General features: G+C 44.6%; 43 protein-coding genes and 1 tRNA gene. 22 read left to right on the plus strand and 22 right to left on the minus strand.

Annotation, left to right across the window (positions count from 1 at the left end):
• From B3K42_RS01290 to B3K42_RS01335, 10 genes are all read right to left on the minus strand, one after another.
• Nucleotides 1-1,356 (minus strand): InlB B-repeat-containing protein (locus B3K42_RS01290; protein WP_292596383.1); only part of this gene is annotated, 1,356 nt, incomplete at its 3' end.
• A 905-nt stretch (nucleotides 1,357-2,261) separates the two neighbouring features.
• On the minus strand, nucleotides 2,262-3,071 hold the full coding sequence (gene rpsB / locus B3K42_RS01295; RefSeq protein WP_110989753.1) for a 30S ribosomal protein S2: 810 nt from the start codon (nucleotides 3,069-3,071) through the stop codon (nucleotides 2,262-2,264).
• Between the two features lie 286 nt (nucleotides 3,072-3,357).
• On the minus strand, nucleotides 3,358-3,726 hold the full coding sequence (gene rsfS / locus B3K42_RS01300) for a ribosome silencing factor (protein WP_258367094.1): 369 nt from the start codon (nucleotides 3,724-3,726) through the stop codon (nucleotides 3,358-3,360).
• A gap of 352 nt (nucleotides 3,727-4,078) precedes the next feature.
• The gene (glmS, locus tag B3K42_RS01305) at nucleotides 4,079-5,905 is read right to left on the minus strand and encodes a glutamine--fructose-6-phosphate transaminase (isomerizing) (protein ID WP_110989756.1); all 1,827 of its coding nucleotides are present in this window, start codon (nucleotides 5,903-5,905) and stop codon (nucleotides 4,079-4,081) included.
• A gap of 1 nt (nucleotide 5,906) precedes the next feature.
• On the minus strand, nucleotides 5,907-6,896 hold the full coding sequence (plsX, locus tag B3K42_RS01310) for a phosphate acyltransferase PlsX (protein ID WP_181419022.1): 990 nt from the start codon (nucleotides 6,894-6,896) through the stop codon (nucleotides 5,907-5,909).
• Between the two features lie 12 nt (nucleotides 6,897-6,908).
• Nucleotides 6,909-7,091 carry a 50S ribosomal protein L32 gene (gene rpmF, locus B3K42_RS01315; protein WP_110989758.1) on the minus strand — a complete coding sequence of 61 codons (183 nt, stop codon included), beginning with the start codon at nucleotides 7,089-7,091 and terminating at the stop codon, nucleotides 6,909-6,911.
• Between the two features lie 17 nt (nucleotides 7,092-7,108).
• On the minus strand, nucleotides 7,109-7,645 hold the full coding sequence (locus tag B3K42_RS01320; RefSeq protein WP_110989759.1) for a YceD family protein: 537 nt from the start codon (nucleotides 7,643-7,645) through the stop codon (nucleotides 7,109-7,111).
• Nucleotides 7,646-7,703: 58 nt separating this feature from the next.
• Nucleotides 7,704-8,393, minus strand: a complete 690-nt coding sequence (locus tag B3K42_RS01325) for an ABC transporter ATP-binding protein (RefSeq protein ID WP_110989760.1) — start codon at nucleotides 8,391-8,393, stop codon at nucleotides 7,704-7,706.
• Complete coding sequence (locus tag B3K42_RS01330; protein ID WP_110989761.1) at nucleotides 8,377-9,138, minus strand: ABC transporter permease; 762 nt, start codon at nucleotides 9,136-9,138, stop codon at nucleotides 8,377-8,379. The genes B3K42_RS01325 and B3K42_RS01330 overlap by 17 nt, the downstream gene beginning before the upstream one ends.
• Entirely contained in the window at nucleotides 9,122-10,042 is a 921-nt protein-coding gene (locus tag B3K42_RS01335; protein ID WP_110989762.1) for an ABC transporter substrate-binding protein, read from the minus strand. Before B3K42_RS01335 ends, B3K42_RS01330 begins: the two co-directional genes overlap by 17 nt.
• Nucleotides 10,043-10,257: 215 nt before the next feature.
• On the opposite strand from B3K42_RS01335, the gene B3K42_RS01340 reads away from it, so the two are divergent.
• Genes B3K42_RS01340 through B3K42_RS01355 form a run of 4 tightly spaced genes read left to right on the plus strand, consistent with a single transcriptional unit; the run spans nucleotide 10,258 to nucleotide 14,392 of the window.
• Complete coding sequence (locus B3K42_RS01340; RefSeq protein WP_103133832.1) at nucleotides 10,258-10,530, plus strand: HU family DNA-binding protein; 273 nt, start codon at nucleotides 10,258-10,260, stop codon at nucleotides 10,528-10,530.
• A gap of 48 nt (nucleotides 10,531-10,578) precedes the next feature.
• Nucleotides 10,579-11,475: a DUF881 domain-containing protein gene (locus B3K42_RS01345; protein ID WP_110989763.1), complete on the plus strand. Its 897-nt coding sequence runs from the start codon at nucleotides 10,579-10,581 to the stop codon at nucleotides 11,473-11,475.
• 5 nt (nucleotides 11,476-11,480) lie between these two features.
• Nucleotides 11,481-13,298 (plus strand): peptidoglycan DD-metalloendopeptidase family protein, encoded by a 1,818-nt coding sequence (locus B3K42_RS01350; protein WP_258367096.1) that lies wholly within the window; start codon nucleotides 11,481-11,483, stop codon nucleotides 13,296-13,298.
• Nucleotides 13,295-14,392, plus strand: coding sequence for a YncE family protein (locus B3K42_RS01355; protein WP_110989765.1), 1,098 nt, complete (start codon nucleotides 13,295-13,297; stop codon nucleotides 14,390-14,392). Before B3K42_RS01350 ends, B3K42_RS01355 begins: the two co-directional genes overlap by 4 nt.
• Here the strand turns inward: B3K42_RS01355 and cysK are convergent.
• Genes cysK through B3K42_RS01370 form a run of 3 tightly spaced genes read right to left on the minus strand, consistent with a single transcriptional unit; the run spans nucleotide 14,385 to nucleotide 17,061 of the window.
• The gene (cysK, locus tag B3K42_RS01360) at nucleotides 14,385-15,275 is read right to left on the minus strand and encodes a cysteine synthase A (protein WP_110989766.1); all 891 of its coding nucleotides are present in this window, start codon (nucleotides 15,273-15,275) and stop codon (nucleotides 14,385-14,387) included. The genes B3K42_RS01355 and cysK overlap by 8 nt on opposite strands.
• A 5-nt stretch (nucleotides 15,276-15,280) precedes the next feature.
• Nucleotides 15,281-15,838 carry a serine O-acetyltransferase EpsC gene (gene epsC / locus B3K42_RS01365; protein ID WP_110989767.1) on the minus strand — a complete coding sequence of 186 codons (558 nt, stop codon included), beginning with the start codon at nucleotides 15,836-15,838 and terminating at the stop codon, nucleotides 15,281-15,283.
• 59 nt (nucleotides 15,839-15,897) lie between these two features.
• On the minus strand, nucleotides 15,898-17,061 hold the full coding sequence (locus B3K42_RS01370; protein ID WP_110989768.1) for an MFS transporter: 1,164 nt from the start codon (nucleotides 17,059-17,061) through the stop codon (nucleotides 15,898-15,900).
• A 46-nt stretch (nucleotides 17,062-17,107) separates the two neighbouring features.
• Here B3K42_RS01370 and B3K42_RS01375 point away from each other — a divergent pair, with 46 nt between their 5' ends.
• Nucleotides 17,108-18,487 (plus strand): hypothetical protein, encoded by a 1,380-nt coding sequence (locus tag B3K42_RS01375; protein ID WP_110989769.1) that lies wholly within the window; start codon nucleotides 17,108-17,110, stop codon nucleotides 18,485-18,487.
• Nucleotides 18,488-18,500: 13 nt separating this feature from the next.
• On the plus strand, nucleotides 18,501-20,132 hold the full coding sequence (locus B3K42_RS01380) for a capsule assembly Wzi family protein (RefSeq protein ID WP_110989770.1): 1,632 nt from the start codon (nucleotides 18,501-18,503) through the stop codon (nucleotides 20,130-20,132).
• Nucleotides 20,133-20,264: 132 nt separating this feature from the next.
• Here the strand turns inward: B3K42_RS01380 and B3K42_RS01385 are convergent, their stop codons facing one another.
• Entirely contained in the window at nucleotides 20,265-21,359 is a 1,095-nt protein-coding gene (locus tag B3K42_RS01385) for an AI-2E family transporter (protein ID WP_110989771.1), read from the minus strand.
• A gap of 75 nt (nucleotides 21,360-21,434) precedes the next feature.
• On the opposite strand from B3K42_RS01385, the gene B3K42_RS01390 reads away from it, so the two are divergent.
• On the plus strand, nucleotides 21,435-22,079 hold the full coding sequence (locus tag B3K42_RS01390) for a hypothetical protein (RefSeq protein WP_110989772.1): 645 nt from the start codon (nucleotides 21,435-21,437) through the stop codon (nucleotides 22,077-22,079).
• Between the two features lie 72 nt (nucleotides 22,080-22,151).
• Here B3K42_RS01390 and B3K42_RS01395 read toward each other — a convergent pair whose 3' ends face one another.
• The 3 genes from B3K42_RS01395 to argF all read right to left on the minus strand — a co-directional run bounded on the left by B3K42_RS01395 (nucleotide 22,152) and on the right by argF (nucleotide 24,683).
• Complete coding sequence (locus B3K42_RS01395; RefSeq protein ID WP_110989773.1) at nucleotides 22,152-22,703, minus strand: TetR/AcrR family transcriptional regulator; 552 nt, start codon at nucleotides 22,701-22,703, stop codon at nucleotides 22,152-22,154.
• A gap of 91 nt (nucleotides 22,704-22,794) precedes the next feature.
• Complete coding sequence (gene arcC / locus B3K42_RS01400) at nucleotides 22,795-23,733, minus strand: carbamate kinase (RefSeq protein ID WP_110989774.1); 939 nt, start codon at nucleotides 23,731-23,733, stop codon at nucleotides 22,795-22,797.
• An 8-nt stretch (nucleotides 23,734-23,741) separates the two neighbouring features.
• A complete protein-coding gene (gene argF, locus B3K42_RS01405) occupies nucleotides 23,742-24,683 on the minus strand; it encodes an ornithine carbamoyltransferase (protein ID WP_110989775.1) in 942 nt (313 codons plus the stop codon).
• 163 nt (nucleotides 24,684-24,846) lie between these two features.
• Between argF and argS the strand changes: the two genes are divergently transcribed.
• From argS to B3K42_RS01450, 9 genes are all read left to right on the plus strand, one after another.
• Nucleotides 24,847-26,478, plus strand: coding sequence for an arginine--tRNA ligase (gene argS / locus B3K42_RS01410; protein ID WP_110989776.1), 1,632 nt, complete (start codon nucleotides 24,847-24,849; stop codon nucleotides 26,476-26,478).
• Entirely contained in the window at nucleotides 26,478-27,794 is a 1,317-nt protein-coding gene (gene rlmD, locus B3K42_RS01415) for a 23S rRNA (uracil(1939)-C(5))-methyltransferase RlmD (RefSeq protein ID WP_110989777.1), read from the plus strand. Before argS ends, rlmD begins: the two co-directional genes overlap by 1 nt.
• 189 nt (nucleotides 27,795-27,983) lie before the next feature.
• Complete coding sequence (locus B3K42_RS01420) at nucleotides 27,984-28,334, plus strand: hypothetical protein (protein ID WP_110989778.1); 351 nt, start codon at nucleotides 27,984-27,986, stop codon at nucleotides 28,332-28,334.
• A 17-nt stretch (nucleotides 28,335-28,351) separates the two neighbouring features.
• Nucleotides 28,352-28,597 (plus strand): hypothetical protein, encoded by a 246-nt coding sequence (locus tag B3K42_RS01425; protein WP_110989779.1) that lies wholly within the window; start codon nucleotides 28,352-28,354, stop codon nucleotides 28,595-28,597.
• 89 nt (nucleotides 28,598-28,686) lie between these two features.
• Nucleotides 28,687-29,883: a macrolide family glycosyltransferase gene (locus tag B3K42_RS01430; RefSeq protein ID WP_110989780.1), complete on the plus strand. Its 1,197-nt coding sequence runs from the start codon at nucleotides 28,687-28,689 to the stop codon at nucleotides 29,881-29,883.
• 16 nt (nucleotides 29,884-29,899) lie between these two features.
• Nucleotides 29,900-30,880, plus strand: a complete 981-nt coding sequence (locus B3K42_RS01435) for an alpha/beta hydrolase family esterase (protein WP_292596399.1) — start codon at nucleotides 29,900-29,902, stop codon at nucleotides 30,878-30,880.
• A gap of 1,394 nt (nucleotides 30,881-32,274) precedes the next feature.
• A complete protein-coding gene (locus B3K42_RS01440; protein ID WP_181419023.1) occupies nucleotides 32,275-32,790 on the plus strand; it encodes a hypothetical protein in 516 nt (171 codons plus the stop codon).
• A 121-nt stretch (nucleotides 32,791-32,911) separates the two neighbouring features.
• Nucleotides 32,912-33,808: a bifunctional enoyl-CoA hydratase/phosphate acetyltransferase gene (locus B3K42_RS01445; protein WP_110989784.1), complete on the plus strand. Its 897-nt coding sequence runs from the start codon at nucleotides 32,912-32,914 to the stop codon at nucleotides 33,806-33,808.
• Nucleotides 33,805-33,993: a hypothetical protein gene (locus B3K42_RS01450; RefSeq protein WP_110989785.1), complete on the plus strand. Its 189-nt coding sequence runs from the start codon at nucleotides 33,805-33,807 to the stop codon at nucleotides 33,991-33,993. The genes B3K42_RS01445 and B3K42_RS01450 overlap by 4 nt, the downstream gene beginning before the upstream one ends.
• On the opposite strand, the gene B3K42_RS01455 is transcribed toward B3K42_RS01450, so the two are convergent.
• Entirely contained in the window at nucleotides 33,955-34,806 is an 852-nt protein-coding gene (locus B3K42_RS01455; protein WP_110989788.1) for a PHP domain-containing protein, read from the minus strand. The two genes, B3K42_RS01450 and B3K42_RS01455, sit on opposite strands and share 39 nt — an antisense overlap.
• 47 nt (nucleotides 34,807-34,853) lie before the next feature.
• Here B3K42_RS01455 and B3K42_RS01460 point away from each other — a divergent pair, with 47 nt between their 5' ends.
• Complete coding sequence (locus B3K42_RS01460; protein ID WP_258367098.1) at nucleotides 34,854-35,711, plus strand: serine/threonine protein kinase; 858 nt, start codon at nucleotides 34,854-34,856, stop codon at nucleotides 35,709-35,711.
• Nucleotide 35,712: 1 nt separating this feature from the next.
• Here B3K42_RS01460 and B3K42_RS01465 read toward each other — a convergent pair whose 3' ends face one another.
• From B3K42_RS01465 to thiI, 4 genes are read right to left on the minus strand one after another with little or no spacing between them, the layout of a single operon-like run.
• A complete protein-coding gene (locus tag B3K42_RS01465) occupies nucleotides 35,713-36,552 on the minus strand; it encodes a polyprenyl synthetase family protein (protein ID WP_110989787.1) in 840 nt (279 codons plus the stop codon).
• Nucleotides 36,539-37,072 (minus strand): bifunctional nuclease family protein, encoded by a 534-nt coding sequence (locus tag B3K42_RS01470; protein WP_292596404.1) that lies wholly within the window; start codon nucleotides 37,070-37,072, stop codon nucleotides 36,539-36,541. Before B3K42_RS01470 ends, B3K42_RS01465 begins: the two co-directional genes overlap by 14 nt.
• A gap of 10 nt (nucleotides 37,073-37,082) precedes the next feature.
• Complete coding sequence (locus tag B3K42_RS01475; protein WP_292596407.1) at nucleotides 37,083-37,835, minus strand: lysophospholipid acyltransferase family protein; 753 nt, start codon at nucleotides 37,833-37,835, stop codon at nucleotides 37,083-37,085.
• Nucleotides 37,810-39,024, minus strand: coding sequence for a tRNA uracil 4-sulfurtransferase ThiI (gene thiI, locus B3K42_RS01480; protein WP_292596409.1), 1,215 nt, complete (start codon nucleotides 39,022-39,024; stop codon nucleotides 37,810-37,812). The genes B3K42_RS01475 and thiI overlap by 26 nt, the downstream gene beginning before the upstream one ends.
• An 81-nt stretch (nucleotides 39,025-39,105) precedes the next feature.
• Here thiI and B3K42_RS01485 point away from each other — a divergent pair, with 81 nt between their 5' ends.
• The 5 genes from B3K42_RS01485 to infC form a co-directional block, all read left to right on the plus strand.
• Nucleotides 39,106-39,822, plus strand: a complete 717-nt coding sequence (locus B3K42_RS01485) for a tetratricopeptide repeat protein (RefSeq protein WP_110989791.1) — start codon at nucleotides 39,106-39,108, stop codon at nucleotides 39,820-39,822.
• A complete protein-coding gene (locus tag B3K42_RS01490; protein WP_292596412.1) occupies nucleotides 39,822-40,316 on the plus strand; it encodes a hypothetical protein in 495 nt (164 codons plus the stop codon). Before B3K42_RS01485 ends, B3K42_RS01490 begins: the two co-directional genes overlap by 1 nt.
• Nucleotides 40,309-41,112: a carbon-nitrogen hydrolase family protein gene (locus B3K42_RS01495; protein ID WP_110989796.1), complete on the plus strand. Its 804-nt coding sequence runs from the start codon at nucleotides 40,309-40,311 to the stop codon at nucleotides 41,110-41,112. Before B3K42_RS01490 ends, B3K42_RS01495 begins: the two co-directional genes overlap by 8 nt.
• Nucleotides 41,113-41,161: 49 nt before the next feature.
• A tRNA-Lys gene (locus B3K42_RS01500) sits at nucleotides 41,162-41,237 on the plus strand.
• A gap of 163 nt (nucleotides 41,238-41,400) precedes the next feature.
• A partial coding sequence (gene infC / locus B3K42_RS01505) for a translation initiation factor IF-3 (RefSeq protein WP_292596414.1) occupies nucleotides 41,401-41,710 on the plus strand: 310 nt, incomplete at its 3' end.

Below are 41,710 nucleotides of genomic sequence, written 5' to 3' on the forward strand. Positions count from 1 at the left end.
GTAGGTGCCTGTCTCGACAAGGTACTCCGTCTCTAGATTCGCGAAAACCTCCTTATCCGCCTCAAGCACTATTGTTCTCGGATTGGATGTATTGGAATCGCCCCATTTACTGAACGTATAACGAGTATCTAATCCTGGAACAAGGTCAGTTACATCTTTCATTTGAGGACCTGGAATCTCGACACTCACAGAGCTGCCGTGAGTACCCGGAACGGAAGCCGGAGAAATCTTCGCCACTCCATCAATCTTTACCTCAACTCCGGACGGTTCTGTTTTGACGGAGAAGAGATAACCTTTGAGTTCATAGTGCGCAGTGACACTCTTGGGAGAATCAACAACCAACGATAAGCTTTTGTCATCTGCTCGCTCACCGTTCACTTCCAAGTGTGTGAATTCATAACCAGATACCACCGGAGCTTCGAAGGAAACAGTATCTCCCTTTTCTACCCAGCTCACGTCCTTAAGAGTCGCTATACCCTCAGGTAATGTTGAATACTGGACAAGGAACTCTGTCATCGCAAGTACTTTTAGAGAGAGGTCGCTTTTTAGAAACACATTTCTGGGGTTGCTTCCATCTTGATCGCTCCATGACTTGAAAGAATACCGGGTATCTGGACCTTCAACTGAGTTACTAAGATCCTTCTCCTGAGGAGCGAAGCCAAGAGCGCGTGAAGCGCCGTCTTCAAACTCAGCAACATAAGGACTCTCGACCTCTTTGCCATCTATAGTAACTTTTAGTCCTTTCGGATCCGTCTCGACTCTGAGCGTCCTTAGAGTTTCCTGTTCGTACACAGCCTCTATCTTGACGGGCGACTCGAGCTTTATGGTCAGACTCTCATTGTAATCAGCGATCCCATTGACTTTCCAATGAGAGAAGCGATATCCACCAACCTCACCGGGAGTCACTACAGTCAGTACAGTGTCCACAGGGTAGAAACCGCTTCCTTCAATTTCAACAAGCCCTTTCGGATTTGATGTAATAGAAACCCTCACGCTCTTCTTCGTCTTGATTTCGAATTTCTTGTTTGAGTCCGCCGTTATTACTCTTGGGTTGGCTACAGATCCATCGGCCCAGCTATGAAAAAGATACACCTCATCTATATCATCAGAGACATCCTCATCAATGACCTTCACAATCACCGTCTCTTCCGGTTTGAGATTCAGCACCAGCGGTGTCTTCTTGACGTCGGAGGTCGAGAAGTCCGCCTGTTCAATGCTGGAAAGAAGTGCAACTGAAATCGGATTTTGCGAAACCACTTCAATAGTAAAGAGTTGTGCCCTTGGAACGCAGCTGCTGAATACCAAGGCTATGAAAAGTAAAACGCTTATTAGAATCGTATTCCTGTATCTCGTCATGTGTCATCCTCCAAACTTGCGGTCAATTCACCTGGAGTACATGACTATTATAAACGATTCCTACATAAGTATCATTATTATGATCAATACATAAGATGCAATCATATGACCTATTATATGATATACGATTTTCTCAATGGACTAAGAGACGTCCATCACTTTGCACCTTACTCGGTTCCTCCCACTAAAGAGCAGTTGATAGAAGTACATACGAATGATTTTCTATTCGCGATCGACTTTCGCTAAATTCGTGATTTTTACTACGCCTTAACAAAGATATAACATTGTAAAATGGAATAAAACTACGTGGCTAATTGACCGTGAATCGTGATACTCAAAGAAACTTTTCGCGGAAAACCCTTTTCATTTCTTCAACGAACTATTGACTACCCGAGTTAGACAGAAAAAAGAAAGAAAGGATAAGATCGCGCATCTTTCTTTGCTGGCTTGCTCTTCTTCTAGTTAGGATAGCAGGGAAAAGGACAGGGATTACCTGGAGTAAGAGAATACAACTCGGCCATTTTTCTGTGAATGAAAATGAAGTCTACAAGACCACAGAACTGACAGGCAAACAGTGTGATATCCTGTGCAGGCTTTAGGTTAAAGCACCTCCGACCTACTTCGAAATCCAGCTAAAGGCCTAGTAACACACTCACACTCAGAATCTTCACAAGTTCTATAAGCCTTTCAGGGCAATGAACTCATGCGTTGTGTTTATCTATGTCATTTCGAACTCGGGTAATTGATTATATTCTACAGCAAACAGGTAATTGATAATGATCACTGATTCTGCAACTAAGGAACAAGATAACTTAGCTTCAGAGAAGATGATGTGGGTGATGGTGAGCAAAAGAAACGGGGAGCCTTTCAGCTCCCCGAATTACTAAAGGCTTAAGTTGCTTCTATTATTCTTCGTCCTCTGAATCATCTGAGCCATCGACCACTCCTTCAGAAGGTTTCCCTTCATCTGAAGAAACTTCGACAGTGTTTTCGTCAGTTGACTCTTTCTTTGTTTCGAGAGCAGCGGCGTTGAGACCCTCTCTGCCCTCAAGAATCGCATCGGCCATCGTATGTACGATTAGCTGAATGGCTCTGATTGCGTCATCATTGCCTGGAATAATGAAATCGATGACGTCAGGGTCGCAGTTAGTATCTGCAATTCCTATGACTTTTATTCCGAGTTTGTTCGCTTCTGCCACGGCAATCTCTTCCTGTTTGGGATCAACAATGAAGATAACATCGGGAAGCTTCTGCATTTCCTTGACACCGCTCAGGTTCTTTCTAAGCTTATCGAGTCTTTTATTTATCATGCTCTGCTCTTTCTTCGGCAGAGCAGCGAGTTTTCCAGACTCCTCCATTTCTTCGAAGTTCTTCAAAGCTTCGATTCTTTTCTTGATCGTGGTGAAGTTCGTAAGAAGTCCGCCGAGCCAGCGGTTGTTGACGTAAAAAGAGTCACATCTCTTCGCTTCTTCCTCTACGATCTGCTGAGCCTGTCTCTTAGTGCCAACAAAAAGGAACGTTGCACCTTCCTGAGCAGAATTTCTCACATACTCATAGGCCTCTTCGATGAGCTTCAAGGTCTTCTGAAGATCCACAATGTAGATACCTTTTCGCTCACCATAGATATACGGCTTCATCTTGGGGTTCCATCTTCTCGTTCTGTGACCGAAGTGAACTCCGGCTTCGAGAAGCTGCTTCATTGATACTACCGACACAAATACACCTCCGTTTTGGTTTACCTCCGGCTTCGTCAACGATCGACCCTAATAAGCTGCAGAATTCCTCAATACTCTTCCCAGTTCCTCTCCCGAGGAGCGTTCATGCCGATGGATGCGTTCCATTCAGTGATTTCTACTGAACTCTCTTTTCAGATAGAAATGACACACCCTGTCACAATCGGTCCAGCTCGTTCTAGAGGGTAAAGACCGAGTTCAAGCAAATCTTAAGTAGTTCATAAAGAGCAACGCTTAGCGCTTATTGGGGCACCGGGATCGATGACGATTACTGCCGTGTGTTGTCCCCGTCTTTGACGAGATCTCTATATGTGTATCTCTTTGCGTTCAACCAAAGATCTTCGAGAGAGTAGAACTCTCTACCCTTCCTGCTGAATATGTGGACGATGAAATAACCACCGTCGATTACCATCCAGTCATATCCCTTTCCTTTGTCGTAGAAAATGATCTCCACATCTTCCTTCTGGACGTAATCAAGTATCGCCTCTCGAAGAGCATCCATATGGGGGTCAGAATTGGCAGTTGCTACGACAAAGTAATCAGATAGATTTGACACCTTTGAGACGTCCAGTATTACGATGTCTTCTCCATGTTTTTCATCCAGAATGTCCGCAATTTCCTTCACTACGTTATCCAAATTGATTCTCCTGTTCATATCATAGTTATACGTTGACGGTTCACCGTTCGCCGTCCACCGAAATCACAAAATTCCAGCAGACCTGCTTCTTTATCAAGAATAGACCCTTGCCCCAGAACCAACAGTCTATCTCCCATTTTAACTGCTGCATTATTGCTCCCAGAGTCCTCCTTTGATGTAGGAGGGCCGCACAATCGCTGAAGAGGTACGCTCTGAAGATCGCACTCCCCCAGCTCAGGCGGGAACTGATCAGCTCTCTTTCGCTCTCCTTCAAGAGCAATAGTTTCAACTCATGCTGTCTAGTGAAACGCCCATTCTTATATCATGGTCCACATGATCGGCAGATTTCGCTCTATTCAACAGTGACGCTCTTCGCGAGATTCCTGGGTTTATCTGGATCGAGCCCTCTTCTTAGCGCTATGTAGTATGCGAAGAGTTGCAAATATGGTGACATCACCAGCGGGTAGAGTGGATCGAGAACACGAGGAACCTCGATTCGACTGTTCACTGCCTTTGCAACTTCCCTGTCGTTCTCAGAGCAGATGGCTACAACTTTAGCATCTCGAGCTCTGGTCTCCATTATGTTGGAGATCATCTTCGATTTCAGTTCATCTTCAGGGACGATGGCAAAAACCGGGAAATCCTTGTCTAGCAAAGCTATAGGGCCATGCTTAAGCTCTCCGGCCTGATAACCGCTGGCATGGATATAGCTTATCTCTTTGAGCTTCAAGGCTCCTTCTAGAGCTGTTGCATAGCTGTAACCTCTGCCAATGTACATGAAATGCTTGAAATCAGAGTATTCCGCTGCCAGTCTCTTACACTGTTCTTTAGCGGCTGGAAGCGTATTCTCGAAAACTGTGGGCATACCTTCCAGTTCATTCACGATCATTGCAATATCGCTTGTACTAGAGCCCACAATCTTCGCTATGCCTGCCCCCAGAAGAATCAGTACCGCGAGCTGCGCTACATAAGTCTTCGTAGCCGCCACACCTATCTCCGGGCCTGCATTTATATAAATCACAGCATCGCTTTCTCTCGATATCGTAGATCCGACAACGTTTGTCAAAGATATTACTTTAGCTCCCATCCTTCTTGCCTTTCGGATACCTTCGAGAGTGTCTGCGGTTTCTCCTGATTGGGAAATCGCAATGACCAGGTCGGCGAAGTTCTCTGATAGCCTTCTATAACGGAACTCTGAAGCAACCTCCACTTCTGCGCGGATATTTGAATAGTCCTGAATGAATCTCTGAAAGACGAGGCCCGCATGGTAACTGGTTCCGCATGCCAGAACGGTAATAGATCTAGCCTTCTTTATATCATCCTGCAGATGATCGATTTCTTTGAAATTGGGCGAACCGGCCTTGATTCTTCCCGTAAGAGCGTTCCGAAGAGTCTGCGGTTCTTCGAATATCTCTTTGAGCATGAAATGAGCATAACCGCCCTTTTCCGCAGAGTCCTCGCTCCATGTGATCCTTGTCGCAGACTTTTTGACAACTGAGCCATCAATTCTGGTTATGTTAATACTCTCCGGCCGAATTATGGCCAATTCTCCGTCATCTACGAAATAGACGTCACGAAGGTACTTGAGTAAGGGAGTAACGTCAGAAGCAAGATATCCACCCTGTCCAGCCGACCCTACGACAAGAGGGCTTCCTTTGCGCGCTGCCACGATCACATCGGGATGGTCCTGATGGACGACTCCAATTGCGTAAGCGCCCTCCAGATCCACTAACATATGTCTTACAGCAGCAACAATGTCGCCCGAATAGTGATCTTCAATCAGATGAGCGATTACCTCCGTGTCTGTTACCGATTTGAATATGTGGCCTTTTTTCTCAAGCTCGACCCTCAGTTCATCGAAGTTCTCAATTATCCCGTTGTGAACGACTGCAATTTTTCCGGTGCAATCAGTATGAGGATGTGCGTTGAAATCAGACGGTCCTCCGTGGGTTGCCCACCTTGTATGGGCTATTCCCTGTGCAATAGATGAATCAAGATCTCCGTCCAGAAGTTTCTCAAGGGAGGAGATCTTCCCAACTGCTTTCATCACTTTCAGTTCATACCCGTTATTCACCGCGACACCGGCCGAATCATATCCCCTGTACTCAAGCTTCTTCAAAGCGTCGACCAGCTTCCTAATTGTAAGGTCTTTGCCTACCATTCCGACGATGCCGCACAAGCTACTTTCCCCCAAGCTTGTTTTCAAGGTTCTTGACAAGGCCGCCCTTTACCCCTTGATATGCTACTCTGATCGCATTCTTTATAGCGAGAGCGTTTGAGTTTCCGTGAGCCTTAACGACAGCCCCTTTAACTCCGAGAACGAAGGCGCCGCCGTATTCGCTGGGATCCATTGTCTTCTTAAGTCTTCCCAGTGCTCGCTTAAGAAAAAGAGCACCAATAAGACCAAACAGACCGCTATTCTTGATCTCTCTCTTAAGCGTCTCGGAAATTAACTTCCCTGTTCCTTCCATTGCTTTCATTGCAACGTTTCCGTCGAATCCACTGCAGACTACCACATCAACGTCGCCATAATTTATATCTCTGCCCTCAACATTACCAATGAAATTGCTTCCTAACTCGGTCCCCAAGTATTCATAAGCCAGTTTCGTCAGTTCTGTTCCCTTTTCCTGCTCTTCTCCTACATTGAGTAGACCGACTCTGGGGCTATCTCTTCCAAGAAGACTCGCATATTCATAGCCCATCGTGCCAAAATCACGCAGATGTTCTGCTCTGACCTCGGCATTTGCTCCCGCATCGATAAGTATGGTGAAGCCATTTTTGGAAGGAACAAGAACAGCAATTGCACCATGATCGACACCCTTTATCCTGCCAACGACAAAGAGTGCGGCAGCAAGAACTCCGCCGGTGTTACCTGCTGATACAAGAGCATCGACTTTTCCTTCCTTCACTTGAAGGGCGGCCTTGTAGAGCGAGGTCTCTTTCTTTCTCAACAAAAGAGAAGGCTTCTCCGACATCGGAAAAACCTCTCTTGCGTCAACTATTGAAATTCTTGAGGTCTCTGGAGTCTGTTTCAACAGGGGCTTCAGTTCTTCTTCTCTGCCAACCAGAACTATCTGGAGATCCTGAAACTCCTTAAGAGCGAGAAAAGAGCCATCTATGTTGACTTCCGGGGCGCTGTCTCCACCATAAGCATCGAGGGCAATCTTTATGCCTTGCATCTACTACTCACCGATCTCAAGAATCTGTCTTCCTCCGTAAAAACCACAGTGCAAACAAACTCTGTGTGGTTGTTTTGGTTCGCCACAGTTTGGACATGTAGAAACAGCAACCTTGATCGGGCTATACATCTTCACACGTTTCAAGTGGGTTCTGCTTCTGCTTCTTTTTTGCTTTGGAACGGCCACTCTAATCCCTCCTATATCTAACTCTTCAATTTCGATTTGAGCTCGGACACCGCTTTGTGCCAGCCATCGGGCAGCTCTTCCTTCTTCTGGCACGAGTGATTTGGCTCCTCATTTAGATTTGCTCCGCAATACGGGCAAAGTCCAGCGCAATCTTTCCTGCAGAGAACCTTCTGAGGAACCTCAACAATTATAGCCTCTATAACGCGTTCTGACAAGTCAAGGAGATCTCCTTCAAACTGCAGAAAATTCTCCAGATCATCGCTTGTGCCCTCTTTCATAAGAGGAAGAGAATCCTTGAGAACATAGGTGGCCTCGATTGTCCCTTCAATAGGAATTGACACTTCCTTCAGGCAACGAGCGCAGTTGTCTTCGATAACCGTCCTGACTGAACCTGTCACAATAATCGAGTCTTTGTCTTTGTATAACTCAACGTGAACGTTTACCTGACTTGAAAGCCTCAGCTCTTCGGTGAAGTCAGGATCTAATACTACGTCAATAGTCTTCTTGAACTCGAAACTATTCAGATCGACGATCAGTTCATAAATCTTTGACATTTAAATCACCTCTGTGCCAGCAAATATTACAACAAGGGTATTTCAAATTACGCACGTTTCATTGAACAAATGAAGAAGATTCCTTCATTCTGGATAGCAGATTTCTGGCAATTCTATCTATCTCATCCGGGCTTCTTTCAATAGGATTTCCAAGGTGTATGGACTCGATATTCGAGAATTTGTCCCGCACAAGCATTATTTCTGTAGAGAGTCTTGCCGCTTCGGAGGGATCGTGAGTCACCATGATTACGCTGATCTTCCTATCAATCCAGATCTTCTGGATGTCATCGATTAGGCGATCCTTTATGACGACATCAAGGGAGCCGAAGGGCTCGTCCATGAGAATGAGATCGGGATTGAAGGCAAGTGCCCTTGCTATGTTCAGTCTCCTTCTCATTCCACCGCTAAGCTGAGAAGGATACTTGTCTCCCTGCCCCTTCAGTCCCACAAATGAAAGAAATTCGACCGGATTGCTTTCTGGAGCGATAATAGAGATGTTCTGAGCCGCCGTCAACCACGGGATGAGCCTGTCGTCTTGAAAAACGAATCCAAGCCGCTCGCTGTCAACTTCCACCATTCCCCTTTCGGGTTTGAGTATGCCGCTGATAATTCTCAATAGAGTCGTCTTACCGCAGCCCGAACTTCCCAGAATTGTGAGAAAGAAATCGCCTTCAATAGAATAGGAGAATTTGTCTACTATTGTTTCTCCGTCGAAAGCCTTGCTGAGATTGCTAATTCTTAAGCGCATACCGGCTACCCCTTCTGACTAACAAGTCGAGAAGTTTCTCTGTTAAGATGCCCAGAATAATCAGAATCAAAGTGTACGCAAAGACTCTTTCAATGTTGATAGAATATTTCGAATCAGATATTGCTCTCCCTATTCCCGAAGTTCCCACCATAAACTCCGCAACAGCGACGGATTTCCACATGATTCCTACGCCCACTCTCATTGAGGATACGATAAAAGGAAATGCCGAAGCGAGATAGATCTTTCCGAAAACTGTATTCTTGGGAATCTTGTAGATCTTGGCCATTTCAACAAGCTTCTTATCCACGTTTCTTACGCCCTCTGCAATGTTTATTGTGAAGATCGGAAACAAGGTAAGGAATACTATATATACAGGGGAGGAGAAGCCAACTCCCCACCAGAAAATTGCCAGTGCAAGCCAGGAAACTATGGGTATGGACTGAAGAATAACGACAACGGGTCTTAGAAGATCATAGAGAGCATCCAGCAGTCCCATCAGGAATCCAGCAACAAGGGCAAACCCAAGAGCAAGAAACAGCCCGATAAACGCCTTTAAGCACGTCTCGGCTATGTTCGACCAGCCTCTTGCGCTTGAGACGATCCTGGCTAATTCACGTGCGGTCTCGCCAGGCCCCGGTAACAGGAGGCTGCTTGACACAAGTTGTGAAGCAACAAACCAGATCAGTATCAGAAAACTGACTGAAAGAATCGGTGCAAGATACTTTCTCTTAGAAGAAGAGGGCATCTAGGTCAACATCACCCGTCAGTTCGGGATTCAGTTCGCGAAGCTTTTCAAGATAGATTACAGTTTCTTTCTTCGCCTCTTCAGCGGTTAGGAAGAGAAAACCTGCCGTGTCCATTGCCTTCTGCAATACGGGAATTGGGAATCCGCCCATCTTTTCCGATACAATCTGTGCAGTCTTCTCTCGGTTAGCAAGAGATAGGTTCATTGACTGCTGGTACAGGAGTAAGAATGATTCGACAACTCCTCTATCGAGACTGCCACTCACGAATATTCCCGAAGTAGGAATGCTAATTTTCTCATCATTGAAACTGCTCCATAGATCTTCGATAGGCATGGATCTTATGACTCCCTGCACACGCGTTTCGGCGAGGGAGGCAAAAGGTTCAGGCACCAGAATAAGCTTTGCCTTTCCACTTGCAAGAAGCTGAACAGCTTCTGCTCCTCCAACGTACACAACTGTTACATCTCTTCCAACTTCGTATCCCTTCGATGCAAGCGCGCCTCGCATAATAGTGTCGGCCGTCTGACCCGGAGCATGAAGCGTGTACACTTCGGTGCCAATTAGATCATCTATTCCAAATATAGCCTTTTCCGAAGACATGAAATAAAAGCCGTTCCACATGCTAACTGCGGCGAGTTTTATGTCTACCCCGGACGCAGCAAGCTTGACCCCAACAGTGACGGGGAGAAGGCTGATCTGAGCCCGTTCAGTCACCAACAAGGATATTGCCTCGTCAACGCTTCTCCAAAGATTGACTTCAAGGCCGGGTATTTCTTCGGAGATGTTTGAAGAGAGTAACTCGGCGATCGGAATAAGTGTGGGACCGACTGGATTGATGAAGTTTAACCCGAAAGAAATCACGGTCAGGAGCACTAACAAGAATGTAATCATGGTTTTTTTCATAAAGACCACCTCCACTAGCAATTATACACTCATTTCTTCAGCGTGACGACTGCTTACCAGCTTTGAAGGCCAAATCGAGAGCTTAGAAGCGAATCAGGACTCTAATGGCGGTTTTCTTAGTTGAGAAGGCCAAAATAGCCCTCTATAAGGAGTTTGGTAATTTAGGCTCTGAGTGGTAGAATAATAGCGACATCTCATGCGAAGGGGGGAACAGTATGAACAAAAAAGAACTCATCGCTGAAATCGCTGAGAAAACGGGTGTTACTAAGAAGGATGCTGGAAAAACCTTGGACACGGTGATCGAGATAATTGAAAAGACACTGTCTAAGGGAGACGTTGTGAGACTGGTTGGCTTTGGCACATTTATGGTAGCTTCAAGAAAGGCCAGAAAGGGTGTCAATCCGAGAACCAAGAAGCCCATCACGATTCCGGGCGGAAAAGTTCCTAAGTTTGTACCTGGAAAGGAACTGAAGGAAAAGGTAAAATAGTGTCGTAGACTCTGCGGCGGCCAGAGTTGCCGCCGCTTTTGTTTTGGAGTGAAAAGCTTGAAAGGAATCTGGGCTCTTCTTATTGTCTTTGTTGTTATTGTAGCTTTGGGTGCTTTCTTCAACATCTACTTTCTTAAGCGGTTTGGCGATCAAATGATTTCGAGTCTCAGCACCAAGGAAATTGAAAACAAACTTCAAATAATGTCAGAAAGGGTTTCCCAGCTCAATCTCAGTCTAGACTCACTTTCGTCAATCGAGGTGAGAAGTGATCTCTCGGGGATCATCTCGGACTTCGAAGAAATCATTGCAGAGATGGATTCAGCGTCAAATTCTATAGGTGGTTCTGCAGTTGTTGATTCACTTACGAAATTATCTGCCGATGTCAAGAACATTCAAAATGCTATTGGCTCACTTGATAGGAGAGATGTAATAGATTACTCGTCTCAGTTAGAAGGGATTAGGGGAAAAGTAGTCTCGCTCGAGTGGCAGGTAGAAGAGTTGAAGACATTACTTGAATCAAGTACATTCGATCTGAAGAAATCTGTTGAGACCATGAAAGTCTCGTCAAGTTCTACAAATGAGTCTTATAGTGAAGAAGTTGGAAAAGGTGTTCGAATACGAATTGAGTCTGGCTTCAAAGGAAGCAGCATACTTCACGACAGCGACATCCTCATGATCTTGAATGAACTATATGCCTTGAGGGCAACTAAGATCTCACTAAATGGGAAGAGAATAATGCCGTATACTTACGTGCGTTGCGTAGGAGCAACTGTTATAATAGATGATGTACCTACTCAAATTACGCCAATAGTAATTGAAGTGTTGGGCGATTATGATTATTTGGTTTCCGGTCTGGGTCTCTTGAAGGAGTATTTTAAGGGCAGAGAAATTGAAATGACTTTTCTGCCACTTGAGTTCATTACCATTCCCGCGGGAGGGGGTTGATTCAGTTGAAAAAGATTATCCTTCTAACTCTTCTTATATCTGTGCTTGTACTTTTTACAGGATGTAACTCTCCGTTTATTACTAGAGATGACTTTCTTGCAAGGATGGATTCTATTGAACAGAAGATCGATTCTCTGGCTCTCGGTCAGAGAAAGATTGCCCAGCTGGAAGACGCAGTTCAAGAGCTTGCCTTCCGGATTAACTTTGTTCAAGCAATAGAGCCTACGTATGCAGGCTATGAGGAGCTCGAAGCCCTTAGGGCCGAACTTCAGATAATAAAGAATATGCTCGCCGAATCAGTAATCGATTCAGCTTCTTCCGCAGCAATAGTTAAGACACTTTATGACAAGATTGACGGTGTTCTTACCGGCTCGGTGGAAAATGATATCATCACCCGAGAAATCGACGACCTCAACAGAAAAGTTCAGGCACTCGAGTATCTAAATTCTTCAAGATATTCAGAACTCGTCCAGAGAATTTCTGAAGTCGGCAGTTACGATAGTTCAATCGACGAAGCAAAGTACGAGGAGCTTCTACAGAGGATTGAAGAGATCAAGAATACGGAGACCGTTATCGTTCAGCAGGAACCGGAAAACGCAGACGGCAGATACGATGAACTTTTGCAGAAGATTGAAGAGCTTTCTGCCAGGACGGATACTTCACTGGTAGACAGCGCCAAGTACGATTCACTGGCAAGAAGACTTGCCGAGTTGGAGCAGACTGTGGGTTCCTCTGTGATAGATGCAGAGGTTTTCAACGAATTCGTTTCGAGAATAGAGGAAATGGACTCAAGAACGAGAGAGCTTGCCAGCAATCTCGAGGCAATTGAACAGCAGGAAAAGCCTGAACAGAGAGAGTTTGTGACTATGGCCACTTTCCTGGGAGAGATTTCCGACATTCGAAGCAGACTGGGAGCAGCTGCTTACGAGACCATTGAACCTACGTCTTATGTATCGTACATTGTTAAGTCAGGCGATAACCTGTGGAGCATTGCTCAAGCGTATGGGGTGACCGTGGAACAGCTGAAGGCCATGAACACGGATGTTAAAAACTGGGATCTGATCTACCGTGGTGACGAGATCAAGATTCCTCTTTCTCTTGACAATCTGATGGCAAAGGCATCAATTGCAACTCATTTCGGTTTGAACCTTGGAGTGGACTTTCTTGTCGACTCTATCGAATCGAATTTTGGAAGCTATGATTACGGTTACGCCAATCCAGGTATGGACTTGACTGTACCGCCCGGATCAAGGATCACGGCTTTTCTTCCTGGAAAGGTTATTTTGTCCGAGCGAGTGAACGATCTATACGGCGAGATGGTTGTCGTTGATCACGGAAACAACATAAAGACCGTGTACGCGCGTCTCGGGAGTCGCACAGTAGTGAAAGGCGATTTTGTTCGGGTTGGAGATACGATCGGATCAGCCTCCGATGCAAAAGGAAATCTTCACTTTGAATTCTGGAAAGCCGATGTGCCTGTCAATCCAGCCGATATAATATTCGAGAATGTCGGGACTTTCGAGGTTACAATGTACACAGAATGGGATGATGCAAAGAATCCGACGTCACCTTCTTTCAAAATGACTGCGAGCGGGGATTTTGTGAAGGGATATCGAACCGTTGCTGCCGATCCAGTCGTAATTCCTCTTGGCTCGATTGTCTATATCCCGTTTTTCTCATCCTCTCCAAACAAAGGATTCTTTGTTGTTGAGGACACCGGTAGTTCTATAAGGGGCAATAAGATCGATGTTTACACCCACGATTTCGATATAGCGTCAAATTTCAAAGAAGATCTTCTGGTGTATGTGGTGAAGAAACCTTGAAAAGATCACCGATTCTCTTTTTCCTATTCGTTGGAATAATTGCAGTTACGGCATCAGGAACGATCACTCTTGGTCAGAGATATCCTCTGGGAATAATGCCTTCGGCACTTATTAAGGTTGAGAATAGCAGCGGGACGTACTTTGTAACCCTTGTTAAAGGGGACTCGGAGTTAGTGGTTTTCGACACGAGTTTCAGACCCCTGACTATTTTCGATTCAATGAGAAACGATGGGATAAATGATCTCATCTATAGGGATGGGAAGCTCTACTGCTTTGGATTCTACAGTGGGAGAGTGATTGTTGTCGATGTTTCCGGTCACCCCAGCAAATGGAAGAAGATCGATGAGATTCCCACTTCTAGCAGGTTAATCACTGGGTCCTTTATCGATGGAAAGGTTGGAATGTTGACTAATGATTTCGAGTTTCTTCTGCTCGACATCTCCAAGAGGGAGATAATAAAGAGGCAGAAGCTTCCAGTGATAGCTCTATCTATAGCGGAGGATTCGGAGTTCTTTTTCGTGTCGCTTTTCCACAACTATAATCTTCTTACGAATTCTCACGAGACAGAAAAAGGACTTCTAGTATTTGATGAATGGGGTAATCTGATAAAGGAAGCAGATATTGGTAAGCGGCCATCTTACATTCTTCTGGGGGGAGAGAAAATCTTCCTCGTTTCATATGTGGAGGAGAATCTCAAGATTCTTTCAAAGAGTGATTTGACTGAGATCACTTCAGTTCAGCTGGGTAAATATCCAAATTTCCCGGTGATTCACAACGGAAAGATCTGGATTGCATTGACCGGCGAAGACCAGATAATGACAGTGGATTTAGCAACTTACCGTACCCAGAAATTCGATTTGATGGGTCGCGGTCCAATGAAGGTTGTTCACAATGGAGATAGAATTTACGTTCTTGAGACTATTACTGGAACACTAGAAGTTTTGGATAGTAGGGGAAATACGATAGAATATGTAGAGTTAGATGGTTATCCGGTTGACATTGTTTTCAGTGGGAAGGAAGCTGCTGTTCTACTTCAAGAAGACTGGCAGACAGGGAAAAACACCGGGGCATTGCTGGTTCTGAAAACTAACTGATATCTACGCTCAAGTATCTTTCATAACCATCCGGAGCGATCGTTGCGATTCTTTTCATGCCCTTTTCGGCAAGCTTAAGAGCGCCTGCGACGTTGGCTCCGGATGATATTCCAACCATTAACCCCTCTTTCTTGTGAAGCCATCTCATCATAGAGAGAGCCTCTTCGTCCTCAATGGTGATTACTTCATCCAGCACTGAAAGGTCGAGGACCTTCGGTCTGAAACCGGGACCGATTCCCTGAATTCTGTGAGAGCCGCTCCTTCCTTCCGAAATGAATGGAGAGCCAGCGGGCTCTATTCCGGCAATATGAATACTCTGAACTTCCTTCTTGAGAAAGCGCCCAATACCGGTTACTGTTCCTCCCGTTCCCATGCCGCAAATGAAAGCGTCCAGCTCTCGGTTGACCTGCCGAAACATCTCAGGACCAGTAGTAGAGAAGTGAAACAAGGGATTCGCCTCATTATTGAACTGATCAAGCATCATTGAACCGGGATTACTGTTGAGAAAGCTCTTAGCTTCATCATATGAACCGGATATTCCTTTATCAGAGAGAGTTCTTATCACTTTCGCACCAAAGGCTTTCATTAGCTTGACTCGTTCAATGCTTGCAGATTCAGGCATGAAAACAACCGACCTGTAACCTCTTGAAGCTGCAAGCATGGAGATCGCGATCCCCGTGTTGCCGCTCGTGGGTTCAACGATGGTCATCCCTTTTCTGAGAAGGCCTTTCCTTTCAGCATCAAGCATCATTCCAAGGACAGTCCTGTCCTTAATACTACCTCCAGGGTTGTTTTTCTCGATCTTCAGAAGGATGGTCGCAGAACTTCTGAGAGAACTGAGTTCCAACATGGGCGTATTACCTATAAGATCATGAAATACCATTTTGCTTAAGCCTCCACATTCTTCGCACTCTCATGAATTCTTGCGGGTATGCCTGTTGCCAGAGAGCCTTGAGGAACATGCTCAAGAACTACGCTGTTCGCGCCGACCCTCGCGTTGTCGCATACGTATATTGGCCCTAACACTTTCGCTCCCGCCCCAAGCACAACGTTTCTGCCAATGTCCGGGTGACGCTTTCCCTTCATCACATTCTTTGATCCCAGAGTCACTCCGTGATAAATCAGCGTTCCCGTTCCCACTGAAGCTGTCGAACCTATAACAACGCCTACACCATGATCAATTACAACGCCACCTTCTATTCGAGCGGCAGGGTGAATATCCATTGAATAAAGTATCCTTGAAATGTAATGGAGGCCTCTGGCAAGCAAACCAAGCCTGTTATTCCAGAGAAGACTGGAAATTCTGTATAGCAAGAGACCATGAAAGCCCGCCGAGAAGAAAATGATGTGCCATTTGCTGGAAGCTGTCGGGTCCTTCTCAAGATAGGAGTCTACGTCCATAGAGATATCCATCATTGTTTGCTTTATGCGGTTCATCCCTTTCATTGTATCACCCTCAATTGTAATTACCTATTTTAAGTATACCGTTTGTATCGGCATTAGAGTTAACGGTTTGTGAAGGCAGTTCGTTTGTGGAGCGCTGCAAATAACAACGAGAAGAAGATGGCAATTGCCATACCGGTTATTCCTGTGGCAGTGTACACTCTCACAATCCCGAATGCGCGAATAAGTACACCGCCAAGTACGGAGCCAAGAAGATAGCTCAGTCCTGTAGTTGACATCCAGTAGATTGTAAGCGCTCTGGTAGCTTTGCTGGCTTCAAATCTGGTATGAATGTAATTCATAACCGAGTAATAGACTACGATATAGTTAATGCCGTGAAGCATTTGAAGAAGGAGAAAGATAGGAAAAGAAGTCGCCATCGATGTCAAAAACCATCGAAGGCCGGTTGCAAAGATTCCTATCACGAGAAGGCGTGTGTTACCCAATCTCTCAACAACCTTCTCTGCAAAGAAAAGGAAGGGGACTTCCGAAAAAGCCATTAACGAAAATGCAAACCCTGTTGAGGAAACTTCGAATCCCCTTTCACTGGTTAGGACAGGCAAAAAAGTTGATCCAAACGCTCCAATAGTAATTGAGGCGGCACCGGCCAATAGAAGTAGATAGAATTGAAGTGGCAAAGATGAACGATCAATCTCTTCATCTGACCTTTTCAGCTTCCTTCCCGTCGGATAGGTTCTGCTTACCAAGGCCACTGTAGATAGGGACACTGTGGCTATTATGAAGATAGAGACAAATCCGTACTTCAGTATGATTCCCGATATAAGGGCCGTAATGGAATAGCCAATCGTACCGAACAATCTTACGCGATCGAAGCGTTTCCCCTTGTTTCTCAAAGAAGGAACGACCACAGACTCCGCGATAGGTATGATGCTCACAACAAAGAATGCGAAGAAACACATTGCAATCAATGAAGTTTCAAAGTCTGGTGAAATGAAGACTGCCCAGACAGAGACTGCCGAGACGACAGAGACTATTCCCATAACAGACGGCCCCCCTATCCTGCTTGATCGCCTGAACCAAAAAGGATTTGCAATAATTGAGAGGGTAGGAGTGACCGCCATCAGAATCCCGATCTCTATTGATGAAAAGCCTTTGCTGTGGAAGAACTGACTGAAAAGAGCCGTAACGCTTAGATTTGAGTATATAAAGATTTCTGTCGCTATCTCGCGAGCGCTGGAAGAGGCTCTAGAAAGAAAAAACGGCACCGATTATCACTCCTCCTGGTGTAAAATCCCAATGGGGGTGAATGTATTGTCGAAATGTTGTTTATCTTTGTTGATGCTTATCATACCACTAATGGTTCTGGGAAGCACGGGCCTACACGTGATTCTTTCACCTTCATTAACTCTTGATAATATTCCATCTGTCACGAGTAACTACGAGCCAGATTTAGAAGATTTAAACAGGTACATGCGGGTTCCGGCGATCTTTTCGGGGGGGTTGGAGATAACGTTTGGTAATTCGAGATTGTACGTGAACATGGACTTGAGGCAGGAGTTTTCGGATTATCTTATGGGAGACTGGTTCAGCAATCTACCGCTTTCCACGACTTCCTTTCTTCCGGCCGTTGACGTGAACTTTCCCAGACTGGGTTACTTCGAGAGGAAAGATGCAAATTCGTTGATTTCTTTGGGTAGGCGAAAACTGAGCTTAGGCAGTTCTACTTACAGTTTTGTTCTTTCCAATACTTTGCCGTATTTCGACCACCTGTGGATTGAGTTGAATGGCAAAGCCAAATCGGGAGAGTATCTTTATAATTTCTTTGTGATATCTTCTGACAGAACAGTTGGCGGGGGACCCAAGACGCTTCTCGGCCACCGCTTTGGATACATGAATGACAACCTGAAATTGACTTTCGGAGAGGAAAACCTCGTATATGGAGTCTACCCGGATCTGCAAGATCTCGGACCGTTCTTGATTTACCACCATACATATCAAAGCAACTCAAATGTCACTGCCACACTTGCAGCAGAGATAAAGCTAAGCGATGTAATAGCTTACGGCGAGTTCACACTTGATGATTTTAGACTTTCTACGGAGAGTCCTAATTCCAATCCCACGGCCTTTGGCTGGTTTGCAGGTTTTTCCTGGAAAATATCTGATGGCTTGCCCTATTCTGGACTAAGATTCACTGAATCAGAGAACGAAATCAGAGATCGAACACTTTTGAATAGCGGCGGACTTAGACTGCGGATCGAACACTACCACGCGACTACCTATCTCTACAATAGAGGTACAAGCATCGGCAAGTTCACCTATCAATACCGATTTAACGTCTTGCATCTCGATTCTTGGCCGGTTATCACGGGTTTTTTTGGATTTCCTTATGGACCTGACTCAACGTTGAGCCTTGTTGGCATCGAGTACGAGAGCCAGAATACGTTGGTGAAAGTTGCATTGGAACTTCTGAGAGAAGGATCGTTTACAATTGATTCTCCATACTCTCCACCTTTCGATCAAGACTGGTACGGTCCGAAGAAACCAATCAACAGATCTCTGATTCTGTCTTTGGCGAGTTTCTTCACTTGTTGCCCTGATACAGCGCTTTTTGCCGATGGTAAAGTAATTTTTGCCGATAACATTGATTTCTGGATAAACGTGGGTTTCATCAAAAGGTTTTCACTATTTTAGGGAGGTAATTCAGATGAAGAAGATCACCTTGCCGTTTTTCTTGGTGTTGGCAGTGGCAATTCTGGCAAGCCAGGGTACCTTGATGTTCAAGGGCACAGATCAATACAACTTGTTTTTGGGCAGAAACTTGGTTGATGGTAGAACGCTCTTTACTGCAAATGCGGCAATTCCAGAGGGATTTGCCTCTGTCCAGCTTAGACAGCAATGGACTAAGACTTCTGTCGGTACCGACATCTTTCTTAGAGTCACTCCGCAGTTCCTGATACATAACTTCGAACCATTCAAGCAAAAGGGTTGGTTGCAATCTGTTGTCCCTCTTTACTTAAGGTATCGGTACGATACTTTAAAGCCCTGGTTTGTGCTGGGTTTTGAGAGCGAAGTATCCGACAACATCACGGGATTCATTAATCTCGACATTCATAAAGACTACAGGAGTTACATCAGTCACGGTGATAACTTTGATTCAAAGCCGTACATGAATTTTCCAGTGGAGCTTTTTGAAGGGAAACTCGAGGCGCTTGATATGAGCTGGCCAACATTCGGTTATGTATCCTATGCTAGCGATAGCTTCTATGCTTCCCTAGGGAGATACAAGGTGGCCTGGGGTCCTATGAGAAACGGATTGACGATAAGTGATGCCTCATCGTATTACGATAATATCTCTTCTTCATATACTACGCCTCTCTGGAAAAACGGCCGTTTTACCTATTCTTTTCTGGTCATAACCCCGACTTCGCTACTGAACGATGAAGAATGGGTGAAGCAGGGAAAGGTGTGGGATCTGAACCAGAGAAGGCCTTACACCGAAGGAGCGAAGACGATCATCGGGCATCGGTTCGATGTTCAGTTTTCGACATGGGGGAGACTCGGCGTAGGCGAGCTCAATGTTGTCGGTGGGAAGCACCCGGATTTGAACGACGTCAACCCATTCATCATCTTCCACAATACCTACGGTGAAGATTTCTCCAACGTCATGGCTTCGCTCGATCTCTCTCTGGTTCCTTTCAAGGGTATTGAACTGTACGGAGAAATCGCCATAGATGACGTTTCTTTCGGGTCTACTGAGGCCGGAGCGCGAGGTAAACCAACGGCACTGGCTTATGGCGGGGGTCTTAGATACGCGATGGATATAAAGGAAACGTTGCTTCTTGCCTCTGTGGAGCTGTATCACACGGACACGTGGATGTACAATCGCTGGCAGCCGCTTCTTACATTTACAAACAGAATCTACACTAAATCCGAACTTCCCGGAAGCAGGGATTTCACAGATTATCCTCTGGGATTCAAGTACGGACCTGATCTCAATGGATTCTCGCTGATGGCTAATGCAATAATGACGAACGGACTTTCAATCTCCTTCGTGTATGATCACTTCAAACAGGGAGAGGTTACTCTTAAAACACCATACTTGAATATGGAAGAACCAGAAGACGACCCCGGTCAGTTTACGAATCCTGAGGATTGGAGTGGTCCTGTCGGTGAGACTGTAAACGCAAACATAATGACGCTGAACATAATGATTCCTTACGGGGATTTCACTTTCGGAAGTGATTTCTCGATTTACTTCGGAGATTATTTCAAGAAGAACGGAGGATACGAGAAGCCGATTTTCGAGATCAGGCCTTATCTGTCGTACGTTTTCTAGAAAGAGAGTTACTTCACCGAGTGTTTTTATGAAAAAGGGGCGGGTTGTTTCTCGCCCCTTTCATTATCTAACACAACTATATGAAGCCAAAGACAAGAAATCCGATCACAAACCCAACTATCAGTCCGACGATCAGCCCTTTTGTGAATCTGTCTGGTTTTCTTCCTGGAGTTGAGGACTCACTTCTTCGACTTTCTTTGTACCAGTCTCTATCGTAGATTCCCAATTACTACCACTCCTTTCACTGAGAACGAAGTCCATCCAGTACCTCTTTACGAATATGAGGATTGGAACTGCGAAAACAACTCCAAAGACGCCAAGCAGCTCCCCAAACCCTATAATCGATACCAGCACGATGAACCAGTTAATTTTAACTCTGTTCGATAGAATTTTTGGTGATAGGAACCAGATCTCCAGCTGGTTGGCGAAAACTAGCAACACGATGGCTCCAACAACTCCCCAAAGTCCTTTGTTTACGAAAGAAAGCACTATCATCGGAACTGACGTGATGACCACACCAAGATAAGGGATGAAATTCGTTATTCCTGCTAACAAACCAAGAAATATCGCATTTGGGACACCGAGAAAGGTCGATCCTACTGCGATTATTGTTCCGACAATAAGCGCAATTATCAGTTGACCGCCAATGAAGGTCTGAAAATCCTTGTACAGTGAGTGAAAGAAGCTGCTCACCTTGTCCTGATCACACCCGGGAAAGAGTATGGGCACGCTTTTCTGGATCATATTGGTCTTCCTTGCGATCACAAAACCTGCAATTATGAGCAGGACAACGCCTGTAATCCATGAAGTGATGTTTGAGGCAACGTATTGCCCAACCATGATTGCCGCGTCACTCAACCATTGGGAAGCGCTATCGACTACGTCAACTATCGCTTCGGAAATGAATGGGGGAAGCTTCTCCAGCCACTTGTCGAAGGTGCCACCATTGAAAAGAGAGTCCAGCTCCAACGAAAGGCTTCTCACACCCTTGATTGTTATAGGAATTACGCTGTAGATAAGGAAGAACATGAATGATAGAAGAGCTATGCCGGTTACTATGTTTAGGGCTCCCCTAGGGATCTTTCTGCTGACAAATTGAGCCGGTGTGTTGATAATCAGCGAAAATATAAAGGCCAGTCCGAGAACCCTTGAGGTCGTAGGAAAGAGAAAGAGAGTCATAAACACTGCTATGAAATATCCAAGAACCCAGAACCTTGTTTTCTTCATAATAGCCCTCCACCGGAGAATAATCGCAAATCTGTTGTATACTGAATATGTACTTTCAATACAGAGGTGTTCCTTATGAAAAGAGTATATATTATTGTGCTCGTGTTTAGTTTGATTTCGGTCACATCGTTTGCTTCGACTCACTCTTCGAGAATACTGTCTCCCGGATCGGTGAAGGCTATGCTGGGTTTCGAAGATGTGGGACTTAGGATCGGCATACTTTCTTTTATAGAGGCCGGTTGGTTCATGGATGAAGGTCCTTACTTCACTCTGGGCCATGACGCAAACTTTCATCTCGCTTCCCGGGTTTCTTTCTCTTCGTTGCAGGAGGCAAGGGTGGTTGCAGAGCTGGGGTACGATTTCAATGTTGTATACCTTGAGATCGGAGGACTGTACGAGTACGCTGCTCCAAATGCATCCTTTCTTGGTGGGCAGCTGAAAACAGAAGTGTTTTTCGACAACGGTCTCAGCGCCATAAGTGCAACTCTGGGCAGATTTCAGAAGGTCGCCGGTGAAACGGAAAAGCAGAGTTTCACTTCCATTGGATTTTCCGCCAGAAGAAGACTGGACATCGACAAGAAATTCTACTTCCTGAGTATAGAGAGCGTTGAGCTTGTTGGGACGCTAAAATGGGAGATCAAGGACGATCTCTCAACATTCGATCCTTTCCCAGTGTACAGCTTCGTTGGAATGCAGCTGAACCTGGGATTCCTGAACTAGAAAACTCTTCTTCCCCCACACAAAAGTCTAAAGAATGTGACGAATCGCGATAAGTTCTCAATCGGTGAACAGTTATGATAGGAGCTTTGCCATTTCGTCGACTTCCTTTTCGTCTGGCATATCTCCATCTACTGACATTTCCATTACTTTGCCGGCCACATATGTGAGAAGCCGATGAGAAACTTTAGAGGCTCGTCTCATAGACATTGAAGCACCGAGAGCTCTCTCAACCCTATCATAGAAGTCTGCTCTTGCATTAATAAGAATCTCCCTTACTCTTTTGTTCTTCATCCCGTGAAGCCAAAGATATACGAGAGAAACCATTATGTCTGACCTTTCCGAATAAAGCTTCAGGACTTCCGTGTAGAGATCATGAGCGATGTCCACTGGTTGTTTTGACTGGTCTATTAGTGGTTCGAGTCGCGGAAGAACGTAGTTGTTCAGAATGTGCCTAGAGAGGTCTATGAGCATTCCCTCTTTGGAGCGATGGTGATAATGAATGGCTGCAAGATTTACTTCTGCTATGCTTGAAACCTTTCGTGTGCTTAGGCCCTCGATCGTTTCTTCAGCGATGACCTGTATAGCTGCCTCCATTATTCTCTCTCTCGTTTCTTGTCCACGCACTGTCGTCACTCCTTTCAATCATTCGTATAACACATATTATATCACAATGTGTTAGAAATGAACAGTGAAGCCGGGAATACCCGGCTTCCATTCATGGAACAATTCTTGTACCCGATTTCCCCCTAAGTGCCAGGTCAACCTTCTCCAGAGAGGTTATTATAGCTTCCTTTCCCGTTCTGGAGACAAAATCGATTGCGGATTCAATTTTCGGCAGCATGCTTCCCTTTGCAAAGTGGCCAGCTTCCATTAACTCTCGGCCTTTTTCAACGGTCAACTCCTTTAGTTCCTGCTGATCTTTTTTCCCAAAGTTTATGTAGGCATGGTCTACTCCGGTGAGGATTACGAGAGCGTCCGCTTCAATAAGTTTTCCAAGTAATGCTGAGGCTCTGTCCTTGTCTATAACGGCTTCAACTCCACTGATCGCTCCCGACTTCTCTCTGACGACTGGGATTCCACCACCGCCTGCGGCAACTACTATAGTCCCATCTTTAATCATCTCTCTTATCGGTTCAATCTCAAGAACATCAAGAGGGATTGGCGAAGGAACTACACGGCGGAAGCCCCTCCCGGCATCTTCTTTGACAGTCCAGCCCTTGGTTCTCTCAAGTTCCTTTGCGGTCTCTTCGTCATAGAATGGTCCTACAGGTTTCGAAGGGTGCTGAAAGCCCTGATCATTCTTATCTACAACTATCTGGGTTAGAACGCAAGCGATGTCTCTCTTGTGATCGCGCTTGATTAGTTCGTTGTTCAAAGTCTGAGTAATCAAGTAACCGATCGAGCCTTGAGTCATCGCGTCGTTGACATCAATTGGAAAGGGGGGAAATACTTCTTTAGCGATGTCCTGTTGAACCAGCAGGTTTCCTACCTGAGGTCCATTGCCGTGAGTAATAACCAGTTCATAGCCTTCCTCTATAAGATCTGCAAGATAGGAGGTTGTCGAAAGCAGGTTCTTTTGCATTACTTCGGCAGTTGGTTTTTCATTTGGCTTATTAAGCGCATTCCCACCTATTGCAACAACAATTCTCTTCATTTTACCCCCTACAGCAGTGTGGCTATCATAACTGCCTTAATTGTGTGCTTTCTGTTCTCGGCTTCTTCAAAGACTTTTGAAACGGGACTCTCAAAGACATCTTCAGTCACTTCGTTTCCTTTGACTGCAGGGAGGCAGTGAAGGAAGATGCTCTCGGTCTTTCCAGTCTTTCTCATCATCTCGCCATTTACCTGATAGGGCTTCAACAGGGCAATTCTTTCCTGCAGCTTCGCTTCTTCTCCCATAGATGCCCAAACATCTGTGTAAACCGCATCGGCGTCCATCAGTGCCTTCTCTATGTCTTCAGTTACCTCAACCTTAGCTCCAGACACTTTCGCAATCTCCTTGCACTTGTCAACGATTGCTGGGTCTGTGTGAAGGCTTTTTGGCCCGCATGCAACGAAATGCAGTCCCATCTTTGCAGAACCTATCATTAGAGAGTTTGCCATGTTGTTTCTGGAATCACCTACAAAGACAAGCTTTCGACCCTTAAGGCTGCCTAGACTCTCCTCGATCGTCATGAAATCTGCGAGGATTTGAGTCGGGTGGTACAGGTCAGTAAGACCGTTGTAGACAGGGACCCCTGACCACTGTGAGAGCACTTCAACTGTTTCCTGTTTGAAGCCTCTGAACGCTATCGCATCGAACATTCTTCCAAGGACTCTTGCAGTATCCTTCAGATCCTCTTTGACTCCAAGGTGAATGTCGTCTTTTGAGAGAAATACCGCGTGCCCTCCCTCTTCTCCGAAAGAAGTCTCGAAGGCAGTTCTTGTCCTTGTGGACCGCTTCTCAAATACAATTGCCAGTGTCTTGCCGGCGAATCTACTGGTCGGTGTTCCAGCCCGTTTCTCTACCTTCACCTGTCTTGCTATGTCCAGTAGATAGCGGATCTCATCGCTGGTGAAATCAAGCAGTGTCAAAAAGCTTTTTCCTTTAAGGTTTACGCCCATCTTAACCCTCCTTGTTTTGGTTATCTCTAATATAATACATATATAAGTCATTGCTTTCAATTGTGTTTATGGGCGCGAGGAAACGTAGACTAAACCGTATCACAACAATGCGGTGTTATGCTTTTGTATGCTAAAGTATATTGCTCTAATTTGGAGGTGACCTGTGTTCAAGGAAAAGTTGGAGAGCACAATAAATCGCTTGTTAGAAGAGTTCGGTTTAAAAGAAGAGGAAGTCGATTTTAAGATTGAGATACCTCCCGAAGGATACGGTGACCTCTCGACCAATGTTGCCTTCATTCTATCAAGATCTCTGAAGAGGAATCCCAGAGAAATCGCTGTTTCGATTTCCGAAGAGCTACGAAAAGAATCGGATTACAGTAGAGTTGAGGTGGCCGGGCCCGGGTTCATCAACGTCGATTTTTCCATAGATTATCTTTCTTCTGTACTGGCCAAGATCTTTGAACAACCAGGCTTCTGGAAAAAACAGGGCGAAACAAATATTCAGTTCGAATTTGCGAGCGCCAATCCAACAGGGCCTTTTACGGTTGGTCATGGACGTCAGGCTGTGTTCGGAGATGTTCTCTGCAGGGTCTTCTCTTCAAGAGGTTTCAGGGTTCAGAAAGAGATGTATATAAATGACGCTGGCCGACAGATAGGGCTTCTTGGCAGATCTTTGTGGGTAAGGTACAATCATCTCCTGGGCCGGGAAGAAGAACTTCCCGAGGATGGTTATCAAGGCGAGTACCTGGTTGAGATTGCGAAAGGACTGGTAGATGAAGTTGGTGAACGCTTCAAAGGGAGCTGGAACGACGAATCAGAAAGTTTCTTCAAGAAATATGCGCTTGAAAAGATGCTTGAAGACATTTTGGGAACCTTGAAGAAGCTGAGAGTGGATTTCGATAATGTCTTCTATGAGAGTTCTCTTATTGAAGACGGAACAGTTGAATTCGTTATCAAATCTCTCGAAGGTAAGGGGTTGATATACGAGTCTGAAGGAGCACGATGGCTTAAGGTATCGAGCTTTGTGGAAGATGATGACAAGGTTCTAGTTAGATCAAACGGTACCAACACTTACTTCATGACAGATATTGCTTACCATTACAACAAGCACGAGAGGAAGTTCAAGAAAGTCTTCGACATCTGGGGTGCAGATCACATGGGACACATACCCAGAATGAAAGCAGCGATGAAAGCTCTCGATATAGATGATGATTTTCTAAACGTGATTATTCACCAGTATGTGAACCTCAAAAGAGAGGGCGAAGTCGTGAAGATGTCAACAAGAAGAGGAGAATTCACGACACTTGACGAGTTGGTTGAGGCTGTTGGGGTCGATTCAACAAGGTATTTCTTCGCAATGTTTGATCCCGATACACACATGCTTTTTGATATTGATCTCGCCAGACAGAAATCAAATGACAATCCGGTATTCTACGTCCAATATGCCAACGCAAGAATCAGCAATGTCTTTAGGACTGCAGATGAGAAGAATGTGGCAATATCAGCGAGTTCGTTGAAGTTGCTTAATACTCAGGAAGACAGAAAAATCATCAAGCTATTGACCATCTTCCCTGAGATTCTAGATTCTATAGTGACAGACTACAGGACAAATCGTCTGACGTCTTATCTGGAGGATCTATCAAGGGCATTTCACGGATACTACAACAAGAACATCATCGTTGATCCCGAGAATCCTGCTCTGTCCGGAGCCCGATTGGCAATGTGCAAGGCTCTGCAAAACATTTTGAAAGCCGGGTTAGGGCTTCTTGGAGTAGAAGCTCCCGATAGTATGTGATGGAAGAACTGAAGATAGAGAAGCTTATTGCCGGAGGGTACTCTCTTGCCAGAACGAGAGAAGGTAAGGTTGCGTTGCTGGACGGAGGTTACCCCGGGGAAGTGGTTCTTGCAAGCCGAAGCGTTGGAAAGAACGACTTCCATCTGATGAAAACCGAGAGGATCGTAACCCCCTCGAATTCAAGACGGGAAAGACTATGCAGAAGTTTTCCAGTCTGCGGCGGATGTGACTGGCAGACGCTCGAGTATTCTCAACAGCTCAATTGGAAAAGAGAGATAATTCGAGAGCAGTTCAGCAGAGTTGGAAAGATCAAACTTGATAACTTTGAGATTGTTCCCTCCCCGAAAGAAGTGAACTACAGACTGAAAATGGAATTTGTTTGCTATCATGGGAAGAAGGGACTCTCCCTTGGTCTTTACAGGAGGAACAGCAAGTTCCCGGTGAGTTGTCAGGATTGCGTCTTGGGTTTGAGAGATTTCGAGAAGACAAGAGCAGTTATTGAAGATATTCTAAGAAAGACTTCTCTAAGACCTTATAACAGAACAAATGGAAAGGGTGAACTTAAGCACCTGATTCTGAGAGGCAATGGAAGTCAGGTTATGGCAATTCTTGTTACGAAGGGTGAACGTCTCCCGGATGAAGACCATATAGTCTATAACGTGAAGAAAAGACTGAGCGAGGTTTCAACGCTCGTTCATCTAATGAACAGCAGTGACAGAGTTGTGATGAGGGGAGTCTCAAGAACTCTTTTTGGTGAGGGTATCCTGGAACAGGAACTTTCGGCGAAGAGATTTGAAGTTCCTCCAGTTGCGTTTTTTCAGAATAATCTCGAAGTTACTGAGCTGATAGTTGAGCATATAGTGAATGAAATGGGACAATCGGTCGGTAATTCTCTCCTTGATCTATATAGTGGCATTGGAACCTTCTCGATTACCATCGGGAATCAGATGAAGAGGGTCACGTCAGTAGAGGCGAATCCCGTTTCGGTAAAGGCACTAAGAGCCAACGCGAATCTAAATGGAATGTTCGGTATTGATCTCGTCATGAGTGACGTCATGGATTACTTGAAATCAAATGAGAGGAAGTTTTCGACTGTTATTCTAGATCCTCCCAGAGCCGGCGTGGGTGAAGGTATTAAACTTCTCGAAAAGGTTAAGCCCTCGCGAATCTTCTATGTCTCTTGTGACCCTGCAACTCTGGCAAGAGATGTTGCAAAGCTAATGGAAGCAGGATTTGAAATTTCGTCTATTAAGGCATTTGATATGTTTCCACAGACATGGCACGTTGAGACGGTTTGTCTGCTTGAGAGAAGATAGATAGTAGGAACAAGCGCTTTTTTGAAGTTGATCATCAGAGAGTTGGGCCCTTTTTGATTTCGGAAAAGAGAAAGGTCTCCAGATTGTTTTTGGAGTCTGTGGCGGGAGCTTCTGGAACTACAATAGTGATTGTCTTGTGGACCACAGAAGTCCGGTTACGGATTGCCCAATGCTGAAAAGGCCTGACAGTTGTTAACAGGAGAGGAAGCACCACCAGCTGAAGAAGAGGCAATGTTTAATTCCTTGCAAAAAGCCATTGGTGGAGCAAGTAAACTAAAAATCCAGCAGAATGATGTAAACAGCCTGATGATATCAAGTAACAATGTAGATAATAGGTCTGAGAAAAGATCTAAATTGAGCGATCTAGAAGATAAAGGAAGTAAATACAAGGAAGAGAATGCGGAGCAGATTGAAGAATGGAAAAAAGAGTTTAAAGAAAACCAGGAAATAAGCAATATATGCAGGAGATATACGAAGGCCTGGAAACCCTTAAGCCCCTTCTGGAGCAATTTCAGGACGGCTATGAACAGGGCACCTTAGAACTCACTCCCGAAGAGTTGAATCAGATACAACAGGAGATTGAAAAGCTCGCAGGCTATCAGGAATATGTAAAAACAGGAAGTGAAGAACTACAGAAGATGTGGGATGAAATGGCCCAACTGTTCTCTGAAGGAAAATATGAAGAGGCAAAGGCAATGTTTCCCGACATACTGGAGATGCAAAAAGCCCTGACTAAGAATCTGGAACTGCTATTAAATGAAATAAACGAACTTACAAAGTTATTAGAAGGAGTTCTTCAGTAATAGAATAAGACTTATTGCCATGCAGTACAGACATAAGAGTGAATAAGGATATGGAAAAAGGAAAGGCTTTGAGAGGAAGGTGAAAACTAATGGGAATCGGAATTTTCTTTAATGTACCTGCCCATGGACATATTAACCCAACACTGCCAATAGTAAATGAGCTGGTGGAAAGAGGAGAAACAATCATATATTACAGTACTGAAGAATTCAGAGAAAAAATTGAAAAAGCAGGTGCAAAATATAAGCCCTACAGTTTCTCTCTTCCTCAAGGGCCAGCATCAGGCGGTAATTTTGTAAAGCTGGCAGGAATGCTGTTAAAAGCCACAGAAGAGGTAATGTCCAAAGAGATGAAATATATTAGAAAATTGCAGCCTGATTACATCATCCATGATTCCATGTGTCCCTGGGGCAAGTATATAGCAAAGCATCTTCGAATAAAGGCTATAAATACGACATCTACCTTTGTGTTCTCCGGGGAGACAACCAATAAAGCCGATGGATTTAGAAAGAAAATTTTAAAAATGGCGGTTGAAGTAGGTATAGGCCCAATTCTTGATATTGTTTCGATAAAAAGAAGATTAAAAGTAGAATATGGAGTAGACAGCAAGATAATGGATCTTTTCCGCAACCAAGAAGATTTAAATATTGTATTCACATCTTTACAATTTCAGCCGGATGGAGCTAAGCTTGGTGATAAGTTCGCATTCATAGGCCCGTCAATTTACGACAGGAAGGATGCCCCGGATTTTTTATTTGGAAATATGGGGGACAGGAAGCTTGTCTTTATCTCTTTAGGGACTATTGCAAATGAAAGATTGGATTTTTACAGGGAATGTATAAAAGCATTTTCTAAGTCGGAATTCAATGTATTGATTTCCATAGGCAGCAAAGTAAATAAAAAAGAACTTGGAGTTGTACCGTCCAATATTTATATTGAGGATTATGTTCCCCAGATTGAAGTCTTAAAAAGGGCCAGTTTGTTTATATCCCATGGTGGAATGAATAGTGTGAACGAAGCTCTTTATTTCGGGGTACCTCTATTGATTTTGCCACAGCAATCCGAGCAGGTCATGGTTGCCAAAAGAGTTGAGGAATTGGGTGCGGGGATATGTACAACAAAAAAGGATATTGATGCGGAATATCTTCTTGAAAAGTCTGCTTACATTATGGAGAGCAGATCATTTTACGAAAGTGCAGGGAAAATAGGTGAGGATTTCCGAGAGGCTGGAGGGTATCAAGCCGGAGCTAATGCTATATTAAATTATGTTATGGAAAGTGAAGCTTAAGAAGGGAGAAAGGATGATGAAGTCGAAACGATTAATTTTAGTCTCATTAATATTGGCTGTCACTCTCTCTGTGATTGGTCTGGCGGTTAACGCTTTAAATAACGACCGGGATTCTCAAGACACGGAAGCTTCCATAATGGTCGATGGTTTAAAACGAACTTATCTGATGCACACTCCGCCTGACCGAGATCAATCCAAACCCCTGCCGCTGGTTATCGTCTTGCATGGTGGCGGCGGAAGCGGTGCCGGAATGGTGGAATCAACCCAAGGCGGTTTTAATGTGTTGGCAGACGAGGAAGGGTTTGTTGTAGCTTATCCGGATGCTGTTGAAAATCATTGGAACGACGGCCGTAGCAAAGAAGAGGTAGACTACAGGGCACACCGGGAGAATATTGACGATGTCGGCTTTATTTCTGCCTTGATTGATCAACTGGTTAAAGAAGAGAATGTTGCCCCACAGAGGGTTTATGTTACAGGAATGTCCAATGGAGCGATGATGACTTATCGCCTTGCCGGTGAATTGTCTGAAAAAATCACAGCAGCAGCTCCGGTGGATGGTAATATTCCCGAGAATTTAGCAGCAAATTATACACCCGGCAAACCCGTTTCCATGCTGGTTATCAATAATACAGCCGATCCACTGATGCCCTGGCAAGGTGGAGATATAACCGGCCCTTTTGGAAATAAAAAGCTCGGTAAAGTACTTTCAGCCCGCGAAAGCATTGAATTATGGGTAAAGCACAACCAATGCTCAATTATCCCCGCGGAAACCACTAAACTGGATAATGACTCCAATGATGGCACCCAAGTAAGGCGAATCACTTATACCGGAGGACTGGAAGGGACGGAAGTGATTCTATATGCAATCGAAGGCGGCGGACATACTTGGCCCGCAGGTTCTTCTAAACTGCCGGAGCGGGTTATTGGCAAAACAAGCCAGGAGATAAATGCGAATGAGGTTATCTGGAATTTTTTCAAAAACCATTTACGGCAGTGACAGAACTGTCAGCTAAGGTTCAGTGTTATTCCAAAGCAATATTGATTGATGATGTTCTTGTGCCAATTTTTTAGGTTAACAGAATGTATCTGAAATGCTTAACACACTATGGTGTTAAGTTATCCTTATGGAATGATGGATTATGATGGTTTAAATTATATGTTTGAGAGATATGACCGTAACGAAGATGAAAGAAATAAAGTTAACTCATTGCAAACTTGTAGGCAATATTCGGATTTATATATGGTTTGATGCTCGCAAGAAAAATAAGTCATAGAAACACCAAGAATTTCTAGAAAGGATAGAAAAACAGAAGAAGTTGCATTTGTAGTGGGAAGACTCCCTTAAAAGAGGTTGATATGTTCCCGCCTACCGATAGTGCCAAAATTGCCGTGGATATGTTTCCGAGAACAGACCACTCAAATGACATTCATTCTGTCCTCTCGAGCCACGTTGAGACGGTTTGTCTGCTTGAGAGAAGATAGATAGTAGGAACAAGCGCTTTTTTGAAGTTGATCATCAGAGAGTTGGGTCCTTTTTGATTTCGGAAAAGAGAAAGGTCTCTAGATTGTTTTTGGAGTCTGTGGCGGGAGCTTCTGGAACTACAATAGTGATTGTCTTGTGGAGTAAAGAAAGAGATGATCGGCAAGGAGACTGAGAATCACTGTAAAACACGCACCCATATGAAATGAAGATATCTTCGTAGAATTTAACCGGGCTGTTTAGAAGATCAATTAAAAGTGATTGCAAATCCGGGGGAATGAGATCGACAGAAGTCAAACAGAAGAAGTATTCGATATACCTAGCCAACATCACCTGTTGTTCATTGAACAAGACGATGAGAGGACAACCAACTGATTGAACAGGACTCAGTTCAAGAATTTTGTTTCGGTAATTCTGTCGACGATTACGCATTCAAAAAGAGTAATTCGAGCGACTGTTGCACTGTTTCGTGAGATTTCAACTCCGCAGGAGCCAGCACAACTAAGCGATGAATATCTTAGGGAAATTATCAAACCCTTGCTAACGTCTAGACGAGGCCTCTTGATTGAATCGACTTACATTCTGTGGAGGTTGTGATAGAGATTCCCGAAGCATTTGTTCTTTCGAGACAGATAGACGAGAATTTTTCCGGTAAGTAAGATAGTTGACAGAGTTGAAGTGCCTGCGAACCGGGGCAAGTTCTCTTTTTATCTCGGAGATCCTCTCGAATATCGAAAACTGTTGATTGGTTCGGATTTTTCTTCGGCTAGGGCTATAGGTGGGATGGTAGAGATTAGCATCGACAAGAGGCGATTGTCTTCTCTGATGGAGCAGCCCCGAGGTTCTACGAAAAGAATGAAACGCCACAACCGAAGTCCCAGCTCACAGTAAGGTTCGGTGCCGGTTCATTTTTGAGTGTTTACGTTTGGCTTTGTGGCGGACTATGGTGCTTCGAAGAAGGTGATTTCGATAACAAGTACTATTTGGTGGAACAGGGGAAGTCTTCACCTCTCAGTGACGATTTCGATGAAAACTATTTCTCGAAACTCTTTAACTTCGAAAAAGCCGATTCACTTAGTCTAGAAGGCTTCCTGACAACGGAGCAGCGGATACCTGGTTTGGGTAACGGTGTACTTCAAGACATAGCCTGGACAGCCGGACTTCATCAAAGAGTCAAGATAGGTAAGTTTTCTGATGCTGACAAAGAGAGGTTGCTCTCTTCGATTAAGACCGTTCTTAGAGATATGGCTGAAAATTGTGGTAGAGATTCTGAGAAGGACCTCTTTGGGGTTGAAGGGAAGCATAAAACCATTATTGGCAGGGCGACTTTCGGCAATTCTTTCCCCAGATGCGGTGAGACTATAGAAAGGCAAAATTATCTTGGTGGAAAAGTTTATTTCTGCCCATCTTGCCAGAGGCTGGAGTGAAATGCTCTGTCCCTTCAACTGTTTTGAGAAGATACTTATTTGGCTTCGAGAGAGTTAATTGGCACTCTATCATAGGTTATACTTACTTTGAGAGAAACTTGTTGAGCAGGGAGGATTTTCTGTGAGAAGCTTTTCTGAACTTATTTCTTTGGCTAAGGCTAAGGGTCCACGAAGAGTTGTGCTTGTTGGTTCGGAAGACAGAGAAGGAATCAAAGCTTTGAAATTTGCGTTTGATGAGGGGATAGCGGTGCCGGTTTTCGTAGGAGATGAAGAAAGAACGAATGAGATCCTCGACGAAGAAGGGCTAAAGGGAGAAGTGATGGGTGCTTCAAGTTCCGAGGAAGCATGCGAAAAAGGTATCAGGCTGGTGAACTCCGGATATGCAGATATAGTATTGAAAGGTCTCGTCAAGACCTCCACACTGCTAAAGGCAGTTCTCAACAAAGAATGGGGGTTGAGATCCGGAAAGATCCTGAGCCATATTGCCGCTCTTGAAGTCCCCGCAATTGATAGAATAGTCTTCGTTACGGATGGTGGAATGGTAATTCGCCCAGACCTGCCGACCAAAATATCTATAATCGAAAACGCGGTATCCTTTTTGAAGTCACTAGGTTACGAAAAGCCAAAAGTCGCATTGGTAGCGGCTGTTGAGACAGTAAATGAAGACATGCCGGAAACCCTTGAGGCTGCAGTGATCTCGAAGATGGGCCAGAGGGGGCAGATAATAGATTGTGAGATAGATGGTCCTCTTGGAATCGATAATGCATTATCATCGTTCGCAGCGGAAGTAAAGAAGGTTACCGGTCCAGTTGCGGGCAGGGCAGATCTACTTGTTGTGCCTGATATTGCCAGCGGAAACTTCCTTGGAAAGTCCGCCGTCTATTTTGCGGGTGGCAAAATTGCGGGGCTTATTCTGGGTGCCTCGGCACCGATTGTTATTGTATCCAGGGCCGACTCATCTCCTTCGAAACTTGCATCCATCGCCTTGGCAAGTTACTCATTAGGGGAACAACAATGAAAGTAGAGTTTGAAGATGAAGTTCTAGATCTTGAAGGCGGAATTTCTGTCAGAGAACTTCTCATCAATCTGGACGTTGATTCTGATCGGTACATAGTATTAAAGGACAGGAAAATGGCTGATCTAGACTGTTTTCTTGATGACGATTCAAAGGTTTTGATCATCAAAGCGGTCGTTGGCGGGTAAAGATTCAAGGAAGCTGCAGACAAAGTCATCAGGAATCTCAATCCCGAGCTCGAGATTTTTTTTGTGTTCTCCATGGTAATCGCTGCCTCCTGTGGCAAGTAGATCAAGTTCCTTCGAGATCTCAAGAAGTTCATTTCTTGTTTCTATATCGTACGTCTTGTAAAATACCTCTATTCCTTTCAGACCATAAGATTTCATTTTTCTTATCATCTCTACGGTTTGATCATGATCGAGCATCATAGAAAGAGGGTGAGCCAGGACTGGAACGCCTTCCGCAGAAAGGATGAGTTCTATGGCAGCTCTTATAGATAGTTTTTCTTTCTCAACATATGCTCCTCCTTCTCTTCCGATGAACCGAGAGAAGGCCTCTTCTATGGAATCAGCGTACCCCTTCTTCACAATGAGATTTGCTATGTGAGGTCTTCCGAGACTCTCACCAGGAAAAGAATATTCGAGTTCTTCATCCGTGATTTGAACTCCAAGGGATCTCAGCATGGAGAGAATTCTGGTATTCCTGAGATCTCTTTTCAGTCTGATCTCTTTCAGCTGGTTCTCAATAGAGGCAGCCGATGAAATCATTCCGTAACCAAGGATGTCAAGAGTTTCGTGAAAATCACAGCTAATCTCCACTCCTCTTACATATCTTATGCCCATCTGCGAAGAAAGCTCGCCTGCTTCAATTTGACCGGCAAGAGTGTCATGATCTGTTATCGAGAGAGCGGCAATTCTGCTCTCAACGGATTCTTCGATTATTCCAGCAACCGAGTTGGTTCCGTCTGAATGATCTGAATGACAGTGAAAATCAACAAACATTCGTCTGCCACCTTTCTCAATAATGATGGTATATTCTACTAGAGGTGATGACAATAGAATACTACCTCAGTGAAGGGACAATTCTGAAGAAGCGTTACAGGGTTATCGAGCCGTTGGGTAGGGGTGGATTCGGTTTGACTTATCTATGCTCTGACTTTCACAAGGGAAATAATGTCGCCGTGAAAGAGTTCTTTCCCAGAGGTGTAGAAAGAGAAGACAACAACGTCAAGCCCGTGAGCGATGACCTGAGAGAAATCTATTACGACAAGCTTTCTTCCTTCTCCGAGGAATTCACAATAATGTCCAGAATCGAAGATGGCAGAGTTGTTAAGGTTCTAGACCTTTTCACAGAGAATAACACCGCTTACTATGTGATGGAGTTCATAAGTGGAAAGACCTTGAAGGATACAGTAAGAAACGAAGGCGTGATGAACGATGCAAAGGCTTTTGAAATGGTAGACAGCATACTTGAAGGAGTGTCGTCTATTCACGAAAGAGGTTATATTCACGGCGACTTAAAACCTACCAACGTAATGCTCACAGATGATGGAAGAATAAAGGTAATGGATTTCGGTGCAGCCTGTCTAAAGGATGTATACCTTATGAATTCTCTCTCGAAAGTAGTTTCCCTCAGTTATACTTGTCCCGAGAAATTCTACTCTTCTTCGCCACCAAACTACTCATGGGATGTGTATTCAGTTGGGGGGATTCTATACTTTCTTCTGAGTGGAGAGGATCCCGTTCCATCGACAGAAAGGGTTAAGGGAGTTCCTCTCATCTTCGATACGTTTTCAAGAAGAGCCAAGCGAATTCTCGGCAAGTCAATGGCATTAGTCTCAGAGAAAAGGTACTCTGATGCAACCGGTTTCAGAAGGGCCTTGAAGTCCAGATTCTTTGGATTCTGATTCAGCGTTTGGCAATCAAGTCGTATACATTTACCATTTCTCTTGAAAGATCAGAGAACTCGTCGATTTCTTCCAGAAGGCCGAGAAACATCTCTTTGACTTTCATCTGAGCTTCCTCAAGGGATTCGAACGAGAGTATAGTGAGTTTGTCTTGTTTACCATCTTTTCCCGGCGTCTTTCCAAGCTCGGTTTCGGTAGATGTTACATCTTTTATGTCATCCATCATCTGAAACAACTTGCCGAATCTCAGCCCCAGTTGGCGCATTTGAACGAATTTCTCTTCCTTTCTCCCGGCAAATGGAGCTGCAAAACAGAACCCGAAAAGAGAACCTGTCTTAGAACCGTGAATCCTCTCCATTTGTTCTCTTGACTTGTTTTCGGGAAAGACGTCTTCGAACTCACCTTTGACAACCTCCAGAGAAGTCTCTTGCCAGAGTTTCAATAGAGTCAGCTTAGAACTGCTTTCGATATCTAGAGAAGATAGGAGTTTTGAGGGATACAACATGAGGAAATCCCCGGCCAATATGGCCTTGCACTCATCGAATTTCACGTGACTAGATGGTAAACCCCGCCTTATCGTATCGTTGTCTATTGCAGGGAGATCATCGTGGATCAAACTTCCGCTATGGAAGAGTTCCACAGCAATCCCTGTCTTTAAAGCATTTTCGTCCCCAAAGCCAGTGAATCTCGATAGTTCCCAGACAAGATACGCTCTGAGTCTCTTTCCACCAGCCAGAGGAGTATAAGAGACTACTTCTTTCAACGGTTCATAAAGGTCCAGTTCATCGAGAAACCTTCTGAGATTCATGTTGAAAAAAGGTGTAAATTCAGCTAGATTCATTGTTCTCGTCTTTTCCTCTAAAGTGTTTCTTGAGCTCTTCAATGTCAAGATTTTCGACGAACTTCTTGAAGCCTTCATTTTCCTCTTCCTGACCGTGCTGAAGAGTGTCAGTCTTAAGGTTGCTCAGATCGATTGAACTCTCAGCGAATACAGTATCTTCTACGAAAATTGGGAAACCCTTCTTAACGGCAAGCACTAGACAGTCCGATGGGCGAGCATCTATTACGTATAATTGACCGTTTCGATCCTGCAGATGTAGAGTCGCGTAATAGATATTGTCTTTTACCTGCCCAATCACCGCCTTTTCGAAAGTACCCCCGAGTTGTGAGACTGTATTTAGAAAGAGATCATATGTCAAAGGCCTCGGGAAGTCTTTTCCACTAACAGCAAGGGCAAGAGCCTCTGCTTCAAATGGGCCGATCCATATTCCAAACCCTTTGTTTGTCTTTTCAACTTCCAGTATGACTACCGGGGAATTACTCTGGTCGAGAGCCAACCCTCTAAGTCTTACCTGCAACATAAAACCCACCTCAGTTTCTAAGTGATTCCAGTGCATCTCTAATTATATTATAGACTTCTTCGCTGAACTCTTTTTCGGAAGCGAAATCTTCCGGTAAAACCGGCTTAGATATGGCAAGAGAGATCCTTGACGGAGTGATAAGAAAACTGTTCTTCTTCAGAAGATTACGAGTTCCGTCTAGAGCCACAGGGATGACTTTTACTCCAAGCTTGAAAGGTATTGAAAGACTCCCTTCTTTGAATTCTCCAATTTCACCGGCTTCGCTGCGGGTTCCTTCCGGAAAAAGCAGAATTGTCCCGTCCTCTTTCAGTATTCTGAAGATCTTCCTCATAGCACCTGCTGTTTGCGATCTGTTTCCCCTCTCGATGTATACTCCGTCGAGAGCGCTTATGAACCAGTTGATGCCTGGAATTCTCGACAGCTCTTTCTTTGCTATGAAAGAAATTTCCGGATAGACGTAGCCCGGTATAAGCGGTATGTCGAACGCGCTTTGATGGTTTGCGACGATTACCATTGGTCCGGTCTGGGGCACATTTTCCTTGCCTGCTACCCTGACCTTTGATCCCGAAAGTACAAAGGCCGCTCTGCCAAATCTCGAGACTTCTCTCGAAATGAAAGTCTTTCTCTCTTTCTTCCCTTTTATTTTGCCTATCAAGTTTCCGATAAGGATCACGATTCCGCCATAGACATAGATGTAAAGGACTCCAAGCACGGCTATCCAGACAGTGACTGCCAGACTAAGTAGCTTTTTCAGGAATCTCAATTCCCCTAACCTCCAATATCTCGCCATTCTTCATTCTGTACATTTTCGACTTGTTCAGGGCTTTCGTCGTCAAGTCCTCAAAGTCCAGCCCGGCTTCTACCCGGTTGATGTCAAATAGTCTTGCCTTTGTTGCGGGACTCGATGGCACGAACACCGTACAACAGTCTTCATAAGGCAGTATTGACGTCTCAAACGTCCCGATTTTCTTGGCTAGCTCTATAGTTTCGATTTTATCGTAAGTGAGCAAAGGCCTGAGCACTATCAAATCTGTCTGTTCTTCAATTATTCTTAGATTTTCGAGAGTTTGACTCGCCACCTGGCCAAGGTTCTCTCCTGTCACGACAGCGATTATCCCATTCCTTTCAGCAATTCTGTTTGTGATCCTCATCATTAACCTTCTTTGACAGACAAGGCTATATCTCTCTTCAACATGTTTGTGAACGGCAATCTGAGCTTCTGTGAAGTGAATTGAATATAGTCTGAACTCCCTGCCTCCATTGTATAGGGAAAGGGATTTCGCAAGAGAGAGAACTTTGTCGAAAGCCTTCTCTCCGGTGTATGGTGGACTGGAGAAGTGAATGGCGTCGAGATCTAATCCCCTCTTCTGGGCGAGCCAACCTGAGACGGGACTATCGATTCCTCCAGAAAGCAGCAGAATAGCCCTGCCGCTTACTCCGACAGGGAGACCTCCGTTCGCAGTCGTTTTTCCGCACGAAATGAGAACTCCTTCATCCCTTATCTCAATCTCGATCTTGAAATTCGGATTGTGAAGATCGACGGAAGTCTCGGGGATCTCTTCAAGAATCCGCTCCCCCACAAGAGGATTCAGTTCGATGCTTTTCAAAGGGAATCGCTTGTCGAGCCTTCGGGTCTCTACTTTAAAGGTTCTGTTCCCTCTCTCGACCTCTCTCTTTGCAAGGTCGGTGGAAGTCAAATAAATGTCCTCAAGATCGTAAGTTGTCCACGTCCCCAAACTGTAGTTCTGGATTCCAAATGTCCGCGACATTACTTCCATGGCAGTTTGCAGCTTATCAGAAGGCACAGTGACTATTATTCGCCCCCGGATCCTTTCGACAGTCGACTTTCCTAATTGTCTCTTTATGTTGTTTGACAGAACCTTTTCGAAGAGTTTTCTGTTTCCCTGCTTTAGAGCAATTTCGCCATATCTCACTACTATAAATCTATCCATGAAGTACCTCCGGGTTGTTTTTATCATTGTAGTTATATAATATTCCTATCATACAATCTTACTTAGGAGGTGTTCCTTTACATGAAGAAACTGCTTTTAATCTCTTTCTTGATTCTATTCTCATCACTTTTTGTTGCTTCGGATTTCGAGACGCTCCATTCTGAGTTTGTTCAGATAAGGGCTGTACAGAACACAGAACTAATGACCAACTTCATAGAGAGACTGGAGTCAGAGGATTTGGGAGACATAGAAATTCTCACGTTGCTTGCAGATTCTCACAGAGAGTATGCAAACTGGATAGAAGACAAGAAAGATAGAGAAACTCACTATAAGAAAGCAAGGGAGCTTGCAGAAAAGGCTATAGAAATGGACGATTCCTATGGGATGGCTTACTACGTCAAAGGGGCGGCGATAGGACAGCTTGCTGAGATGGCAGGGATAATCCAATCTATGTTCCTGATTACCGACTTCGATAAGAGTATAGATAAGGCTATGGAACTGATGCCAGACAGTCCATTTCCCTTTATTGCCAAAGGTATGAGAGATAGGGATACTCCTTGGCCATACCGAAATTACGGAAAGTCGGAAGAACGATTCCTGAAGGCAATTGAAAACGATCCTGCATATATCAACAGTTACTACGAGCTTGCCCTTCTTTATCAGGTATGGAAAAAGAAGGATTTGGCCGCACAATACTTCAGGAAGGTTCTTGAACTGGAAATTCAGACCGATTTCGTGGTTCAAGGCCAGGAGTCGAAGGAAAAGGCTAAGAAGTGGCTGGAAGATAACGGATACTGATGCTTTACAGAATCATCTTTTCTCTCGTTCCACTTGTTCTCATGCCGTTTCTTAATTACTCGTTTTTGTTTTCGGCGATAGCTGCTTCTCTAGTTTTCATGGGCATGATTCTTGGAAGCAAGACTGTTCGTGTTTCGAAAATCCAGAATCTTACCCTTTTTCTCTTTTATGTTGTTCTCCTGTTTGGCTACTTCCAAGATACAACTGGCACAATGTACGGAGGTGAAGTTCTCATTCTCGCCGCGGCGCAAGCAGTATCGGGATTCTACGGATTTCTTCACCATAAGAAGCTGTTGGCGGTTGTCTTTTCACTTTTGCATTGGACTCTTGTTGGAGTGGCGATAGGCAGAATCGCAAATGTTAGGTTGGGAAGTGGCGGAATCGTGCTTGCTGCGTTTCTAATGATTTTAGTTGCGGCTCAAGATCTTAGAAGAATTCTGAAGCCCATTGTGAGGATTCCTTTTGAACGGGATGGTGAAGATAAGTATGAGTAGAACGGAGAGAATCAGAATTGGTATTGTTCAGTTCAAAGCAGATAATGATGAGCCGGGTGAGAATCTGGAGAAGGCGACAAGCTATATTGAGAGTCTTGTTGAAGAAGATGTGAACATTGTTGTTCTTCCAGAGATGTTTAACAGCGGATATGGAACCGATGAAGACACTGTCAAAAATGCAGTCGAGATGCAGGAGGAGACAGAAGAGGTTCTTTCGGCGCTTGCCGATTACAATGACATTGCAATTGTTGGTGGAATGGTGAACAAGACGAAAGACGGTCTTTTCAATTCCACTGTAATAATGCTTCCTTATCTTGAAGCGATTTACTACAACAAAACTCACCTTTTCCGCGAAGAAAAAAAAGTCTTCACCCCTGGCAAAGAATTCAAGTCTTTTGAGTATTCGGGTGTGAAGTTTGGACTACTTATGTGCTATGAAATCGGGTTCCCCGAAATCTCGAGAAAACTCTGCAGGCAAGGAGCCGAGGTTCTCTTAGTTCCATTCGCCTTTGGAAGAGAGAGAAGAATGATTTACGATACTGCGACCAGAGCTCGTTCAATTGAGAACGGGTGCTTCCTTGCGGCGGCCAGTCAAGTTGGATCGAATAAGTCTATGAACTTTGTCGGAGAAAGCAGAATTGTTTCGCCTTCAGGGGAAATCATTGCAGATTGTGGTGGCGCAGAAGGTTTTGCTTTTGCCGATGTTGACTCTAAGCTTGTCAAGAGATATCGATTCAACGAGAGTCGCGATTCTCATGGGTACTTTTCTAACTTCAGAGACGATCTATACGTTTGAAACCCGGTTGACAGGTTCATTCCCATGAGATACAATAAATACCGTTAGTGGGCCGTTAGCTCAGCAGGCAGAGCGATTGATTCTTAATCAATAGGTTGCAGGTTCGATCCCTGCACGGCTCACCAGAGAGTGTAAATTAAGTGGAGATTTTCTCCCACCCCCGCCCGAAGGTTGAGGGGTCAATACCTTAAGAATAGGTTATTGACATGGCGGGATATTCCGCCAATTTTTTTTGAGAGGTGATGTAGTATCGCAAGAGGTGATTCAACACCGAAAAACAATGAAATAATGACGAAGACGGTGAGACTTGTTGACATTAACGGGGAACAGCTGGGTGTTGTTCAAACATCAGAAGCGCTTAGGATTGCGAGAGAGAAGGGTCTAGATCTAGTTCTTGTGGCACCTGCGGCAAATCCGCCGGTTGCAAGAATCATGGATTACGGAAAGTATAAGTACGAAAAGGACAAGCGAAAGAAGGAAGCCAAGAAGAAGACCAAGCAGTCACAGCTTAAAGAGATGAAATTCAGGATCAGGATTGATGAGCATGATTTCCAGACTAAGACGAACAGGATAAAAGAATTCCTTGAAAAGGGAAGTA

The sequence above is a fragment of the Mesotoga sp. UBA6090 genome (assembly GCF_002435945.1).
Lineage (GTDB): Bacteria > Thermotogota > Thermotogae > Petrotogales > Kosmotogaceae > Mesotoga.

Bases quoted from the DNA above. Each gene is read 5' to 3' on its own strand.
- B3K42_RS01490 (WP_292596412.1), top strand. From the start codon at position 39,822: ATGCTTTACAGAATCATCTTTTCTCTCGTTCCACTTGTTCTCATGCCG.
- rlmD (WP_110989777.1), top strand. From the start codon at position 26,478: ATGGAAGAACTGAAGATAGAGAAGCTTATTGCCGGAGGGTACTCTCTT.
- epsC (WP_110989767.1), bottom strand. From the start codon at position 15,838: ATGAAAGGGATGAACCGCATAAAGCAAACAATGATGGATATCTCTATG.
- B3K42_RS01385 (WP_110989771.1), bottom strand. From the start codon at position 21,359: ATGAAGAAAACAAGGTTCTGGGTTCTTGGATATTTCATAGCAGTGTTT.
- argF (WP_110989775.1), bottom strand. From the start codon at position 24,683: ATGGGCGTAAACCTTAAAGGAAAAAGCTTTTTGACACTGCTTGATTTC.
- B3K42_RS01430 (WP_110989780.1), top strand. From the start codon at position 28,687: ATGGGAATCGGAATTTTCTTTAATGTACCTGCCCATGGACATATTAAC.
- B3K42_RS01485 (WP_110989791.1), top strand. From the start codon at position 39,106: ATGAAGAAACTGCTTTTAATCTCTTTCTTGATTCTATTCTCATCACTT.
- B3K42_RS01450 (WP_110989785.1), top strand. From the start codon at position 33,805: ATGAAAGTAGAGTTTGAAGATGAAGTTCTAGATCTTGAAGGCGGAATT.
- B3K42_RS01335 (WP_110989762.1), bottom strand. From the start codon at position 10,042: ATGAAAAAAACCATGATTACATTCTTGTTAGTGCTCCTGACCGTGATT.
- B3K42_RS01325 (WP_110989760.1), bottom strand. From the start codon at position 8,393: ATGCGCTTAAGAATTAGCAATCTCAGCAAGGCTTTCGACGGAGAAACA.
- B3K42_RS01465 (WP_110989787.1), bottom strand. From the start codon at position 36,552: ATGAATCTAGCTGAATTTACACCTTTTTTCAACATGAATCTCAGAAGG.
- B3K42_RS01380 (WP_110989770.1), top strand. From the start codon at position 18,501: ATGAAGAAGATCACCTTGCCGTTTTTCTTGGTGTTGGCAGTGGCAATT.
- B3K42_RS01470 (WP_292596404.1), bottom strand. From the start codon at position 37,072: ATGTTGCAGGTAAGACTTAGAGGGTTGGCTCTCGACCAGAGTAATTCC.
- B3K42_RS01455 (WP_110989788.1), bottom strand. From the start codon at position 34,806: ATGTTTGTTGATTTTCACTGTCATTCAGATCATTCAGACGGAACCAAC.
- B3K42_RS01320 (WP_110989759.1), bottom strand. From the start codon at position 7,645: ATGTCAAAGATTTATGAACTGATCGTCGATCTGAATAGTTTCGAGTTC.
- B3K42_RS01460 (WP_258367098.1), top strand. From the start codon at position 34,854: ATGACAATAGAATACTACCTCAGTGAAGGGACAATTCTGAAGAAGCGT.
- B3K42_RS01435 (WP_292596399.1), top strand. From the start codon at position 29,900: ATGAAGTCGAAACGATTAATTTTAGTCTCATTAATATTGGCTGTCACT.
- B3K42_RS01340 (WP_103133832.1), top strand. From the start codon at position 10,258: ATGAACAAAAAAGAACTCATCGCTGAAATCGCTGAGAAAACGGGTGTT.
- thiI (WP_292596409.1), bottom strand. From the start codon at position 39,024: ATGGATAGATTTATAGTAGTGAGATATGGCGAAATTGCTCTAAAGCAG.
- B3K42_RS01390 (WP_110989772.1), top strand. From the start codon at position 21,435: ATGAAAAGAGTATATATTATTGTGCTCGTGTTTAGTTTGATTTCGGTC.
- arcC (WP_110989774.1), bottom strand. From the start codon at position 23,733: ATGAAGAGAATTGTTGTTGCAATAGGTGGGAATGCGCTTAATAAGCCA.
- B3K42_RS01495 (WP_110989796.1), top strand. From the start codon at position 40,309: ATGAGTAGAACGGAGAGAATCAGAATTGGTATTGTTCAGTTCAAAGCA.
- cysK (WP_110989766.1), bottom strand. From the start codon at position 15,275: ATGGTATTTCATGATCTTATAGGTAATACGCCCATGTTGGAACTCAGT.
- B3K42_RS01330 (WP_110989761.1), bottom strand. From the start codon at position 9,138: ATGCCCTCTTCTTCTAAGAGAAAGTATCTTGCACCGATTCTTTCAGTC.